39 protein-coding genes and 1 pseudogene (1 of these 40 only partly in view) are annotated in these 40,559 nt (G+C 68.6%); 19 read left to right on the top strand and 21 right to left on the bottom strand.

The window, feature by feature from the left end:
* From ACXDF8_RS23460 to eccCa, 6 genes and pseudogenes are all read right to left on the bottom strand, one after another.
* Positions 1 to 154 (bottom strand): annotated as a pseudogene (locus ACXDF8_RS23460) (aldehyde dehydrogenase); the annotation flags it as partial.
* Positions 155 to 263: 109 nt separating this feature from the next.
* Complete coding sequence (locus tag ACXDF8_RS23455) at positions 264 to 1,568, bottom strand: helix-turn-helix domain-containing protein (protein ID WP_457225665.1); 1,305 nt, start codon at positions 1,566 to 1,568, stop codon at positions 264 to 266.
* A gap of 469 nt (positions 1,569 to 2,037) precedes the next feature.
* Entirely contained in the window at positions 2,038 to 2,331 is a 294-nt protein-coding gene (locus ACXDF8_RS23450) for a WXG100 family type VII secretion target (RefSeq protein WP_457225664.1), read from the bottom strand.
* Between the two features lie 22 nt (positions 2,332 to 2,353).
* Positions 2,354 to 2,662 carry a WXG100 family type VII secretion target gene (locus ACXDF8_RS23445; RefSeq protein WP_457225663.1) on the bottom strand — a complete coding sequence of 103 codons (309 nt, stop codon included), beginning with the start codon at positions 2,660 to 2,662 and terminating at the stop codon, positions 2,354 to 2,356.
* Between the two features lie 48 nt (positions 2,663 to 2,710).
* Positions 2,711 to 3,892, bottom strand: coding sequence for a type VII secretion-associated protein (locus ACXDF8_RS23440; protein ID WP_457225662.1), 1,182 nt, complete (start codon positions 3,890 to 3,892; stop codon positions 2,711 to 2,713).
* Complete coding sequence (gene eccCa / locus ACXDF8_RS23435; RefSeq protein WP_457225661.1) at positions 3,880 to 7,488, bottom strand: type VII secretion protein EccCa; 3,609 nt, start codon at positions 7,486 to 7,488, stop codon at positions 3,880 to 3,882. The genes ACXDF8_RS23440 and eccCa overlap by 13 nt, the downstream gene beginning before the upstream one ends.
* Before the next feature lie 91 nt (positions 7,489 to 7,579).
* On the opposite strand from eccCa, the gene ACXDF8_RS23430 reads away from it, so the two are divergent.
* Together ACXDF8_RS23430 and mycP are read left to right on the top strand one after the other, a co-directional pair.
* Positions 7,580 to 8,854, top strand: coding sequence for an EsaB/YukD family protein (locus ACXDF8_RS23430; protein ID WP_457225660.1), 1,275 nt, complete (start codon positions 7,580 to 7,582; stop codon positions 8,852 to 8,854).
* On the top strand, positions 8,851 to 10,161 hold the full coding sequence (mycP, locus tag ACXDF8_RS23425; protein ID WP_457225659.1) for a type VII secretion-associated serine protease mycosin: 1,311 nt from the start codon (positions 8,851 to 8,853) through the stop codon (positions 10,159 to 10,161). The genes ACXDF8_RS23430 and mycP overlap by 4 nt, the downstream gene beginning before the upstream one ends.
* Here mycP and eccB read toward each other — a convergent pair.
* Positions 10,126 to 11,484, bottom strand: a complete 1,359-nt coding sequence (gene eccB / locus ACXDF8_RS23420) for a type VII secretion protein EccB (RefSeq protein WP_457225658.1) — start codon at positions 11,482 to 11,484, stop codon at positions 10,126 to 10,128. The genes mycP and eccB overlap by 36 nt on opposite strands.
* 63 nt (positions 11,485 to 11,547) lie before the next feature.
* Positions 11,548 to 12,120 (bottom strand): CGNR zinc finger domain-containing protein, encoded by a 573-nt coding sequence (locus ACXDF8_RS23415; RefSeq protein WP_457225657.1) that lies wholly within the window; start codon positions 12,118 to 12,120, stop codon positions 11,548 to 11,550.
* Between the two features lie 75 nt (positions 12,121 to 12,195).
* Here ACXDF8_RS23415 and ACXDF8_RS23410 point away from each other — a divergent pair, with 75 nt between their 5' ends.
* The 5 genes from ACXDF8_RS23410 to ACXDF8_RS23390 all read left to right on the top strand — a co-directional run bounded on the left by ACXDF8_RS23410 (position 12,196) and on the right by ACXDF8_RS23390 (position 16,063).
* On the top strand, positions 12,196 to 13,203 hold the full coding sequence (locus ACXDF8_RS23410) for an EamA family transporter (protein WP_457225656.1): 1,008 nt from the start codon (positions 12,196 to 12,198) through the stop codon (positions 13,201 to 13,203).
* Positions 13,204 to 13,331: 128 nt separating this feature from the next.
* Positions 13,332 to 13,919, top strand: a complete 588-nt coding sequence (locus ACXDF8_RS23405) for a cutinase family protein (RefSeq protein ID WP_457225672.1) — start codon at positions 13,332 to 13,334, stop codon at positions 13,917 to 13,919.
* A gap of 81 nt (positions 13,920 to 14,000) precedes the next feature.
* Entirely contained in the window at positions 14,001 to 14,678 is a 678-nt protein-coding gene (locus tag ACXDF8_RS23400) for a cutinase family protein (RefSeq protein WP_457225655.1), read from the top strand.
* A 93-nt stretch (positions 14,679 to 14,771) separates the two neighbouring features.
* Positions 14,772 to 15,386 carry a cutinase family protein gene (locus tag ACXDF8_RS23395; RefSeq protein ID WP_457225671.1) on the top strand — a complete coding sequence of 205 codons (615 nt, stop codon included), beginning with the start codon at positions 14,772 to 14,774 and terminating at the stop codon, positions 15,384 to 15,386.
* Positions 15,383 to 16,063: a cutinase family protein gene (locus tag ACXDF8_RS23390; protein ID WP_457225654.1), complete on the top strand. Its 681-nt coding sequence runs from the start codon at positions 15,383 to 15,385 to the stop codon at positions 16,061 to 16,063. Before ACXDF8_RS23395 ends, ACXDF8_RS23390 begins: the two co-directional genes overlap by 4 nt.
* A 4-nt stretch (positions 16,064 to 16,067) precedes the next feature.
* Here ACXDF8_RS23390 and truA read toward each other — a convergent pair whose 3' ends face one another.
* The 8 genes from truA to infA all read right to left on the bottom strand — a co-directional run bounded on the left by truA (position 16,068) and on the right by infA (position 20,790).
* Positions 16,068 to 16,967: a tRNA pseudouridine(38-40) synthase TruA gene (gene truA / locus ACXDF8_RS23385; protein WP_457225670.1), complete on the bottom strand. Its 900-nt coding sequence runs from the start codon at positions 16,965 to 16,967 to the stop codon at positions 16,068 to 16,070.
* Positions 16,945 to 17,547 (bottom strand): 50S ribosomal protein L17, encoded by a 603-nt coding sequence (rplQ, locus tag ACXDF8_RS23380; protein WP_457225653.1) that lies wholly within the window; start codon positions 17,545 to 17,547, stop codon positions 16,945 to 16,947. The genes truA and rplQ overlap by 23 nt, the downstream gene beginning before the upstream one ends.
* A 53-nt stretch (positions 17,548 to 17,600) precedes the next feature.
* Positions 17,601 to 18,665 carry a DNA-directed RNA polymerase subunit alpha gene (locus tag ACXDF8_RS23375; protein WP_457225652.1) on the bottom strand — a complete coding sequence of 355 codons (1,065 nt, stop codon included), beginning with the start codon at positions 18,663 to 18,665 and terminating at the stop codon, positions 17,601 to 17,603.
* 84 nt (positions 18,666 to 18,749) lie between these two features.
* Positions 18,750 to 19,355, bottom strand: a complete 606-nt coding sequence (gene rpsD / locus ACXDF8_RS23370) for a 30S ribosomal protein S4 (protein ID WP_457225651.1) — start codon at positions 19,353 to 19,355, stop codon at positions 18,750 to 18,752.
* Between the two features lie 17 nt (positions 19,356 to 19,372).
* A complete protein-coding gene (gene rpsK, locus ACXDF8_RS23365) occupies positions 19,373 to 19,789 on the bottom strand; it encodes a 30S ribosomal protein S11 (RefSeq protein WP_005140014.1) in 417 nt (138 codons plus the stop codon).
* A 6-nt stretch (positions 19,790 to 19,795) separates the two neighbouring features.
* Entirely contained in the window at positions 19,796 to 20,170 is a 375-nt protein-coding gene (gene rpsM, locus ACXDF8_RS23360; RefSeq protein WP_174397110.1) for a 30S ribosomal protein S13, read from the bottom strand.
* A 185-nt stretch (positions 20,171 to 20,355) separates the two neighbouring features.
* On the bottom strand, positions 20,356 to 20,469 hold the full coding sequence (gene rpmJ / locus ACXDF8_RS23355) for a 50S ribosomal protein L36 (RefSeq protein ID WP_003879483.1): 114 nt from the start codon (positions 20,467 to 20,469) through the stop codon (positions 20,356 to 20,358).
* Between the two features lie 99 nt (positions 20,470 to 20,568).
* The gene (gene infA, locus ACXDF8_RS23350; protein WP_005140011.1) at positions 20,569 to 20,790 is read right to left on the bottom strand and encodes a translation initiation factor IF-1; all 222 of its coding nucleotides are present in this window, start codon (positions 20,788 to 20,790) and stop codon (positions 20,569 to 20,571) included.
* A 300-nt stretch (positions 20,791 to 21,090) separates the two neighbouring features.
* Here infA and ACXDF8_RS23345 point away from each other — a divergent pair, with 300 nt between their 5' ends.
* The 11 genes from ACXDF8_RS23345 to ACXDF8_RS23295 all read left to right on the top strand — a co-directional run bounded on the left by ACXDF8_RS23345 (position 21,091) and on the right by ACXDF8_RS23295 (position 35,213).
* Complete coding sequence (locus tag ACXDF8_RS23345) at positions 21,091 to 22,791, top strand: NAD(P)/FAD-dependent oxidoreductase (RefSeq protein ID WP_457225650.1); 1,701 nt, start codon at positions 21,091 to 21,093, stop codon at positions 22,789 to 22,791.
* Between the two features lie 30 nt (positions 22,792 to 22,821).
* Positions 22,822 to 24,306, top strand: coding sequence for an ATP-binding protein (locus ACXDF8_RS23340; protein ID WP_457225649.1), 1,485 nt, complete (start codon positions 22,822 to 22,824; stop codon positions 24,304 to 24,306).
* A gap of 49 nt (positions 24,307 to 24,355) precedes the next feature.
* Positions 24,356 to 25,201, top strand: coding sequence for an LLM class F420-dependent oxidoreductase (locus ACXDF8_RS23335; RefSeq protein ID WP_457225648.1), 846 nt, complete (start codon positions 24,356 to 24,358; stop codon positions 25,199 to 25,201).
* Positions 25,198 to 26,055 carry an LLM class F420-dependent oxidoreductase gene (locus ACXDF8_RS23330; protein WP_457225647.1) on the top strand — a complete coding sequence of 286 codons (858 nt, stop codon included), beginning with the start codon at positions 25,198 to 25,200 and terminating at the stop codon, positions 26,053 to 26,055. The genes ACXDF8_RS23335 and ACXDF8_RS23330 overlap by 4 nt, the downstream gene beginning before the upstream one ends.
* Positions 26,056 to 26,281: 226 nt before the next feature.
* Positions 26,282 to 26,371, top strand: a complete 90-nt coding sequence (locus ACXDF8_RS23325; protein ID WP_457225646.1) for a potassium-transporting ATPase subunit F — start codon at positions 26,282 to 26,284, stop codon at positions 26,369 to 26,371.
* Positions 26,371 to 28,041 carry a potassium-transporting ATPase subunit KdpA gene (gene kdpA / locus ACXDF8_RS23320; RefSeq protein WP_457225645.1) on the top strand — a complete coding sequence of 557 codons (1,671 nt, stop codon included), beginning with the start codon at positions 26,371 to 26,373 and terminating at the stop codon, positions 28,039 to 28,041. The genes ACXDF8_RS23325 and kdpA overlap by 1 nt, the downstream gene beginning before the upstream one ends.
* Positions 28,041 to 30,203: a potassium-transporting ATPase subunit KdpB gene (kdpB, locus tag ACXDF8_RS23315; RefSeq protein WP_457225644.1), complete on the top strand. Its 2,163-nt coding sequence runs from the start codon at positions 28,041 to 28,043 to the stop codon at positions 30,201 to 30,203. Before kdpA ends, kdpB begins: the two co-directional genes overlap by 1 nt.
* A gap of 1 nt (position 30,204) precedes the next feature.
* Positions 30,205 to 31,077: a potassium-transporting ATPase subunit C gene (locus ACXDF8_RS23310; RefSeq protein ID WP_457225643.1), complete on the top strand. Its 873-nt coding sequence runs from the start codon at positions 30,205 to 30,207 to the stop codon at positions 31,075 to 31,077.
* 45 nt (positions 31,078 to 31,122) lie between these two features.
* The gene (locus ACXDF8_RS23305; RefSeq protein ID WP_457225642.1) at positions 31,123 to 33,702 is read left to right on the top strand and encodes a DUF4118 domain-containing protein; all 2,580 of its coding nucleotides are present in this window, start codon (positions 31,123 to 31,125) and stop codon (positions 33,700 to 33,702) included.
* On the top strand, positions 33,699 to 34,385 hold the full coding sequence (locus ACXDF8_RS23300; RefSeq protein WP_457225641.1) for a response regulator: 687 nt from the start codon (positions 33,699 to 33,701) through the stop codon (positions 34,383 to 34,385). Before ACXDF8_RS23305 ends, ACXDF8_RS23300 begins: the two co-directional genes overlap by 4 nt.
* A 339-nt stretch (positions 34,386 to 34,724) precedes the next feature.
* The gene (locus ACXDF8_RS23295; protein ID WP_457225640.1) at positions 34,725 to 35,213 is read left to right on the top strand and encodes a DUF4383 domain-containing protein; all 489 of its coding nucleotides are present in this window, start codon (positions 34,725 to 34,727) and stop codon (positions 35,211 to 35,213) included.
* 3 nt (positions 35,214 to 35,216) lie between these two features.
* On the opposite strand, the gene ACXDF8_RS23290 is transcribed toward ACXDF8_RS23295, so the two are convergent.
* From ACXDF8_RS23290 to ACXDF8_RS23270, 5 genes are all read right to left on the bottom strand, one after another.
* Entirely contained in the window at positions 35,217 to 36,194 is a 978-nt protein-coding gene (locus tag ACXDF8_RS23290) for a Ppx/GppA phosphatase family protein (protein ID WP_457225639.1), read from the bottom strand.
* Positions 36,191 to 36,682, bottom strand: coding sequence for a DUF501 domain-containing protein (locus ACXDF8_RS23285; protein WP_457225638.1), 492 nt, complete (start codon positions 36,680 to 36,682; stop codon positions 36,191 to 36,193). The genes ACXDF8_RS23290 and ACXDF8_RS23285 overlap by 4 nt, the downstream gene beginning before the upstream one ends.
* On the bottom strand, positions 36,675 to 37,343 hold the full coding sequence (locus ACXDF8_RS23280) for an FtsB family cell division protein (protein ID WP_457225637.1): 669 nt from the start codon (positions 37,341 to 37,343) through the stop codon (positions 36,675 to 36,677). Before ACXDF8_RS23280 ends, ACXDF8_RS23285 begins: the two co-directional genes overlap by 8 nt.
* 26 nt (positions 37,344 to 37,369) lie before the next feature.
* Positions 37,370 to 38,656 (bottom strand): phosphopyruvate hydratase, encoded by a 1,287-nt coding sequence (gene eno, locus ACXDF8_RS23275; protein WP_457225636.1) that lies wholly within the window; start codon positions 38,654 to 38,656, stop codon positions 37,370 to 37,372.
* A 127-nt stretch (positions 38,657 to 38,783) separates the two neighbouring features.
* A complete protein-coding gene (locus tag ACXDF8_RS23270) occupies positions 38,784 to 39,515 on the bottom strand; it encodes a lytic transglycosylase domain-containing protein (RefSeq protein WP_457225635.1) in 732 nt (243 codons plus the stop codon).
* Between the two features lie 210 nt (positions 39,516 to 39,725).
* On the opposite strand from ACXDF8_RS23270, the gene efeU reads away from it, so the two are divergent.
* Positions 39,726 to 40,559, top strand: the 5' portion of a protein-coding gene (efeU, locus tag ACXDF8_RS23265; protein ID WP_457225669.1) for an iron uptake transporter permease EfeU. 171 nt of this gene lie beyond the right edge of the window; only the first 834 of its 1,005 coding nucleotides appear in the window; its start codon is at positions 39,726 to 39,728; the stop codon falls past the right edge of the window.

Raw genomic sequence — 40,559 nt, 5'->3', positions numbered from 1 at the left:
CCACCTCGCAGAACACCTCACCAGTCACCGGCGACGGATTCTCGAAATACTGCCCACCCACGGGCGCCACCCACTGCCCACCAACGAAATTCTCATAACGACCCAGGAAAGACATCAACGATCCCTCGGCGCCGGGCCTGGCGTAAACGGTCATGGCATTCTCCTGCCTGTTCAAGACGACGAAGTGTGTCGGTCGTCACTGAAGGTAGGCAGTGCGGGGTTGCAGCACGGTTGCACGCGGTTGCAACGCCGAGCGAGCCGGTTCAGGCCAGGTCGAAATCCAGTCCGGCGAGCCTGCCGCGGGCCTGCGCCTGCTGCACCGAACCCGGCAGGGTGCCGTCGTGAAGCGCCCGCCAGCCGTCCCGGTCGTCGCGCCCGTCGGGGCTGTCCAGCCACCGGCGCAACAGCACCGGGTCGCCGCTGGACAGGACCGCGGCACGCAACGTCATCGCGAGTTCGGTGCGCAGCCGAGCCACGGCCGGCGATATCGACTGCGGCAGAAGCGGTCCCGGGTAGTTCTCCAGCGCGGCCGTCACATCGCCGGCTTCGAGTGCGGCGTAGACCTCGTCGCTGTCGGTGGCGATCGGCACCAGCAGCCGGTAGGGCCGCGACGCGATCACGTCCGCACCGACGACCTTGCGCAGCCGCGACATCTCAGCGCGGACGGTCACCACGTCGAGGTCCTTGTCGTCGAGCAACATCGCCAAGTGGTCAGCGGACAGGCCTTCGGGGTGGCGGCTGAGGAGTACCAGGATGTCGGCGTGGCGTCCGGTCAGCGGGGTGGCCCGCAGATGTCCGAACTCGTCGGTCACCTGCCAGCGCGGACGCTCCGAGCCCAGCACGGCCAGCCGCGGCCGGCCCGGCTCGCTCTCGACGGATGATCCGGTCAACCGCAGCAGCGCCAGGTGGCTCTCGACCGCGACCACGGTGGCACGCACCAGCGCCAGCGCCTGCGCAGTGCCGACTCGTGAGCCGCCGGTCAGGTCGAGTGCGCCCAGCAGCGCGCCGGTGACCGGGTCGTGGACGGGCACCGCCGTGCAGTTCCACGGCTGGACCACGCGGGAGAAGTGCTCCGAGCCGTGGATCTGCAGCTCTGCGTTGAGCGCGAGCGCGGTGCCGGGCGCGTTGGTCCCGGCACCGCGCTCGCTCCAGTCGGCGCCCGGGATGAAGTTCATCGCCTCAGCCCGGCGGCAGGCGCTGCGATCACCCTCGACCCAGAGCAGAGTTCCATCGGCGGCACTGACGGCGACAACCACTCCGGACCCGGCGGCGTCATCGACGAGCAACCGGCGGATCACCGGGAGTGCCGGAGCCAGCGGGTGAGCATCGCGCAGCCGGGCCAATTCTTCCCCCACCGGCGAGGGTTGCGCGGGTGCGTCGGGGTTGACCCCCTTGGCCAGGCTGCGCTGCCAGCTTTTGGCCACCAACGGGCGTAGCGGACTGGACTCCAGGTAGGTGGCATCGACCTCGCCGGCGACGAAGAGTTCATGGACGGCACGCAGCGTCGCCGACGGACGGGGGCGGACCCGGCCGGACCCCGCTGTTCTGGTTGTTCTGGATGCGCTCATCGCCGTTCACACTCCTCGCGCATCCGCCCAGCAACGCGCGTTCGGCCACCATACGCCACATCAGGCGCAGCGAGCCCCGAACTCTAGACTGGGGTCGATACCACGACCGCCGAGCCGGTGTCCCTTCGGCACCGGCCCGCACCTACTGCCCCGACGTCCGGTGGACGGACGCGGCGGGCACCACGGTCGGGCTGGCAGCGCTGGAGGCCAAATGCGTGGGGCTGCAGAGCGGACTGGGTGTGCTGCAGTTCGAGGCGGTCGGTCCGGTCCACGCGCTGGAGAGCTTCGGTTACCTGGCCTGGCGGTTGGTGGATCCGGAAGGCCGTCACCGATGAGCGGGGTCGACGCCGCTCTGATCACCGACGGGCCCATCAGCCACTTGTGGACTGTCCTCACCTGTCCTGACGGTGACTGTGCGGCCCCGCCGGCTCTCCTCCGCCGGGGCCGCACAGAGCTCACCGTGCGGGCGTCAGCCCCACATGCCGGCGGCGCGCCGGTCGGCGGCGGCGACATCGGCGGCCCCGTCCCGTACCGCGGTGCCGAGCCGGACGAGGATGTCGTGCAACGCCGATGCGGACTGCTGCCAGCGGGCCTGCTCACACTGGTAGGCCGCGGCCGCGTCACGCGTCCAGACCTGTTGCAGCGGCGCGATCTGGCGGCTCAAATCGTCGAGTGCGGCACGCAGCCGCGCTGACGTTGCCGTGATGTCGGCCAGAACGGCGGCATCGATCTCGGCGAAATCATACGAAAGAACCGGATCCACGGTCAGTGCTCCTTCGTCCTCGTCACAGGTCTGCGGTCGCGGCGCTGATGCGTTGCGCATGCAGGTGCGCGGCTTCGCGCAGTTGGTGTTCGTTGTTACGGATGGTGTCGGCGATTCCGGCCAGCGCGTGTGACAGCCGGGTGGATTCGGCGTTCCAGTGGGCCACGACGGTCTTGAACCGGGCGGCGGCATACCCGCCCCACACCGACGGCGGGACGGCTTCCATCCGGGTGATGAATCCGTGCAGCAGGGCGCGGATCTCGTCGTTGCGGGCGTCCGCGGCGGCCGCCACCGCGCGCATCAGGTCGAAGTCGGTACTCAATATGGTCATGGTGGCCCAATCCGGTCGAGTTACACACGCTTTCAATGGATTTGACGTTCACGGCTGCGTTGCGGTTCCCATCGATTCGCGGGCGGAGCTGACCGCCTGCTCGCACTCGGCGGTGATGGACCCTTCGCGGCCGGCGGCGCTCTGGCAGCCCACACTGATCCGGGTCGAGCCGTCGAGGAACACCGACCACCGGATGTCACGGCCGGCGCGGACCTCGCGATAGGTGACGGCCGGCCGCCCGCCGTTGCGGCCGCCACCGTCGAAGTCGACGAAGACACCGGATGGTTGCTCACCGATGGCGCGGCGCAACACCTCGGCCGTGGTGTCGAGGTTCTCGCCGGGAGCGTAGGACTGGGTCAGCTGCAGAGCGGCGGACGGGTCTGTGGGCGAGCTGATTTGGACGCGCCGCGATCCCGGGCCGACGGTGATCCTGGCGACCCGCCATCCGCGCGGGATCAGCATCGTGACGCGGCCTTCGGCGAGCCCGACGGCAGCGGGTGACGCAGCCGGGGCACCGGTGCCGTCGGTGGGTGCGGTGCGGCCGACGGCGCACAGGGTGATCGCCACCGCGGCGGCCGCGACCAGAGGTGCCCACGGGCGGGGCGGCCGCGCGGTCACGGTGGCCGGCTCGGCGGCGGGCCGCGACACCACCACGTCGTCGAGCCGGATCGACTCGACAGCCGCTCCGCGTCTGCGCAATGCGTCGCGGACCGCGCCGGCGAACTTCTCGGCATCAGGCACCCCGGCCGGCGCATCGATGACGACTCTTGCGCTGCTGTCGATGTCGACCAACCGGGCAACCTCCGCGGCAGAGATCGGCCGGCAGCGCACCGTAATGCGTTCCACTGCTGCGCCGACGGCCACGACATCGGCGGCGATCTCCACGACCGCGGTCGCACGCCCGTCGGTGAGCGCCTGTGAGCGGGGCAGCGCGACCACCTCGGGGCTGACCGTGCGCGCCGCCTCGAGGATGCGAGCCACCCGCGGCCGCGACCACCACGACGGGTGCACGACGGTCAGCGCCTCACCCGAGGACCCGGCGACGGATTCGATGATGCTGCGCCACAATGCCGCAACCTGTACGGGCCGCTCGTCGACGAGCACCACGGTGTCGTCGATGCCGGCCAGCGCCGCGGCTACCCGCTCAGCCGGGATCGTTGGTCCACGTTCCGGCACGGCGCGCACTGCGACGGGGCCGACCTCCAGCACTGTGCCGTTCACGGCGGACACCAGCCGACCTGGACTCGTTGCGCCCCAGTGTGGGTGACGAACAAACCGCGTCCCGGCGGTTGCGCTGCGGCGCGGTGCGCACCGATCAGGGGTCCCTCCTCCGGGCTGCCGTCCATGAGCAGCCCCATGCATCCGCTGTCGCGCAGGTGCACCAGGAGCGGATCGAACATCGCGCGGGCGGTTCCCGCACAACGGCGCGCCACCACCAGGTGTAGTCCGATGTCGTTGGCGTGCGGAAGAAGTCCCAGCAGCGGTGCGAACGCATCACCGGCGGCGGACATCCGGTCGTGGTCGTCGACGATGACGAAGACATCCGGCCCACTCCACCACGATCGGGTTCGCAGCTGCGCGACCGCGGTACCCGGCGCCGGCAATCGGCGGGTGAGGAGCCCGATCAGATCCGGCAGCAGGTCGGCGACCGCGCTGTCGGTGAAGGCGTAGCCGTCGAGCTGCCCGGGTTCGGCCTCACCCAGCAGGCCGCGACGGTAGTCGACGACGAACACCAGGGCCGGACGGTCGGCGGCGCCGCGCACCAGTTCACGGCACAGTGTCCGCAGCACCGAGGTCTTGCCGCAGCCCCGGTCGCCGAGGATCAGCAGATGGGCATGCCGGGTGAAGTCCACGCTGACCGGTGCGAGGTCTGCCTCGCCCAGCCCGAGCACCACATGGTCCGCCGAACCGGCCTGGTTCACCAGCGAGTCGTGATCCACCCGGGCGGGTAGCAGCCGCACCCGTGGTGCGCGCCAGGGTCCGACAGGACAGACCTCGGACCCGTCGGTGCAGGCGATCTGGAAATGCGCTCCGTCGCTGGTGATTCCGCGCCCCGGTTGGCCGACGGGAACCAGCACGGCCCGTTTGCGGTCGATGTCGGAATCCATCGGGTCACCCAGGCGTAGTTCGATCCTGGTGCCGATCTGGTCTTTGAGACCAGGCCGAATGTCGGCCCAGCGGGCCGCGGTGAGGATCAGGTGGACACCGAACGACAACCCGCGCGCCGCAACGCCGGTGATGACGGCCTCCAGATCCGGAAAGTCCTCCCGGATACTCCCCCACCCGTCCACAACCAGGAAGACGTCACCGTAATCGTCGACGTTGCACCCCATTTCACGGGCTTGCAGGACCGCGACGACATGCGCGACGGTCCGGCGCACCAACTCGACATCCTGGCGGGCCGCGACCGACCCGACGTGGGGGTAGGCCCGTACGGTGGCGAGCGATCCGCCGCCGAAATCGAGAACGTAGAACTGGATGCGGCGCGGTTCATGACCGGCGGCCAGCGCGGTGAGCAGGGCCCGGACCGTTGCCGACTTGCCGCTCTGCGGCGCGCCCACCACCGCGACGTTGCCGCCCGCCCCTGCGAGGTCCACCCGCAGCGGTGCGCGGCGCTGCTCGAACGGCAGGTCGACGACTCCGAGGACGGTGCTGAGCTCGGGGCCCCGGTCGATCAACAGTTCGGCAAGTTTCGGCGGTGCGGCCAATGGCGGCAACCAGATCTGGTGGGCCCGCGCGCCGATGCCCGCGAGCCGGTCGACCACCGCATCGAACACGGTGCGCTGGTCCTGCGGGACGGGACCCGGGGTTCCCGGCTCGGCGGTGAACACCCGCACCGCTGGTTGGTCCGGGCCGGCCGGCGGCTGGGTATCCGCGGCGGGGACGCCGAGGTAGGTGCCCTGGAACCGGACCAGCCGCCCGTCGGCCGTGCGCAGCAGGGCGGCTCCCGGGGTGGCGGGCAGTTCGGCGGCGTCGGCGACACCGAGCACGGCACGAGACTGCGCGGCGGTGGAGGTCTTCAGGCAGATCCGATACGACAGATGCGATTCGAGGCCGCGCAGCCGGCCCTCGTCCAGCTGTTGGCTGGCCAACAGTAGATGCACGCCGAGCGAGCGCCCGACACGGCCGATCATGGTGAACAAATCGGCGAACTCGGGATGCAGGTGCAGCAGTTCGGCGAACTCGTCGACGACCACGAACAGCGACGGCAGCGGCGGCAGTTCTGCCGCCACGGTGCGAATCCGCCGGTAGGCGGCAAGGTTCACGGCATTGTCGGCGCGGCGCAACAAATGTTGGCGGCGCTGGACCTCGCCGCCGAGGGCGTCGATCGCGCGGCTCACCAGCTGTGCCTCGTCGGCAAGATTGGTGATGACGGCGGCGACGTGGTTCAGGCCCTCCATGCCGAGAAAGGTTGCCCCGCCTTTGAAGTCGACCAGCACCAGATTGAGCTCCTCGGGGGAATGCCGACCCGCCATCCCGAGGACGACGGTGCGCAGCAGTTCGGATTTACCGGAACCGGTTGCGCCGATGCACAGCCCGTGCGGGCCGTGACCGCCGTCGGCCGCCTCCTTGATATCGAGTGTTACCGGTTGGCCATCGACCGTCTCGCCCAGGATCGCCCTGAGCCGGTCCGCCGGCCCGGAGTGCACCCATACGTGCGGGGCAACAGAGTTCAACTCTGACAATCCCGTCTCTCGGTACCAGCGCTGCACGTCGTCGGGTTCGGGCCGGCTCGCCCGGTAGCGTGCAAGCCGGCGCGCACACAGCCGCGCCTCGGCCACGGTCATCGCATCCGGGTGGGCGAGATCCTCCAGACGGTCACCAAAGCCCGCGGCCAGCCGGCCGCCACTGAGCTGCAGCCGGGCCGCCGGGCCGGCAGCGTCGCCGACGACCACCACACGCACTCCGGCAATGCCGCCCACACCGCAGTGGTCGACGCCATCGGCGATCACCACCACCACGCCGCCGCGTCGAGACCCCAGGGCGGCCCACACCCCGTCGGCCTCGGCCACGGTGCGGAAGACCATCGCCCCGCCCAGTGCGGGATGGACGTTGTGCGGCAACCATTTCAGCCAGTCCCAGTCCTCGCGGCGGTCGGTGATCGCGACGATCGCCACGACGTCGGGGCCGTGCAGCACCGCCAGCTGGCAGAGCATCGCACGCACCAACGCCCGCGCCGGCTCCGACTCACCACCGATCGCGAGTAGGCCTACCTCGTGCAGCGCGACCGCCACCGGGAGATCCTCGACGGTGCTGTGACGATGGACGAACATCCGCAGCGCGTCCGCCGTAACCGGGTCCGCGTCATCGGGCGGCCCGGTCGGCGGCAACACCAACCTGCGCGCCAGCCGCTGCCGGCCCACCCCGAGGCGAACAAGGCCGAAATCCGAATCCCCCACCCGCCGCTCCCACCTGCGCGGGCCTGCGGTCAGGGTCCACAACGCCGACGGCGCCGGATGCGTCCACAGCAGCGACTCGCGCTGGCGTCGCGCCGTGTCGTGCAGCTGCTCCCCGAGCCGCCGCAGGTCGGCCAGATAACCGCGACGCTGATCGTCGAGGCGGGTTCCGGGCCGCCCAGCACCGAACTGCGCGACCACACCGAGCAGGGAGACGATCATCATCACCGGCAGGATCGCCGCGTACGGGCCGCGTGCCGCCATACCCGATCCCCACAACATCAGCGCCCCCGTACCGGCCATCCCGCCGAGGGCCATCAGCGGCACGATCCGCGTCGTGCCGGCACGCGCCTCGACTCGCGGCGGCGCGGTAACCGGCACGTCGTCGGTCGGGAACGTGGGGGGCGCCAGCCGGGCGGGCCGATCCATGAGCGGACCGTAGGCACCACGGGGCCACTCGGCAATTCACCTGTGGACAAACGAAATCAGGGCCGGCTCCCGCTGCCTAACGTCAATCGGCATGACTGTCACCGACGCGGTGTGCCGGGTGTCGATCCGGACCGACGACCACGACCTCGACCTCGACGTCTCCGCCCACCTGCCGATCCGCGACCTGCTGCCCGCAGTGGTCGACCTGATCGAAGGCCACCACGTCACCGGCCGGGACTTCCACATCCGGCGGGTGTGCGGACCACGGCTTGACCCGGCCCGCACGCTGAGCCAGTACGACGTCCGCGACGGCGAAGTCCTCATCCTGACCACGGCGCCGCTCAGCGTCCCCGCACAGCCGGGTGATGAATGCGACGCTCTCGCCGCAGCGGTGGCTGCGGCGGCCGAGGTGGTGCCACCGTGGGCGCCGCGCATCCGGCGGGTCCTCCGGTGGGGGCTGCTGTGCTGGGCGGTGCTGGGGCTGGCGGCGGTGCTCGGCAGACCGCTGCTGGACGGCCACGCCGCCCGCTACCCGGTCTGCTCGGCGGCGGCGGCACTGCTGGCCGCGGTCGCGGCAGTGGTTGTGGCGCGCCGGGAGCCCGCCGGTTGCGGCGCACCGGCGCTCGGGGTTTCGGCGGTGGCGTTCGCCGGGGTGACCGGTTGGCTGGCCACCCCGGATGCGGCTGTCCTCTCCGGGTTTGCCCTGGCCGCGTCGGCGACGGCGGCGGCAGCACTGGTGCTGTGGCGTGTGTTGAATTGTGCGCCTGGGATTTTCCTCCCGCTGGCCGGTGCCGCATTGCCTGCGTCGGCCGCATCGGTCGGCGCGATGGTCAGCTGGTGGCCGGGCGCGGTCGCTGGGCCGGCACTGGCGGCCTGCGCCTTGGCAGCCCTCGTCGGTGCCCCGCGACTCGTGGCGCTCGGCGTGGCGTTCTCGTCGGCGGCGACGATCAGTGAGCGGCTGACCGTGGTGGTGAGCGGGGCGGCTGCCGCCATGTCCACCGGGGTGGTGTTGACCGCACTGACCACCCAACGCCACGCTGCCGCAGCGGCGTTCGGCGCCGCGGCGGCGGGTGCGGCAGCGCTACGCGTGCGCAGCCACCGCGAGCCCTACCTCGCGGCGGCACTGGCGCTCTCGGCAGCCATCGCCGCGATGTGCGTCATCGCGATGTCGGTGTCGGCGACACCGGCCACCGCGCCGTGGATATGCGCCACCCTGCTGAGCGTGGCGGGCGCGGCGATATGGCCGGGTAATGTTGTCCGGCAATTGTTTTCAAGTACACCGCGGCAGGCCATCGCGATTCTCGATCTGACGGTCACCGCCGCCATCGTGCCGCTGGCCTGCGCCGCCGCCGGGGTACTGCCATGACCCGGCGTGTGGTCGCCGTCACGGCCGCCGCCTTGCTCATGGCGGCGCAGTGCGCTCCCCCGGCATATGCGGTCGCCCCACCCCCCATCGACAGCTCGCGGCTCCCTGCGCCGGCGCCACCGTCGCCGCCGCAACCGACCGGACAGCAGCAGCCGTGTGCCATCCCGACGCACACCGCGGTAGGACCGGGATCCGCCAGGCACACAGCCCCTTTCGATATGACCGCGATCTGGCGATTGAGCCGGGGCGCGAATCAGCGGGTGCTGGTCATCGATACCGGTGTCGCACCCCATCAACGGCTGGTCGGTGTCATCGGCGGCGGCGACTACGTGTCCGACGGTGACGGCCGTCAGGATTGCGACGGACACGGCACCGTAGTGGCCGGGATCATCGCCGCCGCCCCCGATCCGAGCGACCCGTCGGGGTTCGCCGGGATCGCCCCAGAAGCCACACTGGTGTCGATCCGGCAGTCCTCCAACATGTTCGGGCCGCTGGCCGACCCCGGGAGCCGCGGTTCCGGCGACGTCGCCACGCTGGCGATGGCCGTTCGCACCGCGGCGGACATGGGCGCCTCGGTGATCAACATCTCCTCGGTGGCGTGTACCGAATCGACGCTGGACGACCGAGCTCTGGGTGCTGCGCTGGCATACGCGGTCGACGTCAAGGACGCGGTGGTGGTGACCGCGGCGGGCAATGTCGGCGGCGCCGGACAATGTCCGCGCCAGAACACCGCGGCCGAGGTCACGGTGGTTGCCAGCCCGGCGTGGTACGACGACTACGTCCTCACCGTCGGGTCGGTTGCAGCCGACGGTGAGCCATCGCCGTTCAGCCTCACCGGCCCTTGGGTGGACGTCGCCGCGCCCGGTGAGGACATCGTGTCCCTCGACCCGGACGGCGAGGGACTGATCGACACCGTCCCGACGCCGTCGGGTCCGGTGCCGATTTCGGGGACCAGTTACGCCGCCCCCTTCGTCAGCGGACTCGCGGCGCTGGTGCGCTCCCGCTTTCCCCGGCTGTCGGCCCGTCAGGTGATGGCCCGTATCGAGACCACCGCCCACCACCCCAGCGCCGGCAGGGACGACGCGACCGGACACGGTGTCATCGATCCGCTGGCCGCACTCAGCGATCACAGCACCCCGCTGGCGCCGCCACCACCGGCTCCGGTGGTGGCGGCGTCCCAGTCATCCCCGGGGACCGGCCACGGGCACGGGGTGGCGGCGGCCGCGACGGCGTTGTGCCTGGCCGGTGTCGTCGCCGCGGGTTCGGCACGGTTACGGCGCCGGGAGCGCGACGTCGCGCACGACTAAGGCCGCATCGCGGCTGAGTTCGGGTCCGGCGGGCAGCACACCGATGATCGCCCACGGCACCGGCGCGGGCGCCGTGGGCAGGCCCAGCGCCTCGGCTGCCGCCGAATCATGTATGGGGAAGCGGATTCCCGAGTCGGTGATCAGGAAGCGGCCGGTCGGGCCGGTGTCGGTGGTCAGCATTCCGGCGGTGACGTCCATACTGCGCCCGGGTGGGAAGCGGACGCGATCCAGACGCGGTCCGGCGCCGTCGGCACCCGCCAGGACGACGCCTTCGGGCTCGGCGGACGCCGGAATCGCCAGACCGCTGTGGCCGTTGGCCCATGTCGCGCATAGTCCGTCGGTGACGTCGACGAGGCGGGGCGGCTCGTCGGGATAAGTGGCCACCGCAAGGGCGTCGACCAGGGGCACGCTGCTGATGAGTCCGGCTGTGAGGGTGAGGATCTGGCTCGTGCTGTCGGGGTCGGCGAAGCGAAGAAGATCCACTGCCAGCCTTCCGACACGCTGCACCCCGTCGCGCAGGGCCACGTAATGCTCCACGCTGCCGGCCCGGGTGACGGCCACGACGGTGCCGACCGACAGTCCGGGGACCCCGGAGGGTTCTCCTCGTCCAGCGATCCGCGGGGCGGCGATTGCGGGCACTTCGGGGATCGCGTTCAACACCGCGGGTGCGATGGCCCGCATCCTCACCCCGTCGAGGTGCAGTGCGCGGCTCGTCGAGGGGTCCTGGGGGTCGATCGCCGCACGCCTGCCGTCGTAGAGCAGGTAGGCCGACCCGTCGGCCGCTGCTGCCACGACCGCGCTGTGCGGACTCAACTGCTCCGGGGCCCAGCCCTTTCCGAGTGCGACCGTGGTTGCCCCGTCGGGATCGTCGCACACCGCCCACTGCTCGCCGGTGGGTGCCGTCACGGCGCCGGGGGTAGGCGGCGCCCCGGGGATGCCGAGTACCGGCCCCGGCGCGACGTCCCCGAGTGCCGACTCGTCGACCACGCGGGCATCCACCGCCGAGCCGAGGATCAGCCGTGCCGAGGTCAGGTTCGCCACCGGCCGAAGCCGCTGATCCACCCGCACGAACAACGCACCGGACTGGCGCACCAGCACCAGTGCGGCGTCGCCGGGGCCGGTGTCATGGCGCAGCGCCGGGATGATGGTGCTCAGGATGAGCCCACCCGCCGCGATGACACAGCCGCTGAGCAGGGCGAGGTTCTGGGCGCGCAGCGGATCGCGCTCGCGCGGCATGCGCCGGCCCAGAACGGCGTAGTCCAGCCGACGCAGCCGGAAGCGCTGGGCACTGCGTCGCAGCCGTCGGCTTCCGGTCAACGCCATCGCCTCAACGCCATCGCCTCAACGCCATCGCCTCACGCTAGGGCGATCGACACCTTGGCGAGTTCAGCCGTCCACAGGCTCGTCGGTCTCCTTGGAGCGCCGTTCCCGGTAGGCCGCGACATGCTGGCGGTTGCCGCAGTTGCCGGTATCGCAGAACATCCGCGAGCGGTTGCGGGATAGATCGATCAGCACCGCACCGCAATCCGGGGCCGCGCAGATCTTGAGCCGTCGCAGTTCACCGGCACGCACCAGATCGGCCAGCGACATTGCCATCTCGGCACCCATCCGCTGGGCCAGGGGATCGTGGATGGAGGCCAGGTGCAGGTGCCATTCCGGCATCTCAGGGTGGCGGGTCAACCATGGCGCGGCGCGCGTGTCGGCCAGCAAGGCGTTGATCTGACCGACGGCCCGCACCTCGTCGTCGGCGGCCGCCCAGATCCGGCCCAGCCGGTGCCGCAGGGTGCGGACCGACTCCAGTTCGGCATCGTCGTGATCGCGCCGCCCCGTCCAGCCGTAACCGTCCAGATACTCGTCCAGCGCAGCCTGGTCGGCCAGCTGCTCACCGTCGGTGCGGTCGGTGTTGATCAGCGCACAGGCAGCGCGCAACGTGAGCTCCGTGTCATGACTGAAAAGCATTTGACGCATGACTCCCCCTGGCCGTAGTGTCACGAGCAACCATTATTTTACTCATTACACGCGAGGGGGTGCCTCATGTCGACTGCTGCTGGTGGCCAGAACCACTTCCGGCTCGGTCTGTTGTTCGCGATCGGATCGGCGTTCACGTTCGGCATGTCCGGCCCCTTCGCCAAGTCGCTGATGGGTGCCGGCTGGTCGCCGACCGCGGCGGTGACCGCCCGGCTGGCCGGTGGCGCGCTGGTGATGGCGATCTTCGCCACCGTCGTCAAACCGGACTGGTTGCGCGAGGCCCGTGCCCACGCCCGCACCGTCGTCGCCTACGGGCTGGTCCCGATCGCCGGCGCCCAACTCTGCTACTACAACGCCGTCTCGCACCTGTCGGTCGGCGTGGCGCTGCTGTTGGAGTACACCGCCCCCATCCTCGTCGTGGGCTGGATCTGGGGGACCACCCGGCGGCGACCCCGCACTATGACGCTGGCCGGGGTGGCCCTGGCCCTCGCCGGAATCATGCTGGTCCTGAATGTCTTCTCCGGCGCCACCCAGGTCAACGCCACCGGCGTCGCCTGGGGCTTGGCGGCGGCCATCTGCGCGGCCTGCTACTTCATGATGTCCGACGAGGTGACCGCCGACGGCAGCGGACTGAGCTCGATCTCCCTGGCCGCGGGAGGCTTGGTGGTCGGCGCGATCGCCGTCGGGCTGCTCGGCCTGACCGGCGTGATGCCGCTGAGATTCACCGCCAACGACGCCGCGGTCGCCGGTGCGACCGTGCCGTGGTGGGTTCCGGTGGCGATGCTGGCCGTCGTGGCCACCGCCGTCGCGTACACCCTCGGTATCAGCGGGGTGGCCCGGCTTCGCCCGAGCTTCGCTTCGCTGGTCGGCCTGGGCGAGGTGCTGTTCGCCGTCCTCTCGGCGTGGGTGCTGCTGGGCGAAGCCGTCACGGCCACCCAGGCGGTCGGTGGCGTAGTGGTGCTCGGTGGGCTGGCTCTCGCCCGCCTGGGTGACCGCAGTGCCGAAGTGACCGCGGCGACCTGGCCCGACGCCGGTGCCGTGGAGACCGTCGGAGCCCCGGCGGGCACCGCCTGACGGCAGATCGAGCAAACGTCAGGAATGAACAGCTCCCGCGTCTGTAATATCCAGGTGTGCTAACCATTCCCGCCTGGGTGAGTCCCCTACGCGCCGCGGCTGCCGCCCTACTGGTCTCCGCGACCACGATGGTCAGCCCCACGATGCTGGCCACTGCCAACGCCGCCGTCTGCAAGGACGTCCAGGTCGTCTTCGCCCGCGGCACCGACGAGCCGCCGGGCGTCGGCCGGGTGGGTCAGGCTTTCGTCGACTCACTGCGCGGCAAAATCGGCAATCGGTCGATGGGGGTGTACGCCGTCAACTACCCGGCCAGCTATGACTTCCTGGCCGCCGCCGACGGCGCGAACGATGCCAGTGCCTTCATCCAGGATGTGGTCAACACCTGCCCGGCCACCCGACTCGTGCTCGGCGGGTACTCCCAGGGTGCCGCCATCATCGACATCATCACCTCGGTGCCGTTCCCGGCCGTCGGGTTCAACAACCCACTGCCGCCCGACGTCGCCGACCACGTCGCCGGCCTGGCCGTTTTCGGGAATCCGACCGCAAAAGTGGGGCTGCCGCTGACCTCCAGCCCCGTCTACGGCCCCAAAGCCATCGACCTGTGCAACGACGGCGACCCGGTGTGCTCCGGCGGCGACAGCGTGCCGGCCCACCGCAACTACGGCGCGGACGGCACAGCCAACCAGGCCGCGGCGTTCGTCGCCGGCCTACTGTGAGCTCCTTTCGGTTTTGGCCGCCCGTCAACGAATGTGTGACTATTTAGCTCAAATGCTCGTGATCGAAGGGGTTCTTCCAGCGTGGCCAGCTCGACCGTGACTTCCCACCGCAGCGTCCGGATTGCCGCGGCCGCGGCAGTCGCCGCCACGCTGTTCACCCCCACCGCACCGGCCTGGACCGCCGCGGCGCAACCGTGCTCCGACGTCGACGTGGTTTTCGCCCGTGGTACCAGCGAGCCCGCGGGCATCGGCCGCGTCGGACAAGCGCTCACCGACACGCTGCAGAGTCAACTCGGTGGCCGTACCGTCAGCGCCTACGGGGTGAACTACCCGGCCACCTATGACTTCCTGGCGGCCGCCGACGGTGCCACCGACGCGACCAACCACATCCTGGCCACCGCGGCCGCCTGCCCGTCGACCCGCTTCGTGCTCGGCGGCTACTCGCAGGGCGCCGCCGTCGTCGACATGCTGGTGGGCATCCCGCCGCTCGGCGAGAAGGTGGGCGAGATCGGTTCGGCTCCGCCACTGCCGTCCAGCGTGGCAGACAAGGTCGCCGGCATTGCCGTGTTCGGCAACCCGTCGGCGAAATTCGGGATCCCGGTGACCGCGGCGGGCGCTCCGTACGCAGGCAAGGGTATCGACCTGTGCAACGACGGCGACCCGATCTGCTCGCGGGGCCGCAACCCGTTCGCCCATACCGACTACGAGACCACCGACATGCCCGCGCAGGCCGCCGGGTTCATCGCCGGGTTGCTGTAGCCCGTCCCATCGTTTGCTGGCAAGCCCGCTCGCTCCTTCGTCTACCATGACGAGGTGGGTCTGAGGGCAGTGCTGAGCGGCGTCGCAGCGGTCATGACCGTTGCCGGATCGCTGCTGCCCACCGCCGTCGCGACGGCAGCATCATGTCCAGATGCCGAGGTCATCTTTGCCCGTGGCCGATTCGAACCGGCCGGTATCGGTCGCATCGGGCAGGCGCTCGTCGATTCCTTGCGCACCAAGACCCCCAAAAGCATCGGCACCTACGCGGTGAACTACATCGCGGACTGGGACGTCGTGCCCGGCGCCAACGACATGAGCAGGCACATGCAGTACATGGCGGCCAACTGTCCGGCCACCCGCCTGGTGCCCGGGGGCTACTCACTGGGCGCGGCGGTCGTCGACGTCGTCCTGGGCGCGACGCAATCGCAATTCGGGTTCACCAACCCGTTGCCGGCGGGTATCGACGCCCACGTCGCGGCGGTGGCGCTCTTCGGCAACGGCACCCGCAGCATCTTCGGACCGGTGTCGGCGACCAACAGCCCGCTCTACGGTCCCAAGACCATCGATCAGTGCAATGTCGACGACCCGATCTGCAACGGCATCGATCCCAGCACCCTCGCCGACAACTGGTCGTCGCATCTGCAGGACGCCTATATCGATTCGGGCCTGGTCGATCAGGCCGCCGAGTTCGTGGCGGCCAGGCTGTGAGCCGCCGGGCGCTGACCGGTGCACTAGCCGTACTGTGCTGCGCGGCAGCACTATTGGCCGTGCCGGCAGTGCTACCCACTGGCGTCCCCGGAGCGGCGGCACCAGCCGGTGCCGCGAGCTGCCCGGATGTCGAGGTGATCTTCGCGCGCGGCCGGATCGAACCGGCCGGCACCGGGATCATCGGCAAGGACTTCGTGGCGGCACTCCGGTCCAGGGTCAACAAGAACATCGGCGTGTACGCGGTGAACTACCCGGCAAATACCGAGGTCGACATCGGCGCCAACGACATCAGCCGGCGGATCCAATACAACATAGACAACTGCCCTAACACCCGGCTGGTCCTCGGCGGTTATTCGCTCGGCGCCGCAGCCACCGACATGGCGTTGGCGGTGCCCATCCCCATCCTGGGTTTCAAGACCACCCTCCCGTCCGGCGCGGACAGCCATATCGCGGCAGTCGCGTTGTTCGGCAACGGGACCCAGTGGTTGGGGCCGATCACCAACTTCAACCCGGCATTCCAGGACCGCACGATCGAGCTGTGCCACGGCGCGGACCCGATCTGCAATCCGGCCGATCCGGACACCTGGGAGACCAACTGGCCCGATCACTTGGCCGCCGCGTACCAGAAGGCCGGGATGATCAGCCAGGCTGCCGATTTCGTCGCCGGAAAGCTCTGAAGCTCTATATGGTGCGCAGATCCCGGGTGACGACGATGCGTGCCGCCAACTCGTCGTCGGGCGGATAGTCCACCCCCGCCAGCGTCAAGCCGTGTGCCGGCGCCGCGGCGAAATCACTGGAGCGCTGCCCTGCCGTCAACAATGTTGCACACCAGGCCGGTTCGCGCCGACCCTCGCCGACGGCCAGGAGCGCACCGACCAGCGAGCGCACCATCGACCAGCAGAACGCATCGGCGGTGACGTACGCGCTGACCAGCTCCCCGGTGCGCACCCAGTCCAGGCGCTGCAGGTCGCGGATCGTCGTGGCGCCCGGGCGATGCCGACAGAACGCGGCGAAATCGTGCAGCCCGATCAGATGGCGCGACGCCGCCGCCATGGCCTCGACGTCCAGCGGCTTGGTCCAGGCCGTCACAAACCGGGCGAGTTGCGGCTCGACACCGTAGGGCGCCAGCGACAGACGGTAGGTGTAATGGCGACGCAACGCCGAGAAGCGTGCGTCGAAACCCGCTGCGGCTCGGGCGATGTCACGGACCCGTACGTCGGCGGGCAGGAACCGGGCCAGCCGGCGGACCAGGGGTAAGAACTCGCCGTCACCCGGCCGGGAGCGGCGCGGGTAGGCATGGACCAAGGCCTCGGCGGGGACGTCGCAGTGAGCGACCTGACCACTGGCATGCACACCGCTGTCGGTGCGGCCGGCCCCGAAGACCCGGATCGGGGTGCGGAACACCGTCGAGAGGGCGTCCTCGAGGACGCCGGCGACGGTTCGGTGCCCGTCCTGAACCGCCCAGCCGGTGAAATCCGTTCCGTCGTAAGCGATGTCGAGCCGAAGACGAACATGCCCGCCACCGGAAGCGGTGGCGGGCACATTCGTACTCACGGGGTCAGGACTTGTCAGCGTCCGAATCCTCGGCGGTCGGTTCCTCGGCGGCCTCGGCGGTCTGGGCGTCGGCGATGCCGGCGTCTTCGGCCTCGACGGCCTCCATCGTGGTCTCCTCGGTCGCGGCCTCGTCGGTGGCGCCGACGGCTTCCTCCGGCTCGACCGCGGCCTGCGGGGCCGCGGCGGCCGCCGCCGGGGCGGCCTTCTTGGCGGCGGACTTGGCAGCCCGGGTCGCCTCAGAGGTCACCGTCTTCTCCCGCACCAGTTCGATGACCGCCATGGGAGCGTTGTCGCCCTTGCGCGCCTCGACCTTGATGATGCGGGTGTAGCCGCCGTTGCGGTCGGCGAAGAAGGGGCCGATCTCGGCGAACAGGGCGTGCACGACGTCCTTGTCCCGGATCTTCTTCATCACCTCACGCCGGTTGTGCAGCGCACCCTTCTTGGCGTGGGTGATGAGCTTCTCGGCGTACGGCCGCAGCGCCCGGGCCTTGGGCTCGGTCGTCTTGATCCGGCCGTGCTCGAAGAGCGAGGTAGCCAGGTTGGCCAGAATCGCCTTCTGGTGCGAGGACGACCCGCCGAGGCGAGGGCCCTTCGTGGGCTTGGGCATTGCGATCTCCTAGTTGAGCCCGGTCTCCGTATCAGGTAAGCCCGGGGTGCGATTTAGAGCTGTTCGGTCTCGGCGTAGTCGGCGTCCGCGTCGGCCTCGTAGGCCGAGTCGTAGCCAGCGTCGCTGTTCCAGGTGCCGGTGGCAACGTCGTAACCGGCGACCTCCGACGGGTCGAAGCTGGCGGGTGAGTCCTTGAGGGACAGGCCCAGCTGATGCAGCTTGATCTTCACCTCGTCGATCGACTTCTGGCCGAAGTTGCGGATGTCCAGCAGATCGGACTCCGTGCGGGCGACCAGCTCGCCGACAGTGTGCACACCCTCGCGCTTGAGGCAGTTGTACGACCGAACCGTCAGGTCGAGGTCGTCGATCGGCAGCGCGAACGCCGCGATGTGATCGGCCTCGGCCGGCGACGGGCCGATCTCGATACCCTCGGCCTCGACGTTGAGTTCCCTTGCCAGACCGAACAATTCGACCAGCGTCTTGCCGGCCGAGGCCAGCGCGTCACGCGGGGTGATGGAGTTCTTGGTCTCGACGTCGAGGATCAGCTTGTCGAAGTCGGTGCGCTGCTCGACGCGGGTGGCCTCCACCTTGTAGGTGACCTTCAGCACCGGCGAGTAGATGGAATCGACCGGGATGCGGCCGATCTCAGCGCCCGAGGCCTTGTTCTGCACGGCTGGCACGTAACCGCGGCCGCGCTCGACGACCAGCTCGACCTCGAGCTTGCCCTTGTCGTTCAGCGTCGCGATGTGCATGTCCGGGTTGTGCACCGTCACACCGGCGGGCGGGACGATGTCACCGGCGGTGACCTCACCGGGGCCCTGCTTGCGCAGGTACATGGTGACCGGCTCGTCCTCCTCGGAGGACACGACCAGGCCCTTGAGGTTCAGGATGATGTCGGTGACGTCTTCCTTCACCCCGGGAACGGTGGTGAACTCGTGGAGCACACCGTCGATGCGGATGCTCGTCACGGCGGCACCCGGGATCGACGACAGCAGCGTGCGGCGCAGCGAGTTACCGAGGGTGTAGCCGAATCCCGGCTCCAGCGGCTCGATGACGAACTGGGACCGGTTCTCGGCGAGGACCTCTTCGCCCAGTGTGGGACGCTGAGAAATCAGCATGGTGTTTCGTATCTCCTTCTCGGCACCCGCTATTTGATGCCGTCGGGGCTCCTCCCGCGGCGGATGCCGCGGGAGACGTCTTCATTACTTCGAGTAGAACTCGACGATCAGCTGCTCGGCGAGCGGAACCTGGATCTGCTCACGGGTGGGCAGCTGGTGCACGAGGATCCGCTGACGCTCGCCGACGACCTGCAGCCAGGACGGGATCGGACGCTCACCCGCGGTCTGCCGCGACAATTCGAACGGGAAGGTATTCAGCGACTTGTCCTTGACGTCGATGATGTCGTACTGCGACACCCGGTAGCTCGGGATGTTCACCTTGACACCGTTGACGGTGAAGTGGCCGTGGCTGACGAGCTGGCGGGCCATCCGACGGGTCCGCGCCAGGCCGGCGCGGTACACGACGTTGTCCAGGCGGGTCTCGAGGATCTGCAGCAGGTTCTCACCGGTCTTGCCGGTGGAACGGTTCGCCTCTTCGTAGTACTTGCGGAACTGCTTCTCCATCACGCCGTAGGTGAAGCGGGCCTTCTGCTTCTCCTGCAGCTGCTGGCGGTATTCGCTCTCCTTGATCCGGGCACGGCCGTGCTGGCCGGGAGGATAGGGGCGCTTTTCGAACGACTGGTCACCACCGACGAGGTCGACGCCGAGGCGGCGCGACTTACGGGTGGCGGGTCCGGTGTAACGAGCCATGAGTCTCTAGTCTCCTTCTAGACCCGGCGCCGCTTGGGCGGACGGCAGCCGTTGTGCGGCTGCGGAGTGACATCGGAAATCGCGCCCACTTCGAGGCCGGCGGCCTGCAGCGAGCGGATGGCGGTCTCGCGGCCCGAACCCGGACCCTTCACGAACACGTCGACCTTCTTGACACCGTGCTCCTGGGCTTTGCGGGCCGCGTTCTCCGCGGCCAGCTGCGCGGCGAACGGCGTCGACTTGCGCGAACCCTTGAAGCCGACATGGCCCGAGGATGCCCAGGCGATGACGTTGCCCTGCGGATCGGTGATGGAGACGATGGTGTTGTTGAACGTGCTCTTGATGTGTGCGGCGCCGTGCGGGACGTTCTTCTTCTCCCTGCGACGGGTCTTCTGCCCCTTCTTGGGAGCAGCGCCACCCTTCTTTGCTTGTGCCATCCGGGATTACCTGGCCTTCTTCTTGCCGGCGATGGTGCGCTTCGGGCCCTTGCGGGTACGCGCATTGGTCTTGGTCCGCTGGCCGCGCACCGGCAGGCCACGGCGATGCCGCAGACCCTGGTAGCAGCCGATCTCGATCTTTCGGCGGATGTCGGCCTGAACCTCACGGCGCAGGTCACCCTCCACCTTGAGCGTGGCCTCGATGTAGTCACGCAACTGCGTGAGTTGATCGTCGGTGAGGTCCTTGCTGCGCAGATCCCGGTCGATACCGGTCGCGGCCAGGATCTCCTGGGAGCGGGTACGGCCGATGCCGTAGATGTAGGTCAGCGCGATCTCCATGCGCTTATCGCGCGGGAGATCCACGCCCACTAGACGTGCCACAGGGCTTGATTCCTTCTTCTATGCGGAGGTCTGTTCCCAGTCCGTTCCCGACTGCGTCGGGGCCCGGCCTCCGTGCCGGGCGTGGTCAAACGGCCAATCCGTTTGGTGGTACTGGGAGGTCTGCATTCAATTGTTAGTGGTGCTCTGCGCCGTTGTGGCCGCCCAGGTCCCGGTCGGGACCGGGACTAACCCTGTCGCTGCTTGTGGCGCGGATCGGAGCAGATCACCATGACCCGCCCATGCCGGCGGATCACCCTGCACTTGTCGCAGATCGGCTTGACGCTCGGGTTCACCTTCACGGCTCTTGATCCTTCTAGTTCTCGTCGTTTGTCTTGGTCGTGCTGGTTCGCGGTCGAGGCACGGTGCCGGCCCTGATAGCGACTCGCTGACGCTCGTCCCTACTTGTACCGGTACACGATGCGGCCGCGGGTCAGGTCGTAGGGAGACAACTCCACCACCACCCGGTCCTCGGGAAGTATGCGGATGTAGTGCTGCCGCATCTTGCCGCTGATGTGAGCGAGCACCTTGTGACCGTTCTCCAGCTCAATGCGAAACATCGCATTGGGCAGGGGCTCAACCACGCGGCCCTCGACCTCGATGGCACCGTCTTTCTTGGCCATAACCTCTCAGATCTTGCATTGTCGGTCCTGCGCGCACCCGCCGCTGGCAGCGACAAGTCCTCACAGTCGGGGCAGCATTCGCCCCGACTGAAAAACGTGAGCCGGGATCAGGAAATTCCAAAACTTCCAGGACATGGCACGCAAGAGTCGGCGCGGGTACCGCACCGTTGGTCTACGATACCCGTTTGCACGCGGTACTCCAAAACGCGTCGAGCAGGTGCGGACGTCGCTCCGATCGCCGATTCTCGCGGGTCAGCCCAGCCAAATAATTGTTCGACGCCCGGCGCATACTGGTAGGTGATGACTGGACCTGCCCCCCAGCCCCGTAAACCCGTGATTCTTACCGTCGACGACGACCCCGCCGTGTCGCGGGCCGTCGCCCGCGACCTTCGCCGCCACTACGGCGAGCGCTACCGAATCGTCCGCGCAGAATCGGGTCTGGACGCGCTGGAGACGATCAACGAACTCAAGCTTCGCGGCGAAACCGTCGCGGTGTTCGTCGCCGATTACCGGATGCCCCAGATGAGCGGCATCCAGTTCCTCGAAGAGGCGATGGACGTCTACCCGATGGCCCGCCGTGTGCTGCTCACCGCCTATGCCGACACCCACGCCGCGATCGACGCCATCAACGTCGTCGACCTCGACCACTATCTGCTCAAGCCGTGGGACCCGCCGGAGGAGAAGCTCTACCCGGTGATCGACGCCCTGCTCGAGGCGTGGCACGCCACCGGTGACCGAGCCATCCCGCACACCAAGGTGATCGGTCACCGGTGGAGCGAGCGATCCTGGGAGGTCCGCCAGTTCCTGGCCCGCAACCTGCACTCGTTCCGCGCGTTCAACGCCGACGAGCCCAAGGGCAAGCAGCTGCTCGAGGCAGGCGGGCTGGACGGGTTCGAGCTGCCGGTGGTCATCACCGAGCAGGGTGAGGTCCTGGTGGACCCGACCGACGCCGAGCTGGCCGCGATGCTGGGACTGTCGACGACCCCGTCGCTGGAGATGTACGACCTGGCCGTCATCGGCGGCGGTCCGGCCGGGCTGGCGGCCGCGGTGTACGGCGCCTCCGAGGGACTCAGGACCGTCCTGATCGAGGAGACGACGACCGGCGGCCAGGCCGGCCGCAGTTCGCGCATCGAGAACTACCTCGGCTTCCCCACCGGCGTCTCCGGGGCCGAACTGACGACGTCAGCGCGCCGGCAGGCCGAACGGTTCGGCGCGGAGGTGATCACCACCCGCAAGGCGGTCAAGCTGATCGCCGGCGATGCGGGCACCGCGCGCACCATCGAATTCTCCGACGGCGGGAGCATTGCCGCCCGGGCGGTCATCCTGGCCACCGGGGTGGCCTACCGCCAGCTCCAGGTCACCGGGTGCTGGGACAACCCCGACGACCCGGCCTGCAACTACGTCGGCCGGGGCGTCTACTACGGGGCCTCGGTGTCCGACGCCTCGGAGTGCAAGGGCGAGGACGTCTACATCGTCGGTGGCGCCAATTCGGCCGGGCAGGCGGCCATGTTCATGGCCCGCGAGGCCCGCTCGGTCACCATGCTGGTGCGCGGTCCGTCGCTGGAGGCGTCGATGTCGCACTACCTCATCCAGCAGATAGAGAAGAACCCGACGATCTCGGTACGCACCTGCACAGAGGTGGTGGACACCCTCGGGGAAGACGACCACCTCACCGGTCTGGTCCTGGAGAACCGGCAGAGCGGGCAGCGCGAAACCGTCCCGTGCAGCCGGATGTGCTGCTTCATCGGGGCCGAACCCCGCACCGACTGGCTCAAAGAAGTCGTCGCCGTCGACGACCACGGTTTTGTCCTGGCCGGACCCGACCTGTTCAACGTCGCGGGCTGGAACCTGGACCGGCCGCCCCACCATCTGGAAACAAGCGTGCCTGGTGTGTTTGTTGCAGGAGATGTGCGCGCCGATTCCGCCAAACGGGTGGCCGCCGCCGTGGGCGAAGGGTCCATGGCGGTGATGTTGGTGCATCGGTATCTAGCCGAGGCGTGAGCAGCACCTGAGCGGCAAAGGGAGAAGACGATGGGCGAGCGATGTGTGCCCGACGAACTGCGAACTCTGTTCCTGTTCGAGGCGCTGACCGACCAGCAGCTCGAGACGCTGTGCGAGAACGGCCACATCCAGGTGTTCGAACCCGGCCCGGTCTGCCAGGAGGGTGATCCCGCTACGTGCTTCTACGTGCTGCTCGACGGCGAGTTGGTGATGTCGAAACGCTCCGGCGGGGTGGACGTCGAAACCAACCGGACCTCGCAGCGCGGCGTGTACTGCGGAGCCTGGTCGGCCTACATCCCCGACGAGGAGCAGCTCTACCAAGCCTCGGTGCGCGTCACCACGCCGTCCCGGTTCTTCGTGCTCGACGCCGGAGCGTTCGCCCGGTTCATGCAGACCGAGTTCCCGATGGCGGTGCACCTGCTCGAGGGCCACATGGTCGGCGGCCGCCGACAGAGCCAGATCATCGGGCAGCGCCAGAAACTACTGGCGCTCGGCACGATCACGGCCGGCTTGACCCACCAGCTCAACAACCCCGCGGCGGCGACCGCCCGCGCGGTCGCCGATCTGCGCGAGGGTGTCGGCAAGATGCGCCACAAGCTGGCCATGCTCGCCGACGGCGAGTTCAGTCCCGAGGCGTTGCGGGTGCTGGTCCGCATCCAGGACGAGGTGGCCGAGCAGGTCGCCAAGTCCAAGGCCCAGGAGTTCTCGGCCCTGGAGACCTCCGACCGGGAGGACCAGATCGGCGACTGGCTCGAAGAGCACGGCATCGCCAGCGCCTGGGACTACGCACCAACGTTCGTCGAAGCCGGCCTCGACGTGGACTGGCTGGAACGCATCGAGGCCTCCATCGACTCGGTGGACTGTTCGGCCACTTTGCAGAGCGCCATCGGGTGGCTGAAGTACACCATCGACACCGAGCTGCGGATGAACGAGATCGCCGATGCCAGCGAGCGCATCTCGGGCCTGCTGGCCGGGGCCAAGAAGTACTCCCAGATGGACCGGGCCGAATACCAGGTCGCCAACGTCCACGAACTGCTGCACAGCACGCTCAAGACGCTCTTCGGCGACAAGGTGGGGCCCGACAAGCCGATCAAACTGCTCAAGGAATGGGACAAGACGATTCCCGAGATCGCTTGTTACCCAGGCGGTTTGAATGAAGTATGGGACGTCATCATCAACAATGCCATCCAGGCGATGGGTGGGCGCGGCGTGCTGACGATCCGCACCGCGCGCCAGGGCGACGACATGATCCGGGTCGAGATCGGCGATGACGGACCGGGCATCCCCGAGGAGGTCATCGACCGGATCTTCACCGCGTTCTTCACCACCAAGCCATTCGGCGAGGGCGACGGCTTGGGATTGGACCTGGCGCGGCGCATCATCGTCGAGAAGCACCAGGGCGATATCCGGGTGGCCTCCGAACCTGGCGACACCCGCTTCACGATCCTGTTGCCGCTGGTCGCGCCGGCACCGCTGGCGGCGACACCCGCCGAACTTCCCGCCGCCCAGGAATAGGTGCGCCGGGGCAGGAATACCGGACGGTCCGCTGCCGGTTGAGCGAGACATGAGCGAAAAGCCGCAGCTGGGCAAATTCGGCTCCTTCGGCCGCGGAGTCAGCCCCCAGCAGGCCGCGGAAATCGAAGCGCTGGGCTACGGCGCGGTCTGGGTGGGTGGTTCGCCGCCGGCCGAATTAGCCTGGGTGGAACCGATTCTCGCCAACACCACCACACTGAAGGTGGCCACCGGCATCGTCAACATCTGGACGGCAGCCCCCGGCCCGGTCGCCGAATCGTTCCACCGCATCGATGCGGCCCACCCCGGCCGATTCCTGCTGGGCATCGGCGTCGGCCATCCCGAAGCGCATCAGCAGTACCAGAGACCGATCGACGCGCTGCGCGGCTATCTGGACAAACTCGACGAATACGGCGTTCCGGGGCACCGGCGGGTGGTCGCCGCGCTCGGACCGCAGGTCCTGACGCTCTCCGCCGCCCGCAGCGCCGGTGCGCACCCGTACCTGACCACCCCCGAGCACACGGCGCAAGCGCGCCGGCTGATCGGCCCGGAGGCTCTCCTGGCGCCCGAACACAAGGTGGTATTGACCACCGACCCGGTCCGGGCACGCGAAGTCGGCCGCGAGGCACTGGACATCTACCTCAATCTGCAGAACTACCTCAACAGCTGGAAGCGGTTGGGGTTCACCGACTCCGACGTCACCCGGCCGGGTAGCGACCGGCTGGTCGACGCCGTGGTGGCCTATGGAACCCCGGAGCAGATCGCCGCCCGCCTCACCGAGCACCTCGACGCCGGCGCGGACCACGTTCCGGTCCAGGTACTGACGTCGTCCGACAGGCTGGTGGATGCACTGGCCCAACTCGCCGGCCCGCTGGAGCTCGGTAAGGGGAATTCGTGACCAATCCATCGTTGCTCAAGCCGGATCTGGGGCGCTACGGCGTGTGGACTGGCGCTCCGGTGACCCCGGAGCAGGCCGTCGAAATCGAGAGCCTCGGGTACGGCGCGATCTGGGTCGGCGGTTCCCGCGCCGCCGAGTTGGGGTTCGTCGAGCCGATCCTGGCGAGCACGACGACACTGTCGGTGGCCACCGGGATCGTCAACATCTGGAGCGCCCCGGCCGCCGAGGTGGCGAAGTCCTATCACCGCATCGAGAAGGCTTATCCGGGAAGGTTTTTACTCGGTATCGGCGTCGGCCATCCGGAGCGCACCCAGGAGTACCGCAAGCCCTACGACGCGCTCGTGGAGTACCTCGACGAGCTTGACGAGCACAGCGTGCCCACCAGTCGCCGGGTGCTGGCCGCGCTCGGCCCCCGGGTCCTGAAGCTGGCCGCGCAGCGCAGTACCGGCGCTCATCCCTACCTGACTACAACCGAGCACACCGGCCAGGCGCGCGAACTGGTGGGCCCGACGGTGTTTCTCGCGCCCGAACACAAGGTGGTGCTGAACACCGACGTCGAGCAGGCCCGCGCGCTCGGCCGCGGTACCGTCGACTTCTATCTGGGCCTGAGCAACTATGTCAACAATTGGAAGCGCACCGGATTCACCGACACCGACGTGGCGCGGCCGGGCAGCGACCGCCTGATCGACGCCGTCGTCGCCCACGGGACCGCCGACGAGGTGGCCACCCGGCTGGCCGAGCACCTCGAAGCCGGCGCCGACCATGTGGCGATCCAGGTTCTCGGCGGCCCGGACACCCTGGTACCGGCGCTGCGGGAGCTCTCCGGGCCGCTGGGGTTGTCGGCCCCACACTGACCGCCGCCGGCCCTGGTGGGCCGGAAGGACTTCGTCAAGACCCCGCCGTCCAGCGTAAAGAAACCGTCAACGACGCGCCGCAGTGGTCTTTTCGCGTTCTAGTTTCGTCGTGGTCTTCCTGACCTGATTCGAAACGGAGAACACGCGTGGGCGTCGTCATTTACCTGGTGCTGACTGTGGCGGTCTTCGCCGCGCTCGGCCTGGTGCAGAAGTTGGTCGAGCGACTGTGAACTACACCAACATCGTGGGCCTTGTCCTTTCGGTGTTGCTGGCCCTGTTCATGGCCGCGGCACTGCTGTTCCCGGAGAGGTTCTAATGTCGACCGCCTGGGCGGGGGTCGTCTTCCTCGCGGTGTTGATCGTCGCGCTGGCGGCCGTTCACGTGCCGTTGGGCGACTACATGTTCCGGGTGTACACCGCCGACCGGAGTTCGCGTGTCGAGCGGGGCGTGTACCGGCTGATCGGTGCCGATCCGGAGGCGGAGCAGACCTGGGGTGCCTACGCGCGCAGTGTGCTCGCGTTCTCGGCGGTCAGCGTGGTGTTCCTGTTCGTCCTGCAGCTGGTGCAGGGCCGGTTGCCACTGCACCTGCACGACCCGGCTACCGCCATGACGCCGGCGCTGGCGTGGAACACCGCGGTCAGCTTCGTGACCAACACCAACTGGCAGGCGTATTCGGGCGAGTCCACCCAGGGCCACCTGGTGCAGATGGCCGGGCTGACCGTGCAGAACTTCGTCTCCGCGGCGGTCGGCATGTCGGTGGCCATCGCCCTGGTGCGCGGGTTCGCCCGCCGCAACACCGGTGAGCTGGGCAACTTCTGGGTCGATCTGGTCCGCGGCACGCTGCGCATCCTGCTGCCGATGGCGGTGCTGGCCGCGGTCATCCTGATCGCCGGCGGCGCGATCCAGAACTTCCACCTCTACGACCAGGTCGTCGACACGCTGGCCGGCGCGAAGCAGACCATTCCCGGCGGTCCGGTCGCCAGCCAGGAGGCCATCAAGGAGCTGGGCACCAACGGCGGAGGTTTCTACAACGCCAACTCGGCGCACCCGTTCGAGAACCCCACCGCGTGGACCAACTGGGTGGAGATCTTCCTATTGCTGGTGATCAGCTTCTCACTGCCGCGCACCTTCGGCCGGATTGTCGAGAGCCGCAAGCAGGGTTACGCGATCGCCGCGGTCATGGCGGTGCTGGCGCTGATCAGCGTCACCTTGATGCTGCGCTTCCAGCTCCAGGCCCACGGCACGGTGCCCACCGCCGTCGGATCGGCGATGGAGGGCGTCGAACAGCGTTTCGGCGTCGCCGATTCGGCGGTGTTCGCCGACGCGACCACGCTGACGTCGACCGGTGCGGTGGACTCGTTCCACGACTCCTACACCAGCCTCGGCGGCATGATGACGTTGTTCAACATGCAGCTCGGCGAGGTCGCTCCCGGCGGTACCGGTTCGGGGCTCTACGGCATGCTGATCCTGGCGGTGATCACGGTGTTCGTCGCCGGCCTGATGGTCGGGCGCACCCCGGAGTATCTCGGCAAGAAGATCACACCGCGCGAGATCAAGCTCGCGGCAAGCTATTTCCTGGTCACGCCACTGCTGGTGCTCACCGGCACCGCGGTGGCGATGGCAATGCCGGGACAGCGGGCCGCCATGCTGAACTCCGGTCCACACGGCCTGTCAGAGGTGCTCTACGCGTTCACCTCGGCGGCCAACAACAACGGTTCGGCATTCGCCGGGCTGAGCGTGAACACCGACTGGTACAACACCGCGCTCGGGTTGACGATGGTGCTCGGCCGGTTCCTGCCCATCATTCTGGTACTCGCCCTAGCGGGGTCCTTTGCCCGACAGGGACATACGCCGGAATCTATCGGCACGCTGCCGACTCACCGTCCCCAGTTCGTCGGGATGGTCGCCGGGGTGACACTCATCCTGGTGGCCCTGACGTTCCTGCCCGTGCTGGCGCTCGGGCCCCTCGCCGAAGGAATTCACTGATGACCACCGAACGTCTTACCAGCACAACGCTGGTCGCCGAACTCCACCCTGGTGGGACGGTCGAGAAGAAGACCAAGAGCCGCACGGGACTGTTGGACCTGGCGCTGCTGGGCAAGGCATTACCCGACGCGTTCGGCAAACTCGACCCGCGCACACTGTGGCGCAACCCGGTGATGTTCATCGTCGAAATCGGCGCCGTGTGGGCCACGATCCTGGCGATCCTCCAACCAAGCTGGTTCGCCTGGTTGATCGTCTTCTGGCTGTGGCTGACCGTGGTGTTCGCCAACCTCGCCGAGGCGGTCGCCGAGGGCCGCGGCAAAGCACAGGCGGAGTCTCTGCGAAAAACCAAGGCCGACACCATGGCTCGTAGGCTCACCGGATGGAAGCTGGGCGCCGCCGGCATCGAGGAGGAAATCGCCGCTCCGCTGCTGAACCAGGGTGACATCGTCGTCGTGGAAGCCGGGCAGGTCATCCCTGGCGACGGCGACGTCGTCGAGGGCATCGCCTCGGTCGACGAATCGGCCATCACCGGCGAGTCGGCCCCCGTCATCCGCGAGTCCGGCGGCGACCGGTGCGCGGTCACCGGCGGCACCACCGTGCTCTCGGACCGCATCGTCGTGCAGATCACCCAGAAGCCGGGTGAGAGCTTCATCGACCGGATGATCGCGCTCGTCGAGGGCGCCAACCGGCAGAAGACGCCGAACGAGATCGCGCTGAACATCCTGCTGGCGGCGCTGACGATCATCTTCATCTTCGCCGTCGCCACCTTGCAACCGTTGGCCATCTTCGCCAAGGCGACCAACCCGGGAGTTCCCGACTCGTTGTCGTTGACCACCGACGGTGTCTCCGGGATCGTGATGGTCTCGCTGCTGGTCTGCCTGATCCCGACGACCATCGGTGCGCTGTTGTCGGCCATCGGTATCGCCGGCATGGACCGGCTGGTGCAGCGCAACGTGCTGGCCATGTCGGGGCGCGCGGTGGAGGCGGCCGGCGACGTCAACACCCTGCTGCTCGACAAAACCGGCACCATCACCCTCGGCAACCGGCAAGCCTCGGATTTTGTTGCCCTGCAGGGTGTTTCCACCGAGCAGCTCGCCGACGCAGCGCAGCTGTCCAGCCTGGCCGACGAAACCCCGGAGGGACGCTCGATCGTGGTGTTCGCCAAGGAGAACTTCGGGCTGCGGGCCCGCACTCCGGGCGAGCTGGTCAATGCGCACTGGGTCCAATTCTCCGCAGCCACCAGGATGTCCGGCGTGGACCTGGACAACGGTCACCTGCTGCGCAAAGGTGCGGCCAGTACGGTCGCCGAATGGGTTCGCGCACAGGGCGGTAGTGTGCCGGCGCAGCTCGGCGATGTCGTCGACGGAGTCTCCGCGGGCGGCGGCACCCCGCTGGTCGTGGGCCAGGTCTTCGACGGGCGTGCCGAAGTGCTGGGCGTCATCCACCTCAAGGACGTCGTCAAACAAGGCATGCGTGAACGCTTCGACGAGATGCGCAGGATGGGCATCCGCACGGTGATGATCACCGGCGACAACCCGTTGACCGCCAAGGCCATCGCCGACGAGGCGGGCGTGGACGACTTCCTGGCCGAGGCCACCCCCGAGGACAAGCTCGCGCTGATCAAACGTGAGCAGGAGGGCGGCAAACTGGTCGCGATGACCGGTGACGGCACCAACGACGCGCCTGCGCTGGCACAGGCCGACGTCGGGGTGGCGATGAACACCGGGACCTCGGCGGCCAAGGAGGCCGGCAACATGGTCGACCTGGATTCCGATCCCACCAAGCTCATCGAGATCGTCGAGATCGGCAAGCAGTTGCTGATCACCCGCGGGGCGCTCACCACGTTCTCGATCGCCAACGACATCGCCAAGTACTTCGCGATCATCCCGGCCCTGTTCGTAGCGCTCTATCCCGGCCTGGATCTGCTCAACATCATGCGGCTACACAGCCCGCAATCAGCGATCCTGTCCGCGGTGATCTTCAACGCGATCATCATCATCGCGCTGATCCCATTGTCGCTGAGGGGCGTTCGCTACACGCCGAGCAGCGCGGCGAAGCTGCTCAGCCGCAACCTGTACGTCTACGGGCTCGGCGGCATCATCGCCCCGTTCATCGGAATCAAGCTCATCGACCTCGTCGTCCAATTCTTGCCAGGGATGTGACATGTTCTTCTCCAGTCTCGCTCGCCAACATTGGGCGGCGCTGCGTGCGCTGCTGGTGCTCACCGTCATCGTCGGCATCGGCTACCCGCTGTTCATCTGGTTGGTGGCCCAAATCCCGGGCCTGAAGGCCAATGCCGAGGGATCCATCGTCGGGATGGACGGTAAGCCGGTGGGTTCCAGCCTGATCGGGCAGCCGTTCACCGACGCCAAGGGCACCGCGCTGCCACAGTACTTCCAGAGCCGCCCCTCGGCGGCCGGCGCCGGGTACGACCCGATGGCCAGCGGCGCGTCGAACCTGGGCCCGGAAAGCATCGTCGACTCTGCGACCGCCCCCAGCCTGTTGACCCAGGTGTGCGCCCGCAGCAAGACGGTCGGCGAACTCGACGGCGTGGACGGCGCGCGCCCGTTCTGCACCGGCGGCGGCGTCGGCGCGGTGCTGGCGGTTCTCGGGCCGCGCGACGCGCAGGGCGACATCGTCCACCCGAGCAAGGTGGTCAGCGTCAACGAACCGTGTGCCACCACCACCCGCCCGTTCTTGGACAGCTACCGGGGGACGCCGGTGCAGTGTGCCCAACCCGGCGAGGACTACTCGACGGGGCTGATCGTGCCGATCATGGGTGCGGCGTCTCATCCGGCGGTCCCGGGCGACGCCGTGACCGCCAGCGGCAGCGGCCTGGATCCGGACATCTCCCCCGCCTACGCCGATCTGCAGATCGCCCGGGTGGCGACCGCCCGCGGTGTCAACGCCGACCTGGTCCGGCAACTCGTAGCGGAGCACACCGACGGGCGAGCCCTGGGCTTCCTCGGTGAGCCGCGGGTCAACGTGCTGGAACTCAACATGGCGCTGGACGAGAAGTTCGGCATGAAGAGCTGACGACCGGTGAATGATGACCGTGTGGATACCGTCCATCCACCGAGGGTGACCCGCGGTGCAGAGCCGCAACCTGCGCCCGCCGGCTCCCGGCCGAGGCGCGGCGAGCTGCGCATCTATCTCGGCGCGGCGCCGGGGGTCGGCAAGACCTTCGCCATGCTCGGTGAGGCACACCGTCGGCTCGAACGCCGCACCGACCTGGTCGCCGCGGTCGTCGAAACCCACGGCCGCAGGAAGACCGCGGAGTTGTTGGCCGGCATCGAAGTCGTCCCGCCCCGCTTCGTCGAGTACCGCGGCAGCCGCTTTGCCGAACTCGACGTGCCGGCTGTACTTGCCCGCCGTCCGCAGGTCGTGCTCGTCGACGAACTCGCCCATACCAACACCCCGGGCAGTAAGAACCCGAAGCGGTGGATGGACGTCGAGGAACTGCTCGACGCGGGCATCTCAGTGATCTCCACCGTCAACGTCCAGCATTTGGAAAGCCTCAACGACGTCGTCGCGCAGATCACCGGCATCGAACAGCAGGAGACCGTGCCCGACGAGATCGTGCGCAGCGCAGCACAGATCGAGCTGGTCGACATCACCCCGGAAGCGTTGCGGCGCAGACTCTCCCACGGCAACGTGTATGCACCGGAGAAGGTCGACGCCGCGCTGTCGAACTACTTTCGCCGGGGCAACCTGACCGCGTTGCGCGAGCTGGCCCTGCTGTGGCTGGCCGACCAGGTCGACGCCGCGCTGGCCAAATACCGCGCCGAGAACCGGATCACCGCGACGTGGGAGGCCCGGGAACGCGTGGTCGTCGCGGTCACCGGCGGGTCAGAGTCGGAGACGTTGGTGCGCAGGGCTTCTCGCATCGCCTCGAAGTCGAGCGCCGAGTTGATGATCGTCCACGTCGTTCGCGGCGACGGGCTTTCCGGGATCTCTGCACCGCAGATGGGCAAGGTGCGGGAACTGGCCGCGAGCCTGGGCGCCACGGTGCACACCGTCGTCGGCGACGACGTCGGCAAGGCGCTGCTGGATTTCGCCCGCGAGCTCAACGCCACCCAGCTGGTGATCGGCACGTCGCGGCGGTCACGGTGGGCCCGCGTCTTCGACGAGGGTATCGGCGCGGCGATCGTGCAGGACTCCGGCAAGATCGACGTGCACATGGTCACCCACGAGGAGGCCAGGCGCGGGTTCTCGGTGCGCTCGGCCTCCCCGCGAGAGCGGCGGGTGATCTCCTGGCTGGCCGCGGTGATCGTCCCGTCGGTGATCTGCGCGGTGACCGCACTGGTGCTCGACAGGTACCTGTCGATCGGCGGTGAGAGCGCCCTGTTCGTGGTCGGTGTCCTGCTGGTCGCCCTGCTCGGCGGGGTGGCGCCGGCGGTGCTGTCGGCGATGCTGTCCGGGCTGCTGCTGAACTATTTCCTGACTACACCGCGCTACACGTTCACCATCGCCGAGCCCGACGCCGCGATCACCGAAGTGGTTCTGCTGCTGCTCGCGGTGGCGGTCGCGATCCTCGTCGACCGTGCCGCCAACCGGCAGCGCGAGGCGCGACACGCCTCCCAGGAGGCCGAACTGCTGACCCTGTTCTCCGGGTCGGTGCTGCGCGGCGCCGACCTGGAGACCCTGCTGGAGCGGGTGCGCGAGACCTACGGCCAGCGCGCCGTCAGCGTGCTGCGGGTCGTCGGCGACGAACCGCACGTCATCGCCTGCGTGGGCAACGCGCCCTGTGTGGCCGTCGATTCCGCGGACACCGCCATCGAGGTGGGTGACGGACCCGACCAGGCCGAGTTCTGGATGCTGATGGCCGGTCGCAGCCTGCCGGCGCGGGACCGCCGGGTGCTGACCGCCGTCGCCAAGCAGGCCGCGGGCCTGGTCCGGCAGCGGGAGCTGGCGCAGGAGGCCAGCAAGGCCGAGGCCATCGAGAAGGCCGACGATCTGCGCCGCTCGCTGTTGTCGGCGGTCAGCCACGATCTGCGAACCCCGTTGGCCGCGGCCAAGGCGGCGGTGTCGAGCCTGCGTTCGCAGGACATCGACTTCTCCGCCGAAGACACCGCCGAGCTGCTCGCCACCGTCGAGGAGTCGGTCGACCAGCTGACCGCGCTGGTGGACAACCTGCTGGACTCCTCGCGGCTGGCCGCCGGCGTGGTGCGCCCCGAACTCAAACGGGTCTACCTCGACGAGGCCGTGCAGCGGGCACTGCTCAGCATCAGCCGCCGGTCGGCCGGGGTGGGCAACGAAGGGCTAGACCGGGTGAAGGTCGACATCAGCCTCGAGGCCGGTGGCGCGGTCGCGCTGGCCGACGTCGGGCTGTTGGAGCGGGTGCTGGCCAACCTGATCGACAACGCTCTTCGGTACGCGCCCGACAGCATGGTGCGCCTCAACGCCGGGCGCGTCGGTGACCGGGTGCTGATCAACGTCGTCGACGAGGGCCCGGGAGTGCCCCGCGGCGGCGAAGAGCAGCTGTTCGAGCCGTTCCAGCGCCTCGGCGACCGGAACAACAAATATGGTGTGGGACTGGGCCTTTCGGTGGCCAAGGGGTTCGTCGAGGCGATGGGCGGCACGATCTCGGCCACCGACACCCCCGGCGGGGGCCTGACCGTCATCGTCGACCTGGCCGCGCCGCCGGGAGACCCGCGATGAACAAGGTCAAGGTCCTGGTGATCGACGACGAGCCACAGATCCTGCGGGCGCTGCGGATCAACTTGAGCGTTCGGGGCTACGAAGTGATCACCGCGGCGACCGGCGCCGCAGCACTTGCCGCCGCCGCCGAGCAGCGCCCCGACGTCATCGTGCTGGATCTCGGGCTGCCCGACATGGACGGCATCGAAGTGCTCGGCGGGCTGCGGGGCTGGCTGAGCGCGCCGGTGATCGTGCTCTCGGCGCGCACCGATTCCGCCGAGAAGGTCGAGGCGCTCGACGCCGGCGCCGACGACTACGTGACCAAGCCGTTCGGGATGGACGAGTTCTTGGCCCGGTTGCGTGCCGCGGTCCGCCGTGGCGCGGCGGCCGCCGACACCGACGAGCCGGTGATCGACGCCGGTTCGTTCACCGTCGACCTGGCCGCTAAGAAAGTGGTGCGCAACGGTGCGGAGGTGCACCTGACCCCGACCGAGTGGGGGATGTTGGAGATGCTGGTGCGCAACCGCGGCAAGCTGGTCGGACGCGAGGAACTGCTCCGGGAGGTGTGGGGGCCGGCGTATGCCAAGGAGACCCACTACCTACGGGTCTATCTGGCCCAGTTACGGCGCAAGCTCGAGGACGACCCCGCGCATCCGCGGCACCTGCTGACCGAGGCCGGGATGGGCTACCGCTTCGAGCCGTGACCGCGGGTCGGTGCCGGTGCACGAAAAGTATTCGGATGGAGGGCTTTCGAACGCCTAAGCGCCACCGATGTGCCCGTGGCAAAACGCCACATATGCATCATTTGCCATCTATCGTGAAACCGTCCGTCGGGGTCCGAAGGAGATGAGCTGACATGCCGGAATTCACGCAGACCAGCAAGCACACCGGTGGTTGTACCTGTCGTTGCAACGCGTGCGACGGTGGCCACCACTGCCACAACATCGGTAGCGGCTGCCGCGTCAAGCCCTGACCGGCGCCGGCCGTCCGGCACGCTCGTCGATCGGGGTTGACGGCCCCGTTACCGGGGTATGCAGAGCGGCATGTCGACGCGCACCGGGAAGCTCCGACGACCGCAGGTGGAGCTGCTGGCCGTCCAGGGCGCCGTGGTGCTCGTCGCGGGGGCGTTCCTGGTGCTCGCCATTGCGGGCTTCGTCCCGGGGCTGACCGCCCGGCTGGACCAATTGCAGTGGTATGGGCAGCGGTCGAAGGCCCAGCTGTTCGGTGTCTTCACCGTCTCGGTCGCGCACAACCTGCTGCATCTCGCCTTCGGGATCGCCGGACTGCTGCTAGCCCGTACGTTCGCCCGCGCCCGCGGCTATCTGATCTTCGGCGGCCTGATCTACCTGGGGCTGTGGCTCTACGGCATGTTGATCGACCTCGGCGGCCCGCGAAACCTGCTGCCGCTCAACAGCGCCGACAACTGGCTGAACTTCGCCATCGGTGTGGTGATGGTGATCCTGGGCATCACCCTGGCCGGCACCAGAGTGCCCACCGGCGCCGGCGGAGAGCCCCTGATCCCGCCGGCGTGACCGTCAGGAAATGGAGAGCGCGATCCCGTCGAGAATGTCGTGCTCGCTGACCACAAGTTCCTCGATCCCGGCCCGCTGCCGCAACGCCTCGGCCAGCTCCTCGACGACGATCGATCCGCCACCGATGACATCGACGCGGCCCTCGTGCATCGGGCCCAAGGCAGCGCGCTGCTTGCGAGTCATGCCGATCAGCTGCTCGCACACCGGCAGCAGGTCGCCGAAGGCGACCCGCGACAGGTGGATGGCCTCGGAGTCGTAGGTGGTCATGTGCTGGGCCAGCGCGGCGATCGTGGTGAACGTTCCCGCGACACCGACCCACGTTTTGGCCTGCTCCACCGGCACCACCCGCAGCGCCTCGCCGAGCCGTTCGCGCACGACCTCGCGCGCCGCCGCGATCTCCGTCGCCGTCGGCGGATCGGAGTGCAGGCAACGCTCGGTCAGCCGGACACAGCCGATGTCGGCCGAGAAGCTGGCCCGCACGCCGCCGTGTTCACCCAGCACCACCTCCGTCGAACCGCCGCCCAGGTCGACCACGACGAAAGGCGCTGCGGCGGAATCGAGTTCGCCCACAGCCCCGTTGAACGATAGCTCGGCTTCCTCCGCGCCGCTGATCACCTCGGCGACCGCACCCGGGACCACCGGGCCCAGCACCTCGGCGGTCATCGCGAAGAACTCGTCGCGGTTGGACGCGTCGCGGGTCGCCGACGTCGCCACCATCCGCACCTCGACCACCCCGAAGCGCTCCAGCAGTGTGGCGTAGTCGGCCAGCGCCGCACGGGTGCGGGCCAGTGCCTCCTGGGCGAACTGCCCGGTGGCGTCGACACCCTGACCCAACCGCACGATGCGCATCTCGCGGTGCACGTCGTGCAGCTGTCGGCCGTTGGCACCGTGGGTCACGTCGGCGATCAGCAACCGGATCGAGTTGGTGCCGCAGTCGATGGCCGCCACCCGATTCGGCACCGGGTTCACCTCCGGGTTCATGTCCACTCCCCCTTGTCCAGAATCCCTGTCATCGCCGGCTCGCCGGCCAGGATCGCCAGCGCCTCGTCCCCGAAGGGATTGACCCCACGGCCCTTGGCCAGCGAATGCGCGATCAGCACGTGCAGGCACTTGACCCGGTCCGGCATACCGCCGCCGGAGAAGTTCGTGCCCAGCGGTTCGAGCGCATCCCGCTCGGCCAGATAGGACTCGTGGGCCCGCCGGTAGGCGTCGGCGAGCCCCGAATCCTGCTGCAGCCGTTCACCCATCTCGCGCATCAGCCCGTCGGACTCCAGGCGGCTGGCCGCCGCCGTCAACGCCGGGTGGGTGAGGTAGTACAGCGTCGGGAACGGGGTGCCGTCGGGCAGCCGCGGCGCGGTCTTCACAACGGCCGGTTCGCCGTTGGGGCAGCGATAGGCGATCTCGAGGACACCGCGCGGCTCGCGCCCGAGCTGCCGCGCCACGGCGTCGAGATCGGCGGGATCAACCACCGGGCGCCGCAGGTGGCACCGGAACCGGTTCCGGTGGTAGCGGCAGGGCGGGATTGGCCGGGTCCGGCGCCGGAGCGACGGGTGGCCCGTGCGGAGTGTCAGCGATCGTGTGCCACAGCGAGGTGTACCACGGGTCGTTGTTGCGCACCGCCTGCGCCTGCGGCTCGGTGTCGGGCACGGCGGCGGCTCCGGGCGGCAGCTGAACCTGATAGGGGATGTCACCGGGCATCACGAAGCCGAGTCGCTCGCGGGCCTGAGCCGCGATGTACACCGGGTCGGCCAGCTTGGCCTTTTGCGACTCCAGGTCTGAAATCTGCTGGCGTAGTGCGGATTCCGTCGCGGCCAACTGCTTCATCTCGGTGCGCTGCGCAAAGTAGGTGCGCACCGGGCCCGCGATGGTCAGGGTCAGCACACAGATCACCGCCGCCAGGATGGCCGCGCGCCGGGCGGTGAAACCGAGCCGTTGTTCACTGTGGTGCTCGACCGACGCCGCGATCGAGCGCCGGATGGGTTCGGCGACGCTGACCGGCTCGGCGACCGTGCGGGTCTCGGCCGGCCGCGGTTTGGTGACCGGCGCGGTTCGCAAGCGGTTGCGCCCCGACGCACCCGGCCGGGAGGCCGGGGTGCGCCGCTTGGGGTCGGGCCGCTTGCTTTCCGACACAGTCTGTTTCGATACCTGTTCGGCGCCTACTCGGCAACGACGAACCGCGGGAACGCCAGGTCGCCGGCGTAACGTGCGGCGTCGCCGAGCGCCTCCTCGATGCGCAGCAGCTGGTTGTACTTGGCCACCCGCTCGCTGCGGGCCGGCGCACCGGTCTTGATCTGGCCGCTGCCCACGGCCACGGCAAGATCGGCGATCGTGGTGTCCTCGGTCTCGCCACTGCGGTGGCTCATCATCGTTCGGTAGCCGCTGTTGTGGGCCAGCGACACGGCGTCGAGGGTCTCGGTGAGCGTGCCGATCTGGTTGACCTTCACCAGCAGCGCGTTGGCCGCCCCGCGCTCGATGCCTTCTTCGAGCCGCTCGGGGTTGGTGACGAACAGGTCGTCGCCGACGATCTGCACCCGGTCCCCGATCGCGGTGGTCAGGTCCACCCAGCCGTCCCAGTCGTCCTCGGAGAGCGGGTCTTCGATGGACACCAGGGCGTAGGCGTCGAGCAGGCCCGCGTAGAACTGCGTCATCTCTTCGGCGCTGCGGGTCTGCTTCTCGAAGCTGTAACCGGTGCCCTTTGTGTAGAACTCGGTGGCCGCCACGTCGAGCGCCAGCGCCACATCGGTGCCGAGTTTGAAGCCGGCGCTCTCGATGGCCGAGCTGATCAGATCCAGGGCCGCTTTGGTGCCGGCGACATCGGGGGCGAAGCCGCCCTCATCACCCAGCCCGGTGGCCAGACCCTGCTTCTTGAGCACCGCCTTCAGCGAGTGGTAAACCTCGGCACCCCAGCGCAGCGCCTCCTTGAAGCTCGGCGCACCGATCGGGGCGACCATGAACTCCTGGACGTCGACGCCGGTGTCGGCGTGCGCACCGCCGTTGAGGATGTTCATCATCGGCACCGGAAGGATGTGGGCGTTGGGCCCGCCCAGGTACCGGAACAGCGGCAGCGCGGCGCTGTCCGCGGCCGCCTTGGCCACCGCCAGGGACACGCCCAGGATCGCGTTGGCCCCCAGCCGGGACTTGTCGGGGGTGCCGTCGAGATCGAGCAGCGCCTGGTCGACCAGGCGCTGGTCGTCGGCGGACAGGCCGATCACGGCGGGGGCGATCTCGTCGAGAACCGCCTCGACGGCCTTCTCGACGCCCTTGCCGCCGTAGCGGGCGGCGCCGTCGCGCAGCTCCACCGCCTCGTGCTCGCCGGTCGAGGCGCCCGAGGGCACCGCGGCACGGGCAAAGGTGCCGTCGATCAGGGCCACCTCGACCTCGACGGTCGGATTGCCGCGGGAGTCGAGGATCTCGCGGGCTGCGACCTGCTCGATGATGGGCACTGGCTTCTCCTTGTGTCCTGGTGTCCTGGTGTCTGGCCGCTGGTGGGCGACGAACGTCCTCGCCGGGCAGTGGGCTCCGCGCCCGGCGACCGCTCATAGCCTAGATGGTCGGGGCGATGCAGCGCTGTTAGAGCGGGTGCCCTTCGGCGTATGCCGTGGCCCAGTCCCGGACGGTCCGGGCGTACTGGTCGGAATGGTTGTAGGCGTGCAGGGCGTTCATCCAGCCCCGGGGGGTGGCCAGGTCCTTGCCGCGGAAGCACAGGTAGCCCGCCGCCGACAAGGCGGCGTCGTCGAAATTGTCCGGACTGATGACGCCGTCGTTGTTGGCGTCGACACCGTAGAGCCGCCAGGTTTCGGGGATGAACTGCATGGGCCCCATGGCGCGGGCGTAGACCGGCTCGTCGCCGGCGAGCGTCTGCTCGTTGTCGATGATCTCGAGGTTTCCGTTGGTCCCGTCTAGGTGCACCCCACGGATCGGCGGACTGACGTCCCCGTTCGGCGCGATCATCGCATCCCGGTAGGTGCCGTGGTGGCTCTCCACCATGCCGATCCCGGCCAGCGTGGTCCACGCCAAATGGCAGTTGGGGTTCTCCACTTCGGCCACCCGAGCGGCGTAGGCGTAGGCCTCCAGCGCATAGATAGGAATGCCAAGCTGGGGTGCCCGCTGGGCTGCCCATTCGTGCAGCTGGTCGGCGGGTCGGCCCTTGGCGTGGGTGTCGACGGCCGGCACGGGGTCGCCCGGCGGGGGCGGAACCCCGTCGGGGATCGGGGTGCCCAGCTGCCAGGAACAGCTCGAGGCCAGCAGCATGGCGGTCGCCGCAATCACAACGACAGCGCGCAGCCAACGCGTTGACGACACAGAACTCCTAGAACCCCTCCCAGAACCCACTGACGTCTTGACATCGTCCCACGGGATCCGGGCCGTTAGTCCCTGCTGACGGTGTCCAACGACGGTAATCGAGTTACCTGGCATCTGTTAAGGTGAGCCGAACCTTGGTTTGGTAAGCCTTGCTTACCAGGACTTTCCCGAAGTGAGGACGTGCCGATGACCGACCTGGCGGACATCTCGATGGGTCTTGCGGGAGGCCTTCTCACCGGCACCCACACCACGCTCAGCGCCGCGGCTCCCAACGTCACCGCCCAGCTCTTCGGAAGCGGGCTGATCGGGCTGCGGGAAGGCCTCGAGGCCGGCATCGTCGTGATGGTTCTGATCGCCTTCCTGGTGAAATCCGATCGCCGCGACGCCCTGAAGTGGGTGTGGTTGGGGGTCGGGGCCGCCGTGCTGATGACGGTGATCGTCTTCCTGACCATCCAGTACGGCACCTACACCATCAAGGACCTGGCCGCCGAAGCGATCGCCGGGGTGGCGTCGCTGGTCGCCGTCACGATCGTCACCTCCATGGTGCTGTGGATGCGCAAGGCCTCCGCCGGGTTGTCCGGGGAGCTACGTGCCGGGATGTCCAAGGCGCTCGAGACCGGCGCGGCCGCGGTGTTCATGCTGGCGTTCCTCGCCGTCGGCCGCGAAGGGTTCGAGACTGCGCTGTTCATGGTCGGCTATGCCGAGGCCGAGACCGCCTGGCCGCTGCTCGGCCTGCTGGTCGGAGTGCTGCTGGCCGCCGCCATCGCCTGGGGCATGTACGCCGGCGCGGTGCGGATCGACCTCGCCAAGTTCTTCAAATACACCGGCGCGTTCCTGATCCTGGTCGCCGCGGGCATCCTGTCCTACGGCATCGGCGCCCTGCAGACCGTCGGCTGGCTGCCCGGACTGGGCTCGAAGGCGTTCGACGTCAGCGCCGGGTTCAACTGGTCGGCGTGGTACGGCGAGATCATCCAGGGGGTCTTCAACGTCACGCCGACCCCGACGGTGCTGCAGCTGATCTGCTGGCTGGCCTACCTGGCCATC

It is taken from the genome of Mycolicibacterium sp. CBM1, assembly GCF_054073305.1.
This window is presented reverse-complemented; position numbering and strand designations above follow the sequence as displayed.

Bases quoted from the DNA above. Each gene is read 5' to 3' on its own strand.
- ACXDF8_RS23455 (WP_457225665.1), bottom strand. From the start codon at position 1,568: ATGAGCGCATCCAGAACAACCAGAACAGCGGGGTCCGGCCGGGTCCGC.
- ACXDF8_RS23445 (WP_457225663.1), bottom strand. From the start codon at position 2,662: ATGACCATATTGAGTACCGACTTCGACCTGATGCGCGCGGTGGCGGCC.
- eccCa (WP_457225661.1), bottom strand. From the start codon at position 7,488: ATGGATCGGCCCGCCCGGCTGGCGCCCCCCACGTTCCCGACCGACGAC.
- ACXDF8_RS23430 (WP_457225660.1), top strand. From the start codon at position 7,580: ATGACTGTCACCGACGCGGTGTGCCGGGTGTCGATCCGGACCGACGAC.
- mycP (WP_457225659.1), top strand. From the start codon at position 8,851: ATGACCCGGCGTGTGGTCGCCGTCACGGCCGCCGCCTTGCTCATGGCG.
- eccB (WP_457225658.1), bottom strand. From the start codon at position 11,484: ATGGCGTTGACCGGAAGCCGACGGCTGCGACGCAGTGCCCAGCGCTTC.
- ACXDF8_RS23415 (WP_457225657.1), bottom strand. From the start codon at position 12,120: ATGCTTTTCAGTCATGACACGGAGCTCACGTTGCGCGCTGCCTGTGCG.
- ACXDF8_RS23410 (WP_457225656.1), top strand. From the start codon at position 12,196: ATGTCGACTGCTGCTGGTGGCCAGAACCACTTCCGGCTCGGTCTGTTG.
- ACXDF8_RS23405 (WP_457225672.1), top strand. From the start codon at position 13,332: ATGGTCAGCCCCACGATGCTGGCCACTGCCAACGCCGCCGTCTGCAAG.
- ACXDF8_RS23395 (WP_457225671.1), top strand. From the start codon at position 14,772: ATGACCGTTGCCGGATCGCTGCTGCCCACCGCCGTCGCGACGGCAGCA.
- rplQ (WP_457225653.1), bottom strand. From the start codon at position 17,547: ATGCCCAAGCCCACGAAGGGCCCTCGCCTCGGCGGGTCGTCCTCGCAC.
- ACXDF8_RS23375 (WP_457225652.1), bottom strand. From the start codon at position 18,665: ATGCTGATTTCTCAGCGTCCCACACTGGGCGAAGAGGTCCTCGCCGAG.
- rpsD (WP_457225651.1), bottom strand. From the start codon at position 19,355: ATGGCTCGTTACACCGGACCCGCCACCCGTAAGTCGCGCCGCCTCGGC.
- rpsK (WP_005140014.1), bottom strand. From the start codon at position 19,789: ATGGCACAAGCAAAGAAGGGTGGCGCTGCTCCCAAGAAGGGGCAGAAG.
- infA (WP_005140011.1), bottom strand. From the start codon at position 20,790: ATGGCCAAGAAAGACGGTGCCATCGAGGTCGAGGGCCGCGTGGTTGAG.
- ACXDF8_RS23345 (WP_457225650.1), top strand. From the start codon at position 21,091: ATGACTGGACCTGCCCCCCAGCCCCGTAAACCCGTGATTCTTACCGTC.
- ACXDF8_RS23340 (WP_457225649.1), top strand. From the start codon at position 22,822: ATGGGCGAGCGATGTGTGCCCGACGAACTGCGAACTCTGTTCCTGTTC.
- ACXDF8_RS23335 (WP_457225648.1), top strand. From the start codon at position 24,356: ATGAGCGAAAAGCCGCAGCTGGGCAAATTCGGCTCCTTCGGCCGCGGA.
- kdpA (WP_457225645.1), top strand. From the start codon at position 26,371: ATGTCGACCGCCTGGGCGGGGGTCGTCTTCCTCGCGGTGTTGATCGTC.
- kdpB (WP_457225644.1), top strand. From the start codon at position 28,041: ATGACCACCGAACGTCTTACCAGCACAACGCTGGTCGCCGAACTCCAC.
- ACXDF8_RS23310 (WP_457225643.1), top strand. From the start codon at position 30,205: ATGTTCTTCTCCAGTCTCGCTCGCCAACATTGGGCGGCGCTGCGTGCG.
- ACXDF8_RS23300 (WP_457225641.1), top strand. From the start codon at position 33,699: ATGAACAAGGTCAAGGTCCTGGTGATCGACGACGAGCCACAGATCCTG.
- ACXDF8_RS23295 (WP_457225640.1), top strand. From the start codon at position 34,725: ATGTCGACGCGCACCGGGAAGCTCCGACGACCGCAGGTGGAGCTGCTG.
- ACXDF8_RS23290 (WP_457225639.1), bottom strand. From the start codon at position 36,194: ATGAACCCGGAGGTGAACCCGGTGCCGAATCGGGTGGCGGCCATCGAC.